Below are 54,208 nucleotides of genomic sequence, written 5' to 3'. Positions count from 1 at the left end.
GAGTTCCCGCAGTTCGACGCGGCCAAGACGCTCACCGACGACGGACCGCTGCTGTTCACCGGCGAGTCCGTGCATCCCTGGATGTTCGACAACGACCCGGCGCTGCGCCCCCTGCGCGAGACCGCCGAGGAACTGGCCTCGCGCACGGACTGGCAGCCGCTCTACGACCCCGCCCGTCTCGCCGCCAACAAGGTCCCGGTGGCCGCGGCCGTGTACCACGACGACATGTACGTCGACACGGAGCACGCCCTGCTGACCGCCCGCACCATCGGCGGTCTGCGGACCTGGGTGACCGACGAGTTCGAGCACGACGGCGTACGGGCCGGGGGACCGCGAGTCCTGGACCGGCTGCTGGCGCTGACGCGCGACGAGGTCTGAACCCTCGCCCTGCCTCAGGCGGCGACCGGCGTCGCAGGGCCCACGAGCGTCGACCGCAGTGGGCCCACGACCCGTCCGTCCGGCAGGAGCTCACCGGTGTCGTCGAAGACGAGCGTGCCGTTGCACAGCAGGCTCCAGCCCTGTTCGGGGTGGGCGGACACGATGACAGCGGCTTGATGGTCGGGGCTGTCGACGGTGGGGCACGGCGGCCGGTGGGTGCACATGTTGTCTCTCCTGCGTCTGGGGGCGTTCCTCTGTATGTGGGTGTTGGCTCAGTCATAGCGGAGCTTGTTTTCGCCTGTGTGGAGAGGACCTCTCCGATCCCGCCGGGGCATCGGTGAGTTCCTTGTCCCGTAAGGGAGTTGGGCGCCACGGCGCTGCGGCTCACGCCGTCCGAACGGTACCGTCGGCTGCTCGAGTACGCGTATATCGTCCGGCTCGGGCGTGATCGGCTCAGTAGGCTGGGCCTATGCAAGAAGACAGCGGCGTGGTCCAGGACCGGCGCCTTGATCTGCGGGCCGACTGCGGCCGGTGCTTCGGGCTGTGCTGTGTCGCGCTGCCGTTCGCCCGCTCGGCCGACTTCGCGATCGACAAGGACGCCGGAAAGCCCTGCCCGAACCTGGAGACCGATTTCCGCTGCGGGATCCACACACGGTTGCGGCAGACGGGCTTCACGGGCTGCACGGTCTACGACTGCTTCGGCGCCGGCCAGAAGGTCTCCCAGGTCACCTTCGGCGGCCAGGACTGGCGCTCGGGCTCGCGCGAGCACGCGCGGCAGATGTTCGATGTGTTCCCCGTCGTCCGCCAACTCCACGAACTGCTCTGGTACCTGAACGAGGCGCTGACGCTCCCGGCGGCCCGCCCGGTGCACGCCGACGTCCGCCGCGCGCTCGACGAGACGGAGCGGCTCACCCGCCGAACCCCCGAGGAACTGGGCGAGTTGGACGTGGGCGCGCACCGGCAGGACGTCAATGCACTGCTGCTGCGGACCAGCGAACTCGTGCGCGCCGGTCTGGGACGCGGCAAGAAGAAGGACCGCCGGGGCGCCGACCTGATGGGCGCCCGTCTCAAGGGGGCCGACCTGCGCGGCGCCAACCTGCGAGGCGCCTACCTCATCGCCGCCGACCTGACCGGCGCCGATCTGCGCGGCGCGGATCTGATCGGCGCCGATCTGCGCGACACCGACCTCACGGACGCCGATCTGACCGGCGCGTTCTTCCTGACCCAGCCTCAGGTGAACGCGGCCCGGGGCAGTGTCGGCACCAGGTTGCCCGAGTCAGTCACCCGCCCGGGCCACTGGGCAGGCGGTCGCTGAGTCCGGGGCGGGTGCGCGGCCCTCGAGGTGCAGCCGCAACCCCTCCGGCATCAGCGTCAGCCGCTCGGAGACCCGCAACCGGTAGTCCGGCTCGGGCCGCAGCTCGTAGCGGCGCAGCAGCAGCCCCAGCACCAGCGTCGCCTCGTGCAGCGCGAACTGGCGGCCGATGCAGGCCCGCGCCCCGGTGCCGAACGGCTTGAAGGTGTGCGCCGGCCGGGTCCGTACCGCCTTCGCGTCGAAGCGATCCGGGTCGAACGCCTCCGCGTCCGCGCCCCAGACCTCCGGATCCCGGTGCAGCATCGCCGTCAGGACCAGCGTCCACGCACCCCTGCGCATCGGGTGGACACCGTCCAGCACGGTGTCCTGACGGGCTTCCCGGGCGAAGGCGGGCGCCGTCGGCCACAGCCGCAGCGACTCGTCGAGCACCCGGCGCACGTACCGCAGTCTGGCGACCTGGTCGTAGCCCGGCCGGGGTGTGTCGCCCCAGACCCGGTCCACCTCGGCCCGCGCGCGGGCGGCGACGTCCCGGTGCCGGGAGAGGTAGTGCAGGGCGAACGAGAGCGCGCCCGAGGTGGTCTCGTGGCCGGCGATCAGGAAGGTGATGACCTGCCGCCGGATGTTCTCGGGCGTCAGTCGCTCCCCGGTCGCCGGATGGGCCGTCTCCAGCATCCGATCGAGCAGGTCCCCGTCTCCGCCGCCGCGTCGGCGCTCCGCCACGACCTTGTCGACGGTGTGGTTGAGATGGGCCATGTCGGCCTCGTTCTGCCGGGTGGCGGTGCGCAGCAGCACGGGAGCCAGCGGCGCGGGCAGGACGTTGAGGCGCTGCGCGTATGTCAGGGTGCCGACCATCGCGGTCACGAAGGGATGCGGGCGGGAGCGGTCGAACGAGCCGAAGTCATGGCCGAAGCCCGTGCGGGCGATCGTCTCCAGCGTCAGCTTCGTCATGTCGCCGGGCACGTCCACGGCCCGTCCCGCCGCCCGCTCCCGGTCCCAGCGGTCCAGCAGCCGCTCGGTCACGGCCAGCATCATCGGGTGGTAGCCCTCCATGGCCTCGCGGCTGAAGCCCGGGGCCAGGACGTCGTGCGCCAGCTGCCAGTTCGGCTCGTGGTTGTACGCCGTGAACAGGCCGTCCCCGGCGACCGGCCGCAGATTGGCGATCCCGAGCCCCACATGCTTGGCGAACCGGGCCTCGTCCGCCAGCTCGGCCGTGAGTCGGGAGCCCCAGACGAAGACGATCTCCTTGCCGAAGGCCTTGCGCCGGAAGATCGGCCCGAGCCGGCGCCCGATGCGCATCGAATCCTGCAGCGGCGAGCGGACGCCCGCGCCGAGTACATCCCCGAACAGGGGGACCCGGTACGGCGGACGAGGGATGCGGTGCAGCTCCGGCCAGCCCAGTTCCGCGCTGCGGAACCCCTTGGGCAGCGCGGCCTGTGTCGTCTGAGCCATGACGCCATCTCCCTTGTGCCTGCGGCAGGTTGACTCTGTTGTACGCGGGTTCAATAGCGGTTCTCAGTGTGATCCCGTTGTTGAACCGACGTCAAGTAAAGTGCCGGCATGAGCGGGAAGCAGGGGGAGCGAGGGGAGCGCCCGCGCCGTCGGTTGAGTACCGAGGAGCGCAGGGAGCAGCTCTTGTCCGTCGGGGCGAGACTGTTCTCGGAGAGCCCGTACGACGAGGTGTGGATCGAGCAGGTCGCCGAGATCGCCGGAGTCTCGCGCGGTCTGCTCTACCACTACTTCCCGACGAAACGGGACTTCTTCTCGGCCGTCGTGGAGCGCGAGAGCGCGCGGATGCTGCGGCTGACGGCTGCGGTGCCCGGGGTTCCCGTGCGCGAGCAACTGGGTGCCGGGCTCGATGCCTTCCTGGAGTACGCCGAGGCGCACGCGCACGGCTTTCGCGCCTTCCATCGCGCCGAGGCGGCGGGTGACCAGGCCGTGCGCAAGGTCTACCGGCAGGCGTTGGCCGCGCAGGAACGGCAGATCCTGGCGGCGCTGGCGGCGGACCCGGATTTCGGCCGGTTGCCCGCGGACCGGCCCGAGCTGCGGATCGCCGTCCGTGGCTGGCTCGCCTTCACCACGGCCGTCTGCCTGGAGTGGCTCAGGGGCGGTGCGGAGCTGAACCGGGAGCAGGTGCGCGACCTGTGCGCGCGGGCGCTGCTGGGTGCGGTCACTCCCTGAGCCGGGTGCGCTCACGCGCCGAAAAGGGTGCTCACAGGATGGGGTGGCGTGTTGGCGTGCACCCAGTTCTTGGGTAAGTTAGGCAAGGCTTACCTAAGGGAGGTTGTCGGGATGGGAGACCGAATGGGTGACCGTCAAAGCTGGACGGCCGCGCCCGCCGCGGCCGAGCGTGCCCGCTCGGTGCTCGCCGCGGCGTGGTCCTGCGCGGTGACCGCGGAGGGCGGCCGCGAGGAGTTCGTCGGCGCGCACACCGTCACCGCGGACGGCAGGGTGCTCCTGCACGTGCCGGAGGACAGCACGCTGCTCGCGGCCGCGATCTGCGCCCCGCGCGGGGAGCCGTCCGCCGTCCTCGAGTTCGCCGACGTCGCGCCCGTCCCCGTGCGCAACCGGATTCGCGCCCGGCTGTGGATGGCCGGCTGGTTCGTCCTGGAGGACGGGCATCTGGAGTTCCGGCCGTCGCGCGTGGTGCTGCGCGAGGCGTCCGGCGCCGTCGTGGTCGACCTCGACGAGTTCGCCGACGCCGGCCCCGACCCGTTGGCCACGGCCGAGTCCACCCTGCTCACCCACCTCGCCGACGCGCACCCGGACGCCGTCGAGCGGCTGACCCGCCTCGTCGAGCCCGACAGCCTGCACGGTGCGGTGCGTGTCCAGCCGCTCGCCGTCGACCGGCACGGACTGACGCTGCGCATCGAGCGTGCGCGCGGCAATGGCGACGTACGCCTGCCCTTCCACACGCCCGCCGACGATGTCACGCAGCTCACCGAGCGGATGCACGTACTGCTCACGCAGGCGAGCTCCGCTTCCTGCCCCCGGGCGCTACAGCGGCAGCGCACAGACGGCGACGGGTGAGGCGAACGGCTCGCCCGCGAGCCGGAGTTCGCCGGCGGTCGGGTCGACGTGGAAGACGCTGACCGTGCTCGACCGCTGATTCGCCGCGAACAGCAGCTGCTCGTCCGGCGAGAACGCGATGTGGCGCGGGAAGTCGCCGCCGACCGGCACGGTGTCCAGGAGCCGCAACCGGGCGCCGCCCGCCTCGACGGCGTAACGCGTCAGGCTGTTGTGACCACGGTTGGCGAGATACGCGTACGACCCGTTCGACGTCACCAGGATCTGGGCCGGATAGTTCGTGACCTCGCCCGTGCCCGTGGACTGCGGGTCGCCCGGGGTGAGCCGCCCGCTCGCCGGGTCGTAGGCGCAGACCACGACGGAGTCGTCCACCTCGTTCGCGAGATAGGCGAAGCGGCCGCCGGGGTGGAAGGTGAGATGGCGGGGGCCCGCGCCCGGCCGGGTGTGCGCCCGGGCGACCTCGGTGAGCGTGCCCTTGGACGCGTTCAGGCGGTAGGTGTAGATGGTGTCGGTGCCCAGGTCGACGGCGAGGACATGGCCGCCGTCGGGGCTGGTGAGGAACTGGTGCGCGTGCGGACCCTCTTGACCCGGACCGGGCGCCGGAGCGGAGTGCGTGACCAGGTCGGTGTGCGCACCGAGGGCGCCTGAGGCGTCGACGGGGTGCACGGTCACACTGCCCGACGTGTAGTTGGCGCTCAGCAGCCAGCGCCCGCTCGGATGCACCGACAGATGGCAGGGGCCCGCGCCGCCGGTGCCCTGGGTGCCGAGCACCGTGTTCGTCGTGACGTGCACGGCGGTCACGGCGCCCTCTTGGCGTTCGTCGACGGCGTACAGCGTGCGGCCGTTCGGATGGAGCGCGAGGTACGACGGGTCGCCGACGCCGGCGATGGTGCCGGTGGCCGTGATGTCACCTGTGGTGGCGTCGTACGTGGCCAGGCCGATGCCCGTACCGCCGCCCTCGGCCGAGGTGTAGGTGCCGAGGAACAGCCGACGGACGGTGGGGGAGGCGGAGTCGGCGGTGGGCGCGGTCGGGGTGGGTGCGGGTTCGGTGTGCGGCGCGGCTGCCGCCCGTTCGGTGCGCGGCGCGACCGGTGCCGGGAGCGTCGCCACCACGGCGACGCCCGCCAGCGCTCCGACGACCCGCCGCCTGCTCCAGCCGCCACCGGAGCCTCGCGCCGGTTCTGCACCACTGTTCATGCCTGTACCTCGGGTGTCGGTTGCCTCAGCCGTGATGGCCACCTTGGCGTGCGGCACCCGGGAAAGGCAAAAATGGCGAGGGGTGTTGCGCAGAGCGCAACGCTCATGCCCGGATCACCAGTCACCGTCCTCGACCGGTTTGCCCGGCGCGTCCCCCAGCGGCTTCACCTGGTGGGGTGAGGGCTGCTGCCAGGGCTCGTGGTCGGCGCCGAGCCAGTCGCCGACCGGCCGCACCGAGCCCAGCGTGTCGGTGGGAGCGAGGTCCGTGGCGTCCTGGTCGTAGTAGTCGAACCAGGGCAGTCCGGCCCGTGTGTAGGCCGCGCGGTCGATGGGGGACGGCGCGGGAGCCTCACCCGTGATGCGGCGCCACTCGGGAGGCGTCACGAGATGCACGAACACGCGCCCGGCGGGCCTCTTGGCCCAGGCCTCGAGCGGCCGGTCGTCCCGGTAGACCTCCTGGCGCATCGAGCCGCCGACCCCCAGACCCATCGCGGGGACGCCGCGCGTGCGACCCGACGGAGCACCGGCGGGGGCCGGGACGGCTCCCGGGGCGGCCATCGGGAACGCGGAGCCGTAGCCTCCCGTCGGCGCCGTCATCTCCCGACGCTGCTGTGTCCTGCGATGTTCCGCCTCGCGCCATGCGGCCAGCTCCGCGTCATCGAGCGGGAAGGACTGAAGCTGGAGGCCGCCCCACACCTCCTCGCCGGTGACCTGGCCCTCGACGGTCGCTCCGAGGCCCAGCGGCACGGCGACGAACTGACGGACCTTGCCCTTGCCGGAGTTGATGCCGTCAAGCCACGGCTGACGCGGCAGCACCACATAGTTCTGCGGGTTTTTGGTGAGCCGGGAACTCCACGGCCTGCCCGAGACCGCGCACACCTTGCCGACGCCGACCTGGAGCGCGGCCGGTTCCGACGTGCCCGAGAAGCTCAGCCACATGGCCTCGCGCAGATACACCGGCAGCATCACACCGCCGCGCGCACGCCACTCGGCGGGAACCGTGTCCGCGTAGTCCTCGACGCGGCGCACGGGGAACTCGCCGAGCCCCGGGGGCAGCTCGTGCGTGCCCGTCTCGGGCAGGCGCAGTGTCCGCATGAACCGGACCCGCACCCGGCCCGGCAGCCGCAGTGAGTTCCCGTCGATCCGTACGCCGCTGTCGGTCATCCGTCCGCTCCCCCCTGTGGTCGCCGTCCCGATTCCTGACCGGAACGGCCGTCCTCACCTGGAACGACTGGAGGCCGGGGGATGGTTCCGACTCCGCCGCGATCGGCCCGGGCGCAGCCGCTGCCGCAGGCGGGCGAGGTGCGTCCGGCGCTCGCGCTGTTCGCGCGTGCCACGGTCGAGCTCCTCCATGAGCCGACGTGAGCGGTGCTCCGTGTCGAGCTCGTCCAGGATGCGGTTGACCTCGGTGAGGACGGCGCCGTGCAGCTGCCACTGGCGGGCGTCCCGCTGGACTTCGTCCAGGAGCAGCTGGGCCAGCTTGTCGCGGGTCGCCGACGCCGTGGCGAGCTCCGCGGCGAGGCGGGACTCGGCCGACTCGGCGCTGTGACTGACGTCCGTGGTCACCAGGACGGCGAAACTCACCACGGCGTCGGCCACTTCGGACAGCAGCTGTTCCAGTGCCGCGCCGATCTGCGGTTCGAACAAAGGCTCGGGATCGCGCTCCTTGGCCAGGTCGGTGAGGGTGCGCGCGAGCACCCGCAGCACCACCGTGCAGATTTCCAGCGTGTCGAGGCCGGTGCGCAGCACGATCCGGTGCAGCAGGCCCTCACGGACGCGGGGATTGAGCTTCAGACTGTCCTCGGCCTGTGTGAGCGCCGCGTCCACCCCGACGATGTCGTGGTCCAGGCGGCGCGCTTCGTACAGCCGGGCGGTCGCGTGCTCCACGGGGGTGCGGTCCGCGGCCTCCTCGCCCATGCGCAGCATCAGCTGTCGTACGTGCCGCGCCAGGCCCTCGATCGACTGTCCTGCCGGGCCCACCCACACCGGGGGAGCGAACAGCAGATTGCAGCCGAGTCCGACCGCCGCGCCGATCAGCGTCTCCACCACTCTGGCCCAGGCGATGTCGCCGACCCTGGTCACGCCCAGCACGAGCATGGCGCTGATCGCCACCTCGGGCACGAACTCGCTGACCCGCACGAGATGACCGACGGCCAGCGAGGCGAGGATGAGCAGGGCCAGACTCCACCAGGTCAGACCCACCAGGGCGCTGAAGCCGATGGCGACGAGGACGCCGGCCACCACGGAGTTCACCCGGCGGATACCGGTCGTGAGGGTGGCGTACAGCGTGACCTGCACGACGAGGAGCGCGGTCAGCGGGGCGGTGAGCGGCGCGGGCTCGGGGCTGACCCGCACCGCGATCACGTACGCGACGGTCGCGGCCGCAGCCGACCGCACCGACTGAACGATGACGGGTTCCTGGCGCCACTTCTGCACCTGTACGCCCGCCGAGTCCCACACACCACGTACGTCTCGCATCCTTGGCCCTTTCCCCCTTCGCGGGCGCACCGAACCCGCCCCGCCGACCTGCGGCGGGGCACGATCGTGGTCCGCCGCTCACGCAAGCGTGCCGAGGAGTCCTTCGAGGACCGCTACCTGACGTTGCGCGCCGGTGGCGTGCGGTGCGAGCAGCGCGTTGATCTGAAAACCCATGAGAGTGGTGAGCAGGGTGTCGATGACGAGTTCGTCCGGTGTCGCCGTGGTGACCTCCCCTGCTGCCCGGGCCTGCCGCAGGTAGTCGCCCATCCGGTCGCGCCACAGGTCCATCGCCTGCTCGTGGACGGCGGTCATGCGCTCGTCGTGCACGGCGCGGTCCCAGAAGGCGATGACCACGCGGGCCTCCATGAGCCGCACCTCGTCGAGCGGCATGATCTCCAGGCAGAGCCCGCGCAGGGCCCTCAGGCCGCTCGCGCCTCCCACGGCCGCCTCGGCGCGCGTGTTGGTGCTCTCGAACGCGTAGTGGAACGCGGCCTGGAGGATCTCGTCCTTGTTGCGGAAGTACGGGGCGAGCGCGCCGTTGGCGTATCCCGCCTCCGCGGCCAGGTCCCGCATGGTGACGGCGTCCAGTCCACGGCGTGCGATCAGGGCCCACACCGCTTCGACGATCTGCCGACGTCGTTCGTGATGGTCGACGATCTTCGGCATGCCTGTATGGTCCTCGTCCTCGTTCTCGGCCACCGCGAGCGTGTGCCGCGTCGGGCTCGACCTTAGGGCCTGTCCGGCGGATCATGCCGCAGACGCGGGGCCTGGCACGCCCGCCCCCAAGCTCTCGGCTTCGCTCGAGCAGGGAGGTACCCCCTCCGGCGTTGTCGTCGGTTGCCGACTCCCCCAAGTTCTCGGCTTCGCTCGAACAGGGGGACCCCCATCGCGTCGACGCCCTCCTCCGCCTTGCAGCTGCACGCACCAGGCCCCGCTCACCTGCGATTATCAGGCGCCGTTGCTTCCCTGCTACCTGATCCGCCGGACAGGCCCTAGCCAAGGCCATGGTCAACCGAGCATGCCGGCCATACCCGCGATCATCATCAGGCCGCCGGTCTCGCCGAGCAGCGCGGTGCGGGCGCTCGGGCGGCGGGGCGACGCGGGAGGGTCGAGCCAGCCGCGGGTGATCAGTACGGTCCCGGCCCTGATGACGGCCCAACCCGACAGGAAGAAGAGGGGCAGCCACGGACCGCCGTCGGGTGCGTGGTGCCCGTGGCCCCGCGCCATCGCCGCCGTCAGTACGGCCATCACGGCGAGGTCGGCGCTCCGTGCGGCACATCCGTGCAGGGCGTTCCATCCGCAGGCACCCGCAGTGGCCACGAAGGCGAGAATCAGCTGTCCCGAAGCCGCTCCGGGGGCCGTCGCCGTCATCGCGGCCAGGGCGACCGCGTGCGGACCCCAGTGCCGCACCGGACCGGGCAGGTGACCGGCCAGGCACAGGGCAGCGCCCGCCAGACCGGTCACCCAGAGCAGTTCATGCACGACGGCGCACCGCAGACAGTGCGCCGGCCGCGAAGGCGAGCACGACCAGAGCCTCGAAGGAGTACGCCAGCCAGGCAGAACCGCCGATCAGCGTGGTGAAGTTGTCCAGCACCAGCCACAGCACGGTGACCAGCCCGACGATGCCGAGCACCGGTGCGACCCTGGTGTGCCACGGTCGGCGGTCCACCCCGGTACGGACGAAGTAGGCCACGACGGCGACGCCCACGAGGATCATCAGGACCAGGATCCCGAGCGTGGCCAGCCCGCTCATCCAGGTGAACAGGTCGAGGACCGGATCGGCACCGGCGAGCGTGAACACGCCGACGATCACCGCGGCCGATACGGTCTGGGCCAGCGAACCGGCATGCGGTGAACCGTGCCGGGCGTGGCTGCGGGCCAGCACGGAGGGGGCGCTGCCCTGGCGGCCCAGCGAGAACAGATAGCGCGCGATGGCGTTGTGGAAGGCGAGCAGCGCGGCGAACAGGCTGGTGAGGAGGAGGACTTCCATGATGTCGGAGGCCGCCGAGCCGACGTACTCCCGCGCGATGGCGAAGACGAGCCCCGAGGGGTTCTCGCCCGCCGCCTGCCGCACCTTGTCGGTGCCGACGGCGAGCACCATTGCCCAGCTGGAGAGGGCGTAGAACACCCCGATCAGGATGACCGCGAGATAGGTGGCCTTCGGGACGCTGCGCTTCGGGTCGCGGGCTTCCTCGCCGTAGATGGCGGTGGCCTCGAACCCGATGAAGGAGGCGATGGCGAACATGACGCCGATCCCGGGCGATCCGGTGGTGAAGGCGTCCGGGGTGAAGGAGGTGAGGTCGACACCGTCGGCGCCGCCCTGGATTAGTACGGCGATCGCGACCACCGCGACGATGCCGACCTCCAGGATCAGCAGCACCGACAGAAGCTTGGTGCCCACGTCGATGTTGCGGTACCCGAGCAGCGCGACGCAGCCGAGGAGTAGCCCGCTCCACAGCCACCAGGGCAGGTCGGGGCCGTGGTACTTGACGACCAGAGCGTCGAGTGTGGTGCCCGCTAGGCCGTAGACGCCCGCCTGGACGGCGCTGTAGGCGAGGAGGGCCAGGCCGGCGGCCCCGGTTCCGGTGACCTTGCCGAGTCCGGCCGTGACGTACGAGTAGAAGGCGCCGGCGTCCACGACGTGCCGGCTCATCGCCGCGTAGCCCACGCTGAACAGCAGGAGCACGATGGCGACGACCAGGTAGGCGGCCGGCACGCCGGGGCCGTTGCCGAGGGCGAGCGTCACCGGGAGCGCGCCGCCGATCGCGGTGAGCGGAGCGGCCGCGGCGACCACCAGGAAGACGATCCCGGCGACCCCGACGGAGCCGCGCAGACCGGTCGCGGGTGCGGTGTCGGCCACGACCACCTCTGTCTGTTCAGTCATGGCAGCTCCCCGTGGAACACGCGGTGTGGGCAGAGGTGTTGGGCGGCACGTCGAGGGTGGGGTTGCGGTCGAAGAAGCCGACCGGCTTGAGCTTGAAGCCGGTGTAGTCGACCGGCATGATCGGCCAGTCCTCCGGGCGCGGTGCGTGGGTGAGGCCGAAGGTGTGCCAGACGACGATGTCCTGGCCGTCGATGTCACGGTCGGCGGCGGCGTAGGCGGGCAGTCCGGCACCGCCCGGATGCTGGTTGACGAAGTCCCCGGCCGGGTAGCGCTCGGCGGGGTCGTAACGCGTGACCCACAGGTGCTTGGTGGCGAAGGCGGCCCGTGCGGCGACGGAGGAAGCCGGGTCGGCGAGCAGGGTGGGTTTGCCCTCGGGGTGCAGTGCGTAGCCGACCGGGTGGCCGAGACGGTTGAGTTCGGTGGGATTGGAGATGTGCCAGACCCGGTCCACGGACGCGTCCGCGCTGCGCTGGGCCTCGCTCTCCCTGGTCAGCGGCGTACGGCGCAGGGTGAAGGCGTTGCCGCGCGGGTTGTCCGGGCCGATAGGCACGCGGGCGGCGTCGACCTCCTCGACGCGGTTGGCGGTCCCGTCGAGCGTCATGTCGAGGCGGGCGCAGAACAGGTGTTGGTGGTACGGCGCCCCGAGGCCCGGCGCGATCTCGGTGGCGTACGGGTAGTCGCCGCCGGGGTGTGCGGAGGTGAAGACGACGCCGGTGGCCTTGGCCTCGAACTCGATGGTGCCGTCGAGGTAGAGGTACCAGTAGAAGCCGTAGTCGTAGTTGCCGACGGTGGTGAAGAAGGAGAGCACCATGCGGCGTTGACGGCGGGTCTCGGCGGAGCCGGCCCACAGGTCGGTGTGCTTCCAGAGGATGCCGTAGTCCTCCTCGTGCAGACAGATCGCGTTCGTGAGGGTCTGCGGAACCCCCGATTCATCGGCGATGACGGCGTCGACGTAGGTGATGTCGCCGAGGCAGTCGCAGCCCAGTTCGAGGGAGTTGGCGTAGCGGCCGATCAAGTACTCGCCGGTGTCAAAGTAGTTCTGCCAGGACCGTACGGGCGAGGGGTCGGCGTACGGGACGACCATCTCGGCGATGGAGGCGCGGTGGATGAGGCGGCGCTCGCGTCCCTTGTCCCGGTCGGCGAAGGTGATCTGATGGAGAGTCAATCCCTCACGGGCGTCGAAGCCGATGCGCAGCGACCAGTTCTCCCAGCGCAGCAGACGGCCGTCCAGGGTGAAGCTGGGGCCCTCGGGCTGGGTGATCTCCAGGGGCTTTTGGGTGGTGCGGAGCGGACCGGTCACCGCGGGGTCGTCGAAGTTGCCGGACTCGGCGGGGACCGGGACGGGGCCGAGGTCGATGACCTGGTCGACGGTCCGGCCGATGACATCGACGTAGGCGACGAGCCCGTCGACCGGGTGCGCCCAGGCGTGGTCCTTGTCGTGCTCCTGCACGAAGGCGAGTCCGCGCAGGATGCGGCGCCCGGACTCCTGCGGATACTCGTCGGCGTACACACCGGCGGACAGCGGCGCGACCCGGACGCGGGAGACGTCCAGGTCCCGTGCCTTGAGCGCCGCGAGCCACCGTTCGTCCCCAGCGAGGATCTCCTCGACGAGCCCGAACTCCTCGTCCAGCACGGGGGGTTGGCCATCGGTGAGGGGGTCCAGGACGCGGTCGCGGGCCACCGACGCGTGGCTCAGCGAGACGACCACGTCATGAGCCGGCGCGCCGGCCGTGTCCTGCAACAGGACCCGCACGCGACGGTCGACCGGCGCGTCCGGCGTCCCGCCGGCCAACTCCTGCTTGGCCGGTTCCTCCAGGCCGAGGTAGGCGAACCGGGTGGTGTCCGCCACGAGGCCCGCCGCGAGGAGGACGTCGCGCGCGGCGCCGATCTCCTCGGGGGCCAGCGGGTCGAGCGGGTGGGGCGGAGTGCTCATGAGGTCTCCGGGTGAGGGCACGACGTCTCCAGGTGTGGGCACGAGGCTTTTTCTTCTACGACCGTAGAAGAAAAAGTGCGGCACCGGTGTTTCCCTCGGGTCCGCGCGCCCGTTTCACCGTGGTTAACAAGTGCCTCGCGGAGGCGGCGGAGTCGTCCTCGTGCGAGCGGCGGAGCACGGGAGTCACATGTACAGCTTTTCCAGGAAGGCGGACAGGCGCCCCACCGTCCGGTCGATCTGCTCCTCCACTGTGAAGGTCTCCTCGAAGCGGCCCCCGGGCTCGGGGAATTTGCCGGGGCCCGTGTCTACGTCTGCGGCGACGGCTCCCGTATGGCCCCCGGCGTCCGCGAAGCCTTCCGTACGCTCCACGCGGACCGCACCCCGGGCGGGGACTCCGAGCAGTGGCTGAACGACCTGATCGCGTCCGGGCATTACGTCGAGGACGTGTACGCCGCCGGATAAGGAGTGCAGCCCTGTGGGTCCAGCTGGCAGAGTGGGCCCACAGGCGACAGGGGGCTGCGGTGGACACTTGGGAGCGGGCACGGCGGATTCTCGACGTGGCGGGACTGCCTCCGGACAGCCTTGTCGACTGTCGACCCCTGGCGGGCGGGACGTACAACACGGTCGAGGAGCTACGGCTCGCCGACGGCACGCGGTACGTGCTGAAGATGCCTCCGCCGACCACCGCTCCCGGCCTGAGCCACGAGCGTGAACTCCTCGTGTCGGAGGCGGAGTTCTATCAGGAGGCCGCGACGGTCGGCGTACCCGCACCCCAAGTCGTCACAACGGGGGAGCGCCACCTCCTGATGACCCACTGCCCGGGGGCACCGTGGAGTGACCACCTGGAACCCGGGGAACAAGCAGCCCTGCGAAGGGAGGTGGGCCAATTGGTCGCCCGCCTCCACGGCGTGACCGGCCCCGGCTTCGGCTACCCCTCCGGCGCCCTCGGCCCGCTCGCTTCCGATTGGCGCACCGCCTTCACCGCCATGTACGACGCCGTCCTGGCGGACGCCCGGCGCTATGACGCCTGGCTGCCCCGACCCGTGGACGAGGTGGCCCGCACGGCGAAGACCGCGTACGACGCCCTGGACGAGGTCACGGTCCCGCATCTCGTCCACTTCGACCTGTGGCAGGGCAACATCCTGGTGGAACACCCGGACGACCACACGGCCCCCCGGATCGGCGGTCTGATCGACGGCGAGCGCATGTTCTGGGGCGATCCCCTGGCCGACTTCGTCTCCCTGTCCCTGCTCGGCGACATCAAACAGGACGAGGACTTCCTGACCGGCTATCAAGAGGCGGGCGGTCGAGCGGAGTTCGACACCCTGGCCCGACAACGCCTCGCCCTCTACCGCAGCTACCTCTACCTGATCATGCTCGTCGAGACCGTGCCCCGCGCACCCGGCGCCGAACACGTCGCCTGGGTGCGCGAGGCCGTGGCCCCGGAGCTGCTTTCCGCCCTCGACGAACTTGCCTAGGCGGCGCTGCGCCCCCTCCCGCCGTGCGCCCGGATGATGTCCGCGTACCGGTGCCCGCTCCCCTTGATCGTGCGCTTCTGCGTCTTGTAGTCGACGTGCACGAGCCCGAAGCGCTTGTCGTAGCCGTACGCCCACTCGAAGTTGTCGAGCAGGGACCAGGCGAAGTACCCCGCGAGCGGCGCTCCCTTGCGGACCGCCGACACGCAGGCCGCGAGGTGCTGCTCCAGGTACTGCGTTCGCTCGGGGTCGTCGACGGTCCCGTCGGGGCGTACGACGTCGGGATAGGCGGAGCCGTTCTCCGTGACGTACAGCTTGCGGGCGCCGTAGTCCTCCGTCAGACGGAGGAGCAGGCGCTCGATGCCGGCCGCTTCGACCTCCCAGTCCATGCCGGTGCGGGGTACGCCGAGACGGCGCACCGTGCGGACGTGCGGGGTCGGCCCGGTGGGGTCGTCGGCGACGGTGGACGGGAAGTAGTAGTTCAGGCCCAGCCAGTCCAGAGGCTGCGCGATGGTATCCAAGTCGCCCGGCTGTTCCGGGAGTTCCACTCGGTAGACCTCGCGCATGTCCTCCGGGAAGCCGCGGCCGTGGACCGGGTCCAGCCACCAGCGGTTGGTGTGACCGTCCAGACGGCGGGCCGCCGCGACGTCATCGGGGCGGTCGGTGGCGGCCTCGATGCTGGACAGGTTGTTGACGATGCCGACCTGGGCGTCCGGGACCGCCGCCCGGATCGCCTGCGTGGCCAGGCCATGTCCCAGCAGCAGGTGGTACGAGGTGCGCACCGCGGCAGTGAGGTCTGTCCAGCCCGGGGCCATCCGGCCCTCCAGATGGCCGATCCACGCCGAGCACAGCGGCTCGTTGAGCGTGGTCCAGTGCTGGACACGGTCACCGAGTCGCTCCGCGACGACCGCCGCGTACGAGGCGAAGTGGAGGGCCGTGTCGCGGACCGGCCAGCCGCCCCGGTCCTGGAGCACCTGCGGCAGATCCCAGTGGTACAGGGTGACGGAGGGCGTGATGCCCGCCTCCAGCAGGGCGTCGATCAGCGCGTCGTAGAAGTCGAGCCCCTTGACGTTGACCGGGCCGTCGCCGCCGGGCATCACCCGCGGCCAGGCGATGGACAACCGGTAGGCGTTGGTGCCCAGTTGCCGCATCAGCGCGATGTCCTCGCGCCAGCGGTGGTAGTGGTCGCAGGCGAGGTCCCCGTCGTCGCCGTTGTCGATCTTGCCGGGGGTGTGCGAGAAGGTGTCCCAGATCGACGGCGAACGGCCGTCCTCCGCCACGGCTCCCTCGATCTGGTACGCCGATGTGGCCGTGCCCCACAGGAAGTCGTGCGGGAGGGCGGCGAGGTCGATGGTCACAGAAGTCCCTTCGGAACGGGGGGCGTCGGTCACTTGACGGCTCCGGCCGTCAGCCCGGCGACGAGATAGCGCTGGAGGAGCAGGAACCCCGCGACCACGGGCACACTGACGACGAGCGAGGCGGCCATGATCTGGTTCCAGTAGACGTTGTAGAGCGTGGAGTAGCCCTGGAGCCCGACGGCGAGTGTGCGGGTCTCGTCGTTGGTCATCACCGACGCGAACAGCACCTCGCCCCAGGCGGTCATGAAGGCGTAGACGGCGACCGCGATGATGCCGGGGATCGCGGCCGGCACGACGACCCGGAACAGCGCGCCGAGCGGCCCGCAGCCGTCCACCAATGCCGCCTCGTCCAGGTCGCGCGGCACCGAGTCGAAGTACCCGATCAGCATCCAGATCGAGAACGGGAGGGAGAAGGTGAGATACGTCAGGATCAGCCCGCCGCGGGATCCGAACAGGGCGATGCCGGTGGCGTTGCCGATGTTGACGTAGAGGAGGAACAGCGGCAGCAGGAAGAGGATGCCGGGGAACATCTGGGTGGACAGCACGGTGACCGTGAAGACGCGCTTGCCACGGAAGTTGTAGCGGCTGACGGCGTACGCCGAGAAGACCGCGATCACCACCGAGCAGGCCGTCGCGGCACCCGCCACGATCAGCGAGTTCACGAAGTACCTGGCGAGCGGGATCGTCGACCAGATATCGATGTACGGGCGGATGGTCAGGCTGCTCGGCACCCATTGGAACTTCGCCTGGACGTCCTGCAACGGCTTCAGCGAGCTGGAGACCATGACGTAGACCGGCACCAGGACGAAGCCGGTGAGCAGGGTGAGGAAGATCCGCCGGGTCCAGAGGAAGGACCGTGGTGGCGCCATCGGTGAGCGGGGCGTCGTGGAGGTGGAGGTACTAGACATCGGCCGTCTTCCCTCCTCGGGAGGTCAGCAGGAGGTAGACGCCCGTCACGACGAGCAGGAAGAGCAGGAGCAGGACGGACATGGCGGAACCGGTGCCGAAGTTCCAGCTGACGAACGACGCCTGGTAGATGTGCACCGAGATGAGGTCCGCGGACGCCGGAGCGGTCTTGCCGAACAGGACGTACGGCGTGTTGAAGTCGTTGAACGTCCACAGGAACAGGACCAGGATCAGCACCTGGTTGACGGGCCGCAGCGACGGCAGCGTGATGCGGCGGATCTGCTGCCAGACACCGGCGCCGTCGAGGGCGGCCGCCTCGTACAGGTCCTTGGGGATGTTCTGCAGGCCCGCCATGACGATGAGGAAGGCGAACGGCCAGCCCTTCCACACGGACACGGTGAGCAGTGCGTAGAAGGCGTTGTCGCCGATGAGCCAGAAGGACGGCTTGTCGGTGATGCCCAGCTGGTCGTGCAGGACGTGGTTCACCAGGCCGTTGTCGTGCTGGAACATGAACACCCAGGTGATGACGGCCGCGTACACGGGCAGCGCGTACGGCACCAGGAACAGGGCGCGCAGCAGGCCGCGGCCCCGGAAGGCGTCCTGCATGCAGATCGCGGCCGCCGTGCCGATCAGCCAGCACAGGCCGACCGACAGCAGCGTGAAGCCGATGGTGATGAAGAACGAGTCGAGCAACGCCTTGCCGACGGGCGCGTCGAAGTCGACCGACACCTTGTAGTTGTCCAGGCCGGACCAGGGCGCGGTGCCCCAGTCACGGATGTAGAACTGCGTGAGCCCCTTGAAGCTCATCACGATGCCGATCACCATCGGCACCAGGTGGACAAGGAGTTCGAGGAGCAGGGCGGGCAGAAGCAGCAGGTAGGGCAGTCCGATGCGTTTGATCCGCCCGGTGCGGCGCGGGCCGCGCGCCGCACCGGGGGAGTTCTTGCGCACCGTGCGATCGCCGGCCTCTTGGGAGGCGGTCGTGGTGGTCATGTTTGTGCTCGCGCTCACTTCGTCGGCATCTGCGTCTGGGCCTTCTCGAGCTCGGCCTTCACCGACTCCGTGGTCACCGACTTTCCGGCGGCGGCCTCGGCGAACAGGTTCTTGATCGCCGTACCGACGGCCGTCTCGAACTGGGACTCGTCGGCGACCTGCGGAAGCGCGACGGCGCTCTTGGCGAGCGTGTCCTTCAGGACGGCGTTCGCCGGGGTGTTGAAGGCGGCGTCCTCCTGCGTGGCCTTGACCGGCGGGATGGAGCTGTACGCCGTGTTGAGGACCTTCTGCTCCGCGTCGCTGGTCATGAACTTCACGAACTCGGTGGCGCCGTCGAGGTTGTCGGAGTTCTTGAAGACGGCCAGATTGATGCCCGCGACCATCGAGTTGACGTTCGTGCCGGTCCCCGGGGTGCCCGACTGCACGGGCACCGGAGCGATGCCGAAGTCGTCCGCGCTCATGCCCTGCGACTCCAGGTTGGCGGACGCGGACTGCCACAGCAGCATCCCCGTCTTGCCCGTGGCGAAGTCACTCACGGACTGGTTCTGCGCGTACTCGGCGTTGCCCGGCGCGATGATCTTGTCGGTGGCCATCAGGTCGACGAACTGCTTGACCCCTTCGACCGCGCCGTCGGAGGTGAAGTCCGGCTTGCCGTCGGCGGTGAAGAAGCTTGCCCCGTGCTGCTTGGCGAAGACGTAGGCGTGGTGGATGTTCTCCGCCGGGTTCGAGCCTTCGAAGGCCGCGCCCCACTTGCCGTCCTTGGAAAGCTTCTTGCCGTCGGCGACGAACTCGTCCCAGGTGGTCGGCGGCTTGGCGATACCCGCGTCGGCGAACATCTGCTTGTTGTAGTAGAGGGCGTACGCCATCGAGTACAGCGGCACCGCGGCAGGGTCCTCGCCCGCCGCGCCCGTGGAGCCGAGGGCCGAGTCGACGAAGCGGTCCTTGCCGCCGATCTTGTCGAAGTTCTTCGCGTCCCAGGGCAGCAGCGCCCCCGTGGCCTGCAGGGAGGCGCTCCAGGTGTTGCCGATGTTCAGGACGTCGGGGCCCTGACCCGACGTGGTCGCGGTGAGGATCCGGTTGAGCAGATCCGACCAGGGCACGACCTCCAGCTCCACCTTGATCCCCGTGTCCTTCTCGAACTTGTCGAGTTCGGGCTGGAGGACCTTCTTGTCGATCTCGACGCTGGCGCCCTGGTTGGAGGCCCAGTAGGTCAGCGTCTTCGGCGAGTCGTTGGATCCGCCGTCCGTCGACGAGCCGCCACCACAGGCGGTCACGGCGGTCAGCATGGAGACAGTGACCGCACCGGCGGCCGCGGCTCGGATTCTGCGCATGGCTCAGGCGTCCCTTTCCAGAGGAGAGCCGCACAGGATGGTGTTCACTTCCTGAACGGCCCTCATGGCTTAATTTAGAACGTGAGTTAAGACCTGGAAGAAAGTCGCGTCAAGGGATCGCGCAGGGGTATCTTGCAGGTCGGGCAGGCCGGAAGGAAATCTCATGGCGGGGCGGAACGGGCGGACAGTGCGTGACCTGCGGCGGGGCAATCGCACCGCCGTACTGCAACGGTTGTATTTCGACGGGCCGATGAGCCGCTACGAGCTGGGCCCGGCCACCGGACTGAGTTCCGGATCCATCAGCAACGTGGTCGCCGAACTCGTCGCCGACGGACTCGTCGAGGAGGCGGGCAGCGTCGACTCCGACGGCGGCCGTCCGCGCACCCTGCTGCGCGTCGCGCCCGGCAGCGGCCACATGATCGGTGTCGATGTCGGCGAAACCCGTGTCCGCGTCGAGCTGTTCGACCTGACACTCACCGAACTCGCCCGCACCGAACGGCCGTTGGAGCGCCAGGGATACGAGGCCGACCGGCCGTCGAAGATCCCGGAGTACGACGTCGATGTCATCGTCGGCCACATCCGCGACGGCATCGCCGAGGTCCTCGCCGAGACGGGCATCGCCCCGGAGCGGCTCCTCGGTGTCGGCATCGGCGTCCCCGGCATCGTCGCCCGCACCAAGGAGCTCGGCGCGGTGGTGCACGGCCAGACGATCGGCTGGGACGCCGTACCGCTCGAGTCCCTGCTCCGCTCCACCTGCGAACTCCCCGACACCGTCCCGTACTTCGCGGACAACGGCGCCCGGACCCTCGGCCAGGCCGAGATGTGGTTCGGCGCCGGTCGCGGTGCCCGCAACGCGGTCGTCGTCCTCTTCGGCTCCGGCGTCGGTGCCTGCCTCGTCACGGAGGAGGTGGAGAACGGCCGGTCCGTGGAATGGGGGCATCTGACCGTACGGGTCAGGGGGCGCCGCTGTCGCTGCGGCGCCCTGGGCTGCCTGGAGGCGTACGCGGGGGCGGAGGCGCTCTTGGACCGCTGGCGCGAGGTAGGCGGACGTCCCCCGGAGGGCACCGACGAGGAGACCGCGCTCACCGCGATGCTCGCCGCGGCCTACCCCGCCGACGACGTCGAGCCCGACCCGGTGGCGCTCGCCGTCCTGGAGGAGACCGCCGAGTACCTGGGCGCGGGCCTCTCCGACCTGATCAACCTCTTCCAGCCCGAGCGGATCCTCATCGGCGGCTGGGCGGGCCTCCAGCTCGGCACCCGCTTCCTGCCCGCCGTACGCCGGTACGCAGCCTCGTACGCCCTGCGCTATCCCGCCGAGCGCGTCTCCATCGACCTCGGCAAGCTCGGCCCGGACGCCGTCACGGTCGGCGCCGCGATCCTGCCCCTGGCCGACTTCTTCGCACGGGGCGGGCGGCGCGCCGAACCAGCGAGCCAAGGCCCGTCTCCGGCCTGGCGCACGGCCTTGGAGGAGCGGGCGCCGCACTGAGGGGCGGGGGACCGGGTTTTCGGGCGGTCGGCGTGACGATGGAGGGGCGGGTGTCCTGGTGCTCCGGCGGTCCACACGAGGGTGGAGGGGCAGACGCCCTTGTCGCCGGTCGGCATGACGTCCGAGGTAATCGACCCGTCGCCCCGCACTCCGGAACCATGAAGAGCGTACCCACTCGCCCCGTCACCGGATTCCGGGAGGATTCCCATGCCGTACTTCGAGAGCCCCGTCGATGGCACCGGGCTGCACTTCGTCGACTACGGGCCCGCCACCGGTCCGGTGGTCGTGTTCGTCAACAGCTCCTACGTCGGGACGGCGATGTGGGAGTTTCAGATGCTCCCGCTCGCCGAGGAGGGATACCGGTGCGTCGGCTTCGACCGGCGCGGCCACGGCCGGTCCGACGACGTGTGGGGCGGGTTCGACCTCGACAGCCTGGCCGACGACGTCGACGGGCTGCTGCGCCACCTCGACCTGTGGGAGGTCACGCTGGTCGGGCACTCCATAGGGACCGCGGAAGTGGTGCGCTGCCTGACCCGGCACGGCGTCGAGCGGGTGGCGAGGGTGGCGCTCGTCGCGGGCATGGTGCCGGGGGCCGCCCGGTCCGCGGACCATCCCGGCGGCGTCGACCCGGCCGTCATCGAGGCCGGCAACGCGGCCTTCCGTCGCGACCGGGCCGCCTTCTTCGCGGACGGGGCCCACGCGTTCTTCGCCCTCGATCTCCCCGGGAACGAACTCTCCCCGGCCTACGTACAGTCCATGATTGACCGCTGCCACGGCTCGACCGCGCGTGCCGGGACGGCCCTGGGAGACCTCGGCGTCACCCTGAACGTCGCCCCAGAGCTGTCGAAGCTCGACCTGCCCGTCCTCGTCGTGCACGGTACGCATGACACGTCCGCACCGTTGGAGCTGACCGGCCGTCGGGCGGCGGAGCTGCTGCCCGACAGCACCCTCAAGGTCTACGAGAACGCGGGCCACGGCCTGTTTGCGACGCACGCCGAGCAACTGATCGCGGATCTAAGGGAGTTCATGGCCCTCGGCTGACGTCCCGCGAAGGTCACGCGAACGCGTTCACCCCGGTCAGCTCCGCCGACAGCGCCCACAGGCGCGCGGCCTGCTCGGGGTCGATCGCGTAGTCCCGTACGCCGACGCGCTCGCCGTCGGTGGGAGTGGGCTCGGCGATGTCGCAGTCCTCGCAGTACACACCGCCCAGGTCGGCCAGCTGTGGTGAGGTCGCGGCCCATACCTGGGTCGCCGCGCCCTGCTCGGGCGACTTGAAGCCGGCCGGGTTCAGCGGCTTGCCGTCCTCGTCGATCCAACCGCGCTCCACCATCTCCTCCTTGGCGAGGTGCCGCTGGAGCGGCGTCAGGATGCCGCCGGGGTGGAGGGCGAAGGCCCGTACGCCGGCGTCCCGGCCGAGCCGGTCGAGGTGGACGGCGAAGAGGACGTTCGCCGTCTTCGCCTGCCCGTACGCCTCCCACTTGTCGTACCCGTCGCGCCAGTGCACGTCGTCCCAGCGGATCCCCGAGTTGTGGTGTCCGGCCGAGGACACGGAGACGACCCGTGCCCCGCCCGGCTCGATCGCCGGCCAGAGCCGGTTGACGAGCGCGTAGTGGCCGAGATGGTTGGTGGCGAACTGGGCCTCCCAGCCGGGCCCGACGCGGGTCTCCGGGCAGGCCATGATCCCGGCGTTGTCGATGACGATGTCGACGGTGCGGCCCGAGGCGAGGAACCGCTCGGCGAAGGCACGGACACTGTCCAGGTCGCCGAGGTCGAGTTCGTCCACCTCGACCCCGTCGATGCCGTCGACCGCTTCCCGGGCGACGTCCACCCGTCGCGCCGGGACGACAATGCGGGCACCCGCCTTGGCGAGCGCGCGCGTCGTCTCCAGGCCGAGCCCCGAGTACCCGCCCGTGACGATCGCGAGCTTCCCGGAGAGGTCGATGCCCTGGAGGACCTCGTCGGCGGTGCTGTGGGCGCCGAACCCCGAGCCGATCTTGTGCTGTGCAGTGGTCATACCGCGACGCTACGAATTGGAGAGCACTCGAAGTCAAGCGGACACGGCGGGCCACCCTTGCACAGGGGCAATGGAAAGGCCCCGACCGGACGGGGGAATCTCGGTCGGGGCCGTCTGTGGTGGGCACGGATGGCGGTCGCCTCTCGGCGAAACGTTCCACAGGGCTTCAGCCGAACGATCGTCCCTGTGGGCAAAAGGTGAGGCCCGGGGACACTGTCCCATCCGCACCCACGATTGGTTTAACGGGAAACTACCGGTGGCTGTTCCTCGTGGACCAGGGCATGCGCCGTGATGTGCGTCACGGGGAGTCGCCTGCCACGCGTGACGGCGTCTCCCCGTCCCGGGCCCAGGCCAGCAGCTCGTCCGCGGTCCAGGTGGTGATCACGCGCTCGGCGGGCACCCCGCACTCCTCGGCCCGCTCGCACCCGTGGATCTGCCAGTCGAGCTGACCGGGCGCATGCGCGTCGGTGTCCAACGAGAACAGCACCCCGGCGTCGACCGCCCGGTGCAGCAGCCGGCGCGGCGGGTCGAGCCGCTCCGGGCGGCTGTTGATCTCCACTGCCGTACCGGATTCCGCGCAGGCCGCGAAGACCGCGTCCGCGTCGAACTCCGACTCGGGACGGCGGCGGCCGGTGAGCAGGCGGCCCGTGCAGTGCCCGAGCACGTCCGAGAGCGGATTGCGGACCGCGGCGACCATGCGGCGGGTCATCGACCGCGCGTCCATGCGCAGCTTGGAGTGCACCGACACCACCACGACGTCGAGCCGGTCGAGCAGTTCCGGTTCCTGGTCGAGTGATCCGTCGTCGAGGATGTCGCACTCGATGCCGGTGAGCAGCCGGAAGGGGGCCCAATGACGGTTGAGCTCCGCCACCACCGTCAGCTGCTCACGCAGCCGCTCGGGGGACAGGCCGCGTGCCACGGTCAGTCGCGGAGAGTGGTCCGTGAGCACCGCCCAGTCGTGCCCGAGGCTTGCCGCGGTCCGGCCCATCAGCTCGATCGGGCTCCCGCCGTCCGACCAGTCGGAGTGCAGATGGCAGTCGCCGCGCAGCAGCGCCCGTAGCCGTTCGCCGCCAAGGGCGAGCGGCCCCCCGGCCTCCTGCTCCAGCTTCTCCAGATAGGCGGGCACGTGACCGCTCAGCCCCTCGCGGACGACCTGCGCCGTCTTCGGCCCGATGCCCTTCAGCGACTCCAGGGTGCCGGCGGCCACGCGCTCCTCGACCTCGCCGTCGGGCAGCGCGGCCAGTACGGTCTGCGCGGTACGGAAGGCTCGTACGCGGTATGTGGGGGCCTGGGTCCGCTCCAGCAGGAACGCGATCCGGTCCAGGGCCTCGACGGGATCCATCGGCACCTCCTCCCACCAGCCTTGCCCAGCCGCCGTCGGCCCGCACGGCAGGTGCCTTCCGCCTCCGCCCGCCCTCCCCGGCCGCACCGGGGCCGCCGGCGCGGCCGGGGTCGAATCGCGCCTCCGCTGACCCAGGGAAATCGCTCTACGCTCTAGTCATGACCGAAATTGCGAGCCCGTACATCTCCAACCCGCGGATCATGGTGCTCCGGGTACAGCCGGGCACGCCGCCGTTCCGCATCATGGAGATCGACGGTGAAATGGTCGGTGAGGCGAGGGCGATCATCGACGTCCTGACGACTGCCGCTGCGTACGGCATCACGGTCCACGACCTCGACGATCCGGATGTGGTTCGCTGGGTGGGCGGAGACAAGCTCACCTGGACGCTGCACTAGGAGACGTTGAACCAGAAGGCGCCGCAGGAGACGACGCCGCATGGGAGCGCGCGGACCCCGGGTTTTGCGCCGGTGTGAGCTGTCTTGGGGGGAATGACCCCACACCCCAGGAAAGATCACCAATCGGTGGGAACCGCGCATGGGCCCGCTTCCGCGAGGGCACGGTTGATCTTGCCGGGTGAGCAGGATCCGCCCCGGCATCCTCTTTCCTCCTCGGGAGTCGTCATGTTCCGTGGCTTCGCCGTGCCCGTATCCCTCCTCGCCGCGGCCGCTCTCCTCGCCGCCGTACCCGCGAGCGCGGCCCCCGCCGCCGCACCGGCCTCCTCCGCCGCACGGGTCCCATCCGCCACACCGGCCCCCGCCGCGTCGCGGGCCGGAGACGTCTGCTTCTGGACCGCCGCGGGACAGCACGGCTCGTCGTGGTGCTACACACCACCCGGCTATACGGACGTCCCGGACTTCCTCCATGACAAGGCCGCCTCCTTCCGGTCCGACGCCGACACCGCCGTGTACGCCATCGACTGGGCCCGCGGCACCTGCTACCACCGGCTGATCCGGGCGCACGACCTGGCCGACAACTGGCCCTGGGGCGCCCGCCTCGACGGCGTCGCCGACACCGCGATGGGCTGCGAGGTCGGCTGACCCGTGCGACTCCTTCGCGCCTTGTGTGCCGCCGCGCTGGCGGTGCTGGCGCTGGCAGGGTGCGCCACGACACCGGCGCACCGGGCACCCGAGCTGCCCAGGACCGAGCGCGACCGCGACGATCTCATCGACACCGCCCAGCAGGCGCTTGTCGACCGCTGCCTGGCACGGCAGGGACTGACCCTGAAACACACCTCGGACGCGGCGGACCGCCGACTGCAGGGTGCCCTCTTCGGCCGTGGCCGCCCCGAGCTCTCCGTCACCCTCGCCACCGGTTACACCGTCACCGCCCACACGGACGGCTGCCTCGCTGCCGCGCAGCGCGAGTTGTACGGCGACCAGCGGCTCTGGTTCCGTACCCGGGTCGTGGTGAACAACCTGCGCGTCGAGGCCAGGCAGCGCATGAAACACGACCCCGACTACCGCGCCGCGACCGTCCGTTGGACCCGCTGCGTCACCCCGGCGCACGGGCACCGGCCCAGTCGCCCCGACCCCGTCGTGTCCGCGCGCTGCGCCCGTGAGAGCGGCCTCGCCCGGCTGCGCAGGCAGCTGGAGCCGGCCCTGCTGGCCCGGGTCCGCGCCGAGCGGCACGGACAACTGACCACCTACCGGCAGCTGCGCACCCGCGCACTGCACCGCGCGGCGGCCCTGTACGCCGAGCGGACCGTCCAGGTAACCCGGAAGAAAGGCAGTACCTCCTCATGATCACCAAGCGTCTCGCTCTCTCCGCCGCCGCGGCCCTGCTCGCTCTCACCGGTGGCCTGGCTCTGGCCACACCGTCCGGCGCGGCCGACTGCCCCAGCGGCCACTTCTGCGTCTGGGAGAACGCCAACTTCGACGGCCAGCGGGCCAACTGGTCGGGGGACGACGGCTGGTGGGAGAGCTGGATCGCCGACACCGACTCCTCCTGGGCCAATCACGGTATCTCCGGACCGGGCGTGAAGGACCACGTGAAGGTCTACGAGGACGCCTGGCAGGGCGGCGACATGACGATCTGTCTCGCACCGGGCGAGGAGGTGGGTTACAACGCCGTGGCGAACGACCGTGGCGACTCGCACACCTGGTCCACCGGCTGTTGACCCGCCTGACGGGTTGACCTGCCTGACCTGCCGACCGGCCGACACACCGGCCGGCCGACGCCGTTCGCCCGCGGTGGGGCCGCGGGCGGACGGTCATGCCCTGCGCGGCGGCTCAGCCCTCCGGAGCCTCGCCCTTGCTGCGCCGAGCTTTCGGAGCCTCGCCCTTGCTCCGGCGGGCTTTTGGAGCCTCGCCCTCGCTCTGCCCGGCTTTCGGAGCCTTGCCCTTGCCGGGACGGCTTTGCGGAGTCCCGCCCTTGCCCCGGCGACGGTTGCGGGGATGCACCGCCCTGCCCAGCCGCCGCCCCAGCAGCAGATAACCCACCAGCGCCCCACTGGTGTTCAGGATGACGTCGTCGATGTCGAAGGCGCGCCCGGTGATCAGCGCCCCCTGGACCAGCTCGACCAGCAGCATCACCGCCGCCGTGAGCAGCAGCACGCGCAGGATCCCCCGGGCCCTCGGCACCAGCACCGGCAGCAGCAGCCCGAAGGGCACACCCAGCAGGACATTCCCGCCGATCTGCTTCACGGCGTCGCGCAGTTCCGGCTGGTCGAGATAGGCCTCCAGGGAACGCCCGGGGTGGAGATTGGTGTGGATCAGCGCCTTCGACGCCGGGGACGGCTCCAGCGTCAGCCGGGCCAGCGCGACGGCGAACGCCACCATGGCCACGAAGGCCAGCAGCATGATCAGCAGCCGCACGGGCAGCGGGAGTGCCTTGCGCCCCGCCGGGGGCGCCGATGGGTGCCGACCGGATTTCGCGGTGCGGGTGGAGCGCGGGGTGCCCGAGCGTAACGCCGTACGCGCCATTCGATCCTCCCGGTTTCAACTGCCCTTCACGTAAAGGCGGTTACCCGCAAAGAGGGATTCGATGCCGGGCGCCTTCGCGTATCGCCGTCGGGAGGGGGCGCGACGGTGCCTGGATGGCGCAGCGGATATTTCTCATGAGCACTGTCGACACGTTCGAGCTGATCGTGGGGGTCGCGCAGAACCTCTCCACCTCGCCGGCCTGCCCTGTCCTGCTGCTCCTCGCCCTGTGCGCGGCCACCGGCCCTTCCAGAAGGAGGGTCCGGGATGGACCGGAACCGGGGCATGCCAGGATGATGTTCTGACAGTCACTCACCGCGGTACATCCCACGGCGAGATGCGAGTCCAGGACGGAGCCAGGCAGCATGACCTCCCCGAGCAGCGGCGCCCACTCAATAAAGATCGACACGACCAAGCCCCACCCCGCCCGGATGTACGACTACTTCCTCGGCGGGAAGGACAACTACGAGGTCGATCAGCAGGCGGCCGAGCAGTTCATGAAGGTGGCTCCGGAGGTGCGGGCCGGCGTCCGTGCCAACCGGCGTTTCATGGAGCGCGCCGTCCGACACGTCGTCGAGGAAGGCGGCATCCGGCAGATCCTCGACGTGGGCACGGGCCTGCCCACTGCGCCCAACGTGCACCAGATCGCGCAGGCAATCGCCCCCGAGACCCGCGTCGCCTACGTCGACAACGATCCGATCGTGAGCGCCCACTCGATGGCCCTCCTGGAGGACACCGACACGACCGTCGTCCTGGCCGACCTGCGTGACCCCCGTGCCGTCCTCGACCATCCCGAGGTGCGCAAGGTCATCGACTTCGACCAGCCGGTGGCTCTGCTGCTGGCGGCCATCGTGCACTTCATCACCGACGCGGAGGACCCGGACGGCGTCCTGGCCACTCTCCGCGACGCGCTGCCCACCGGTTCCTACCTCATCCTGTCGCACGCGACGGGCGACATCCACGAGGATCGGCGTGAGGACGCGGCGGCCGTCTACAACAGCGCCACCGCCACCCTGAACCTCCGGCCCCACGCCCGAGTCCTGGACTTCTTCGGCGACTTCACCCTGGTCGAGCCCGGCCTGGTCAAGGTCCCGGACTGGCGCCCGGACGAGCCCGCGAAGCGTGACGCCCCGCCGATCGGCATCTACGGCGGAGTGGCCCGCAAGAACGGCTGACCAGCCAACAGCCCTGTTGGCCTAGTGTCCCGTCGGCACCCGGCACCGCGAGCGTCCCGCCGGATGCGCAGTGCCGGGTTCTGTACGGGGCGGCCATCTCACGCTCACCGGCCGACGATCGGCGAGCGATGGCCATGCCGGAGGCGACGCGTCGCGAGGCACCGGTTCGGCCTTATGGGCGACTCGAGGGCGAAGGGCTCAGTCGCTCTGTTCTCGGGTGCCTCGGCCGGTTATGGCCAGCCACTCCGGGGCCGGTTCGGCGTCGTCGTATGCGTCATGCCAGTTCCACCATTCGTACGGTGGGGTTTGGGGCCAGCCTTCGGGCGAGTCCTCCCATGTCTCCTGCCGCCCGAGCGCGGTCATGTCGAGGTAGCTCCAGGTGCTGCCCAATGCCTCATCGCCACGGACGTTGATGAAGTAGGTCCGGAACACGCTGTCGCCATCGCGGATGAACGCGTTCGTGCCGTGCCACTCGTCCACACCGAAGTCGTTGTCGAAATCGTCGGTGATCGTGTACCAGGGAATCGTCCAGCCCATCCGCGCCTTCACACGGTCGATGTCCGGCTGCGGCGCGCGCGAGACGAAGACGAGTGTGGTGTCGCGGGCGTTCAAGTGGGCAAGGTGGCCGACGTGGTCAGCCACCATGGAACAGCCGCGGCAAGCGTGGTCGGGCCAGCCGAACACGCCGGGTTCGTGGAAGGCGCGGTAGACGATCAGCTGGCGGCGCCCCTCGAACAGGTCGAGCAGACTTGCCTTGCCCTTGGGCCCGTCGAACGCGTACTTCTTCTCCACCGCCAGCCACGGCATCCGGCGACGCTTGGCGGCCAGTGCGTCACGAGCGCGGGTCAGCTCCTTCTCTTCCACGAGGAGCTGCTCGCGCGCGGCCTCCCACTCCTGCGGCGAGACGATCGGGGCTGTCTTCATGGCGACATTCACCTTCCAGTTCGGTCTGAGCTCGTGCGCCAGGCAGGGAGGGGTGAGCTGGGCGCCGCTCAGCAGCACCCCCTGCGTCCAGGGTCGGACGCCACCGACACGGGCGCACGCCGACCCCGAAAGTATTCGGTCTTCACCGGCGGTTGCCCGGGGAGCGTGGGAGCGCTTCCATGAGCACCATGTCCATGTCCATGTCATCCACCAGAAGACCGCTCCGACCCGCACTCGGCGCGCTGCTCACCGCGCTGGTGTCCTTACTCGCCGCGGTGCTGCTCACCGCACCCGAGGCCTCGGCCGCACCCGCGGCGCCCGTCCGGGTGTCCGCCGCGCCCGCCGAGACCGCGCCCGCCGGGACCGCATCCGCGAAGACCTCCGCCGCGGCCCTCACCGAGGTGACGAACTTCGGCACCAATCCCAGCAACCTCCAGATGTACCTGTACGTGCCGGACAGTGTCACCGCGCACCCGGCGGTCCTGGTGGCCGTGCACTATTGCACGGGCTCCGGTCCGGCGATGTACTCCGGCACCGAGTACGCCTCACTGGCCGACCGCTACGGCTTCATCGTCGTCTACCCCTCGGTCACCCGAGCCAGCAAGTGCTTCGACGTCTCCTCGCCCCAGGCCCTGAGCCGTGGCGGCGGCAGCGACCCGGTCGGCATCAAGTCCATGGTCGACTGGGTCACCCGCACCTACGGCGCGGACACGTCCAGGATCTTCGCCACCGGCATCTCCTCCGGCGCGATGATGACCAACGTCCTGCTGGGCGACTATCCCGACGTGTTCGCGGCGGGCGCCGCGTTCGCCGGGGTGCCGTTCGGCTGCTTCGCCACCACCGACGGTTCCGAGTGGAACAGCGCCTGCGCGAACGGCACCGTGACGCACACCCCGCAGGAGTGGGGGAACCTGGTCCGCGCCGCCTACCCCGGCTACACGGGGCCCCGTCCGCGCATGCAGTTGTGGCACGGCACCGAGGACGCCACCTTGAGGTACCCCAACTTCGGGGAAGAGATCAAGCAGTGGACGAACGTCCTCGGGGTGAGCCAGACACCGGCCGCCACGGACTCGCCGCAGTCAGGGTGGACCCGCACCCGCTATGGCGCTACCGGTGACCAGGCTCCGCTCGAGGCCATCAGCCTGCGGGGCGTCGGCCACAACCTGGTGACCGGCGGCATGGCGGCCCGTGTCCTCACCTTCTTCGGCCTGGACAGCACCGGCCCCGCGCCGCAACCCCAGCCGGGCGGCTGCCGGGTGGCGGTCACCACCAGCGCCTGGAACACGGGCCTGACCGCCTCCGTGACCCTCACCAACACCGGCACCACCTCCGTCAACGGCTGGCAGCTGAGCTTCACCCTCCCCTCGGGCCAGACCATCACCAACGGCTGGGGCGCCACCTACGCGCCGGCCACCGGCACCGTGACCGCGACCAATGCCGCGTACAACGGCACGATCGCCCCGGGCGCCGCCGTGACCATCGGCTATCAGGCCGTCCACAGCGGCAACTCCGGGACTCCTGCCGCCTTCACCCTCAACGGCACGGCCTGCGCCGTCACCTGACCGCCCGCCACCGGGCGGCCGTTCAGGCGCGGTAGGTGACGGTCACCTCCTTGAAGCCCAGGGAGCGCAGCAGACCGTCGAGCATGCTGGTGGTGTTCTTCTCGGCCCGTTCGGTGAGTTCGCTGTCCTTGGCGGCCGCGCCGATGTGTTTCGACGCGAGTTGTTGCACGGCGCGCTCGCCGTTCGGGTTGTCGGAGAAGAAGTCGCCGAGCCGGTCCAGCAGACCGCGTTGTTTGGAGACGGCGTAGGAGCGGTCGGGGTCGAGCGCGGGCTTGCCGAGGGCCGCGTGCGGCAGTCGGAGGGTGGCTGAGGTGCGGTCGGCGTTGACGGTCACGTCCTTCTCGGCGAGCCCGCCGAGGTTGACGTACGCGTCGACCGTGCCGGCCCCCACGTACAGCGTGCGGGTGCCGCGGATCGCGTCGGGCAGGAACTTGGCGTCCTTCTCCAGGTCCACCACCACCTGGAAGTTGCCGGAAGCGGCGTTGTAACGGCTCATGTCCTGGATCGATTTGAGGAGGGCGGGTCCGGAGCGGTCGTTGGTCTCGGTGCCGAACAGGTCGCGCAGCCCGGGCAGAACGGCCAGCCGCAGCCCGGCGAACAGCAGCACGAGCACCAGCGCGACAGCACTGATCACCTTGGCCCACCCGGGCATGCGTTTGATGGACGTCGTCATGTCGACGGTCCTCCTTCCTGCTAACCGGATGCCCCTCAAATCCCTTGGTAGGCCGCTCTGTTGGCGGATTCGGTAGCCCGGGTGGGAGTGCGGGTGGGAGCGCGTCCACCCCGGCGGTACGGATGGCCCGCGCTCCCACCGCAGTTCGCCGTACGCCAAGGGAGCACCGCGTCCGCCTCGCCTACGGCATCTGCCGGACTACACGCGGTGGTCGCCCGACGGGCGCGACCACCAGACCCCTTCTCCGTGGGTGAGCCCCGGCAGTCGCAGCTCGATGTCCCGCACCCGCCGGGTCGGCAGTTCTCCGGTGACCAGCCAGGCGGTACGGCCGCCGGTCGTCTCCTCGAACCGCGTCCCGAGGGCGGCGAGGAGCGCCGTGACCGGGGCCAGTGCGTCGAGCGGGAGCTCCACCTCGAACGCGTGGTACGGCTCGTACACCCGCGTCCCTGCCCGCTCCAGCGCGCGCCGCAGGACGATCGGGGTGAGACCGCGGAAGTCGGCGGCCGTGCTGAGCGGCGCGGCGAATCCGGAGCGGACGAGCGTGGCCCGGTAGTCCGTCACCGGCCGGCCGTGCGGACCGGTCAGCAGGGTCGCGTGGACCGTGTCCTCGATCGCCTGGTGGAAGGCGCGGGGGAGGGCGCCGAGTTCGGTCTCGTAGGTGAAGACTCCGCCCGAGCCGCGTGGTCCCGGCTCGATGCGCAGTCCGATCGTGGCCCAGAACCCGCTGTGTCCGTGCCGTTGGATCTCCTCGTACGCCTCACCGGTGCCGGCCGGCCGTTCCAGGAATCGCACCCGGCTCGGTTCGAAGTCCGCCTCGATGCCGAAGTCCTGGGCGAGCGTGGCCGCCACCACCTCCTTCTGGACCTCGCCGTAGAGGAGCAGCGCGGTGCCGCCGGACGCGGCGGGCCGGGCGTGCAGCAGCGGGTCCTGGTCGGCCAGGGCGAGCAGGGCAGAGCGCAGCGGAGCGGCCTGGTCGGGGCGCCTGGCCCGGACCAGGGTCTCCAGCGTCGGAGCCGCGAACTGCGGTGCCCGGTCGGTGACTTCACCGAGACGGTCACCGACCCGGATGCCGCCGACGCCGCGGACCGCGGCGATGTTGCCCGCGGTGAGCGTGCCCGCCCCCGGTCGCCCGACGACGTCCAGTTCCCTCGCTCGGCCGGGCACTTGGGTGGTGCGGCCGTCGGCCTCGCGACGCCGGAAGGTGAGTCGCTGACGATGTGTCACTTCGCCGTCGTACAACCGCAGATACGCGGTGCGCTCACCGCCGGGGCCGGGCCGCACGGCGAAGACCGTGCCCCGTGGCTCCGCGGAGTCCGGAGCCTTCGGGGGTGGAACGAGCCGGACCAGCCCCTCGACGAGTTCGGCCACTCCCTGCCCGCCGAGGGCGGACCCGAAGTAGACGGGGTGGAGGGAGCCGTCGGCGGTGTGCGCGGCGAGCGCGGCGGCCAGCTCCTCCGGGGTCGGCGCGGGCCCGTCCACCACCCCGGCGAGCACGTCGGCGTCGACCTCGGCGAGGGTGCCGGCCGCCGCCTCGTCCAGCGGACGCGGCACGACCCGGGCGTACGCGGTGCCGATGTCACGCACGCCGGTGAGCGGGACGACGTACGGCGTGAGGCGGCGCCGGACCTCGTCGAGGAGAGCCTCGTCCCGTGCCCCCGCACGGTCGATCTTGTTGATGAAAATGAGCGTGGGCAGCCGGAGCCGTCGCAGGGTCTTCATCAGGACGCGCGTCTGCGCCTGGACGCCCTCGACGGCGGACAGGAGCAGCACCGCGCCGTCCAGAACCTCCAGGGCGCGCTCCACCTCGGCGATGAAGTCCGCGTGCCCCGGGGTGTCGAGCAGGTTGATCTGGACGTCCCCGACGGTGAAGGCGGCGACGGCCGAGCGGATGGTGATCCCGCGTTGTCGCTCGATCTGTCCGTCGTCCGTGCGGGTGTCACCGGCGTCGACGCTGCCGAGCCGGTCGAGGGAGCCGCCGTCGAACAGCAGCCGCTCGGTGAGGCTGGTCTTACCCGCGTCGACGTGGGCCAGAATTCCGATGTTCAGGGTGTGCATAGGTGGTCGAGTCCTCGAGAACAGTCGTCCGGTGGGGGCGCTGAGAAGTTCCGAGGAATCGGCGCATGTCGTTCTCCCGTGGGTGAGGGGCGCTGGCGATGCCATGATGCCGCACCCCCGGTGACCATCCGCAACCGAGTTTCCCCCGGTGGGAGTACCCGGTGAGGTCCCAGTAGCATGAGGCACGCACCCCGGGACGATCATGCCAACCGGCGACGCATCCCGGTTCGATCATGCGAGGAGCGGTCGTGCGTGACATCGCCGTGTTCAGCGGTAGTGCCCATCCCGAACTGGCCGCCGAGGTTTGCGCGCATCTCGGTGTGCCCCTCAGCCCGACCCGGGTCAGCCGGTTCGCCAACGACTGCCTGGAGGTGCAGCTCCAGGCGAATTGCCGGGAGCGCGATGTCTTTCTCGTACAGCCGCTGGTCACCCCGGTCCAGGAGCATCTCGTCGAACTGCTGATGATGTGCGACGCGGCGCGGGGCGCGTCCGCGGGTCGGATCACGGTGGTCATGCCGCACTACTCGTACGCCCGTTCGGACAAGAAGGACATGCCGCGGATCTCCATGGGCGGGCGGCTGGTGGCGGACCTGCTGGTGGCGGCCGGGGCGAGCCGTGTCCTGGCGATGACGCTGCACTCCCCGCAGGTCCACGGGTTCTTCTCGGTGCCGGTCGACCACCTGCACGCCCTGCGGGAGCTGGCGGTGCACTTCCGCGGCTACGACCTGTCGCGTACGACGGTGGTGTCGCCGGACCTGGGCAACGCCAAGGAGGCCGCCGCCTTCGCACGGCTGATCGGCGCCCAGGTGGCGGCCGGCGCCAAGCAGCGGTTCGCCGACGACCGGGTGAGCATCAGCTCCGTGATCGGTGATGTCACCGGGCGCGATGTCATCGTGCTGGACGACGAGATCGCCAAGGGCAGCACGGTCCTCGAACTTCTGCAGCGACTGCGGGAGTTGGGGCCTCGCTCGATCCGGGTCGCCTGCACGCACGGGCTGTTCGCGGCGGGGGCGCTCAAGCGACTCAGCGACCAGGAGGACGTGTTGGAGATCGTGTGCACCAACACGGTTCCGGTCCCGGTCGAGGAGCACACCGAGAAGCTGCGGATCCTGTCCATCGCTCCGGCGCTCGCGGAGGCCGTGCGGCGCATTCACAACGGCGAGTCCGTCAGCGCCCTGTTCGACGCGCCCCGGGGCGAATAGACATGATCGCGCGGCCGTTGCGCACGGTCGCGTCCTGCACCAGGTCCTCCCCCGCGCACCCGATGACGAGGGCCCGGCCCCGACAGCACCGGTGCCCGGCCGTCAGATGTCGTCGGATGCGGGGGTGAGCAACCGGGGATCGATGTCGGTCACGCAGTCCGTGTAGTCCAGCAGGACGGCCGCCGACATCAGCCGGTCGTACTCGTCCTGCCGCAGCGCGAGCCGGAACGAGTTGACCGTGTTGATGAGGTAGTCGATCGCGATGTCCGACTCGTCGTTCGCGACAAGGTTGCGCACCGAATCGAGGGCCGGCACGGTTTCTCCTCGAGCTGCGGCTCGTTGCTTCAGAGTGTCGACCACCGTGCGGATGATGTCGTCCGCGGAACTGTTCATGAGCTGTTCGGTTCCTCAGTGTCTGGCGAATCAGAACGAGCCCGACGTGGCCTCGGGCTGCCCCAGCGCCTCGTCCAGGGATGCCGAGGGTGGCAGGAGGTGCGCCAGGCCGGTCACCTTCAGGACGCGCAGCGTCACCGGGTCGGTGCAGACGAGGTGCACGCGCCCGCCCCGGTCGAGGACCCGGCGCCTGGCCCGGTACAGCAGGCGCAGCCCCGAGCAGTCGAAGAACTCGGCCGGCCGCAGGTCGATCACGACCTGCGGCCTCGGGTGCCCCGTGGCGGAATCCAGATACGGGGTGATCTCCAGCGCCGCGAGGATGTCGATCTCCCCGTGGAACTCCAGCACGGTGTGACCCCGCATCCGGTGGATGTGCAGATGCCGGGTGAGCGGTGCGGGGCCGTGTGTCACGACGACATCGCCTCCAACCGTTCCCTGCTCTGCAAACTACCCTCGTTAGAGCGAATTTCAGCATGTTCGATTGACATATGTCTTCGATTTGGGCGGCGAGTCGTCCCGAGAAACGAATACGCGGGTTACGACAACGCGTGCCACGCCCGGGAAAGCGCCTGGCGGAACTGGTCGGTCTGGTGCGCCGTGAGGTCCCGGACCATGCGTTCCTCCAGCTCCCGCACCGCCTCCGCGAACCGCCCGAGCAGTTCGCGCCCCTCGTCGGTCAGCAGGATCAGCAACTCGCGCCGGTTGCGGGGATTGCGCTCGCGGCGCACAAGGCCGCGGTTCTCCAGTGACCGCACCAGGTCGGCCATGGACTGGGCGGTCACGAACGAGTCGCGCGCGAGCTGTGCCGCCGAGAGTCCGTCGTGCCGCTCCAGCACCGTGAGCGAGGTGTACTGCAACGCGGTGATCCCCGCCGGTTTCACCAATTCGTCGAGGTGGGAGCGTACGACGAGCTCCACCTGCTTGACCATGTAGAGCAGGGACGGAGGTGCTTTCGTTGCCTTGGTGCCGACCATGGGATCAGCCTAAGGCATTGACAGGAAACCTGTCTGTAATGAGACTGTGAACCAACAGGAATCCTGTTGGTTGAAACCTTGGCGATCAAGGGCGTCAGGCATCAAGCGTCACATCAGGCATCAAGCGTCAGACATCAGGCGTCAAGCAAGGCATCAGGCATCAAGGCTGAGGAGTGGGCAATGACGACCACCTTCGAGAGCGGGCCCGGGCGGCTGTTCATCGGCGGACAGTGGCGCGAGGCGGCCGACGGAGCGCGCACGGACGTGATCGATCCGTCCACCGGCCAAGTGGTCACGACCGTCGCGGAGGCGGGCCCGGCCGACGTCGACGCCGCCGTGCGCGCCGCGCGGGAGGCCTTTGATCACGGTCCCTGGGCCAGGATGAGCGGCCGCGAGCGCGGCCGGGTGCTGCATCGCGTCTCCGAGCTGATCCGCGCGAACGCCGACGAACTCGCCGCCCTGGAGAGCCTCGACGTCGGCAAGCCCCTCGCGCTGTGCCGCCCCGTCGACGTCATGACCGCGGCCGACGAGTACGAGTACTGCGCCGCGCTCGCCCAGACCCTGGACGGTGCCACCCGCGACACCCCTCTCAACGCCTTCGCCTACACACGCCGCGGACCGCTCGGCGTCGTCGCCGCGATCACCCCCTTCAACTTCCCGCTGATCCTGTCCAGTTCGAAGCTCGCCCCGGCGCTCGCGGCCGGCAACACCGTGGTCCACAAGCCCGCCGACGAGACCCCGCTGAGCGCCCTGTACATGGCCCGGCTGCTCCAGGACGCCGGTGTCCCGGACGGCGTCGTCAACGTCGTCACCGGCAGTGGCCCCGTCGCGGGCGAGGCGCTGCTGCGCAACCCCGGGATCGACAAGCTCGCCTTCACCGGGTCGACCGCGGTCGGCCGGCACGCCGCGAGCGTCGCGGGCGAGGCGCTCAAGCCCGTCACCATGGAGCTGGGCGGTAACGCGGCCCACCTCGTCTTCGAGGACGCGGACCTGGAGAAGGCGGTCGGCGCGGTCATCAAGGGCTTCGTCTTCAACTCCGGGCAGTTCTGTATGGGCGGCCCACGGCTGCTGGTGGCGCGCTCGGTGTACAGCACACTGCTGGGTATCCTCGCCGACGCCGTCCCCGGCGTTCCGGTGGGCGACCCCCGGGCCCCTGAGACGGTCGTCGGCCCGATGGCGGGGGAGAAGCACCTCCGGAAGGTCGAGGAGTATGTCGACCTGGCCCGCAAGGAAGGCGCCCGCGTCGTCTGCGGCGGCGAGCGACTCGACCTGAACGGCGGCTACTACTACCAGCCCACGGTGATCGCCGACCTGTCCGACGACTCCCGCGTCATCCAGGAGGAGATCTTCGGCCCCGTCCTCACGGTCCAGCCCTTCGACTCCGAGGACGAGGCCGTCGAACTGGCCAACTCCACCCCGTACGGCCTGGCTTCGGGCATCCAGACCGGCAATCTCGCCCGCGCCCACCGCGTCGCCGACCGGCTCCAGGCGGGCATCGTCTGGATCAACGACTGGGCGATGCTCGACCCCGCGGTTCCCTTCGGCGGGGTCAAGGACTCCGGCTTCGGCCGCGAGTACGGGCCCGAGGCGCTCGCCGCCTACACCAAGGTCAAGTCCGTCGTCGTCTCGCTCGACTGAGCCGCTCACCATGGGAGTTCGTACGATGTCCGTCACCACTCGCGCGGCCGTGGTCGAGTCCGGGGGAGCGCCGTTCACGCTCACCGACGTGGAACTCGATGAGCCCGGCCCCGGCGAAGCCCTCGTCCGTATGGTGGCGACCGGTCTGTGCCACACCGACCTCGGTGTGGCGAGCGGCGGTCTGCCCTTCCCGCTGCCCGGCGTCCTCGGCCACGAGGGAGCGGGAGTCGTCGAGGCCGTCGGCCCGAATGTCACCGGCGTCGCCCCCGGTGACCACGTCGTCCTGTCCTTCACCTCCTGCGGCGGCTGCCACAACTGCCGTGACGGGCACCCCGCCTACTGCGCCACCTGGCTGCCGCTGAACCTCATCGGCGGCCGCCGCGCCGACGGCACCAGCACCGTCAGCCGCGACGGAACGCCGCTCGGCGGCCACTTCTTCGGGCAGTCGTCCTTCGCGGAACGGGCATTGGTCGACCAGCGCAGCCTCGTCAAGGTCGACCGGGACGTGCCGCTGGAGTCCATCGCCCCGCTCGGCTGCGGGGTGCAGACCGGAGTCGGCGCCGTCTGGAACGTACTGAAGCCGTGCCTCGGCAGCACCGTCGTCGTGCTCGGCGCCGGAGCCGTCGGCCTGTCCGCGGTGATGGCCGCCGCCCTCACCCCCGCGACGCGGATCGTCGCGGTCGACAAGGTGGGCGAACGCCTCTCGCTCGCCAAGGAGTTGGGCGCCACCCACACCGTGAACGCCGGCGAGGCCGACATCGTGGCGGCGCTCGCCGGGATCACCGGCGGCCAGGGCGCCGACGGCGTCGTGGAGACCACGGGCAGTGTCGCCGTGCTGCGCATGGGCGTCGACGCGCTCGCCGCCCGCGGCACCCTGGTCGTGGTCGGTGCCCCGCCGTTCGGCACCGAAGTCGCCCTGGACGTCAACGGATTGATCCCCGGCAAGCGGATCGAGGGCCTCACCCTCGGCGACAGCGAGACCCAGACCTTCATCCCCGCCCTGGTCCAGTTGGTCAAGGAGGGACGGCTCCCACTGCACCGCCTGATCAGCCACTACCCGTTCGCGGACATCGAGCAGGCGGTGCGGGACATGGGCGCGGGCAAGGCGATCAAGCCCGTGCTCACGTTCTAGTCCACACCTTCTGGTCCACACGTTCTAGTCGACGACCAGGACCAGCTTCCCCGTCGTCCGGCCGGTGTCGCCGAGCGCGTGCGCCTTGGCAGCATCGGCCAGCGGGAAGGTCGCGGCGATCGTGGGGCGCAGCTTGCCCGCCTCAACGAGGTCCGCGATCGCCTTCATGCCGGTGTGGGAGGCGTCGACGAGCATCCTGATCGCCCGTACGCCGAGTCGCTCGGCCTCCTCGTAGAGCTCGTCGGAGCCGACCGGCAGGATCGAGACCACGATTCCGCCAGGCTTCAGCACGCGCAGCGAGCGCAGGGTGGTCTCGCCGCCGATGGTGTCCAGGACGACGTCTACGTCCCGCACGGCCTCGGCGAAGTCGGTCTCCCGGTAGTCGATCGCCTCGTCCACGCCGATCCCGCGCAGGAAGTCGTGCTTGCCCGCGCTCGCCGTGCCGATCACATAGGCACCCCGCGCCTTGGCGATCTGCACGGCCACGTGCCCGACCCCGCCGGCCGCCGCGTGGATCAGTACCCGCTGCCCCGGCCGCAGGTCGGCCATCTCGACCAGGGCCTGCCACGAGGTCAGCGAGACCAGCGGAAGCGCGCCGGCCTGCGTGTGGTCGATCCCGGCCGGCTTGTGCGCGAAGGTGCGGGCCGGGGCGGTGACGTACTCGGCGTGCGAACCGTGTCCGAAGGGGTAGGACAGCATGCCGAAGACCTCGTCCCCGGGCTGGAAGCGGGCGACGCCGATCCCCGTCGCCTCGACCACGCCGGAGACGTCCCAGCCGAGGGTGAAGGGCGGCTCGCCGAGGAATCCGCCGGTGGCGCGGTGCTTCCAGTCGGTCGGGTTGACCCCGGCGGCGCGCACGCGGACCAGTACCTCGTTCGTCCGCGGTGTGGGGCGCTCCACCTGTACTTCCTTGAGGACCTCGGGACCGCCGAGGACGTCCTGGCTGATGGCTCGCATGGTGTTCATCGCGTTCACAGTGCTCATGGTGTCCCAGCCTGCCGAAGTTCGCCCGACAAGAAAATGGCACGATTGCCAATGTTCGATAGGATCGTGCCATGCGGCATGTGGAGCGGGTCGTGGTCCTGGCGCTCGACGGCGTCTACCCCTTCGAGCTGGGCATCCCCAGCCGGATCTTCGACGCGGCGGACGGTCGGTACGAGGTGCTGACCTGCACGGTCGACGGGCGGCCGGTGCGCAGTAACGCGGACTTCTCGGTCACCGTCGAGCACGGCCCCGAGGTGCTGCGCACGGCCGACACGGTGGTGATCGCGCCCATCACTCCGGCGAACGTCACCGCGGAGCTCCCCGAGGAGATCACCGCAGCGCTCGCGCTCATCCGGCCCGGTACCCGGATCGTCTCCATCTGCACGGGCGCGTTCGTCCTGGCGGCGGCCGGTCTCCTGGAAGGGCGGCGGGCGACCACGCACTGGCAGCTGGCCGATCAGTTCCGGCGGATGTTCCCGCACGTGGCGCTGGACCCGGACGTGCTCTTCGTCGACGACGGCACGATCCTGACGTCCGCCGGTGCCGCCTCCGGTGTCGATGTCTGTCTGCACATCGTCCGCGAGGACCACGGCAGCGAACTGGCGAACAAGGTGGCCCGGCGCTGTGTGGTGCCCCCCTGGCGAGACGGCGGCCAGGCCCAGTACATCGAACAGCCCGTGCCCGAACCTTCGGCGACGAGCACGACCGCGACCCGGGCATGGGCCCTCGAACGCCTGGGCGACCCACTGACACTGACCGATCTCGCGGGGAACGCCCGGATGAGCCTACGTACCTTCGCCCGCCGTTTCCAGGACGAAGTGGGCATGAGTCCCGGGCGCTGGCTCATTCAGCAACGTGTCGCCCGGGCCCGTCATCTGCTGGAGTCCAGCGACCTCTCGGTGGACCAGATCGCCGGCGAGGTCGGCTTCGCGACCGGCACCTCGCTCCGGCAGCACCTGCACACGGCGATCGGCGTCTCGCCGCAGGCGTACCGGCGTACGTTCCAGGCCGCCCGCTGAGGCGCGTTCGCCGCCGAACGATCAACGCCACTCCGGCGTCGTAGGAGGGACGCGGCGTTCGGAGAACAGGGGTGGGAATGCGCAAGGGGATCGTGGCGACGATGGTTCTGCTCGGCCTGACGGTGCTGGGATGCGACGACGGGATCCGCGAGGATCTCGTGATCACCGGCACGCCCCCGGCCACGCCGTACGCCGGGCCGCTGGACGTGCCGTTCACGGAGAGCGCCGACGGCAGTCCACGGGAATTCGAGGAGAGTTCGGGCGCGGCCGGCCGGGCGCTGGAGTGCGACGGCGGGATCTACTCGGGCGACGGAGGTGATGGGTGGGGCGAGAGCGACGGCGGTGCGACGCCGGAGGAAGGCCTGAACGCGTACTTCGACATGTATCAGCCCGAACTGCCCGACCACGGCTACCGGGTGGAGCGCAAGGGAGAGGGCCGGATCCTGTTCTCGTACGACGTCGACGGCCGGACCAAGGTTGCCGTCGTCGTGGCCAAGGACCAGCCCGAACGCCCCGGTTGGGGCCCGGAGACCAGCGCCTCCTGCGACCCGGCCGAACTCCCGGCGAGCTTCACCGACACCAAGCACGAGATCTGGACCGACCGGGACGGCCGTCGTGTGCCCACCACGACGGTGAGCAGCTCGACGGGGCCGGAGCACTGCGGCTGGGAGAACGTGCACTTCCTTGACCTGGGCGAGGGCAAGAGCGCCAGGCAGTACGCCCGCGACCCGCACGAGGCACTCGGGACGGAGCTGCTCACCTCCGCGTACGACGGGGACGTGCCCATGCCCGCCGACGCGCGTGACACCGGATACCGCTTCGAGGACTGGGCGCTCTGGCTGACGGACGACGAGGAGACGGCGTACGTACGCACCTCCGACGGGGTGGAGGCGTGGCCCGCCACAAGGGACTACGTGGCCTGCCAGTGAGGGCTCACCGGCTGCTGTGCAGGGCGACCAGCAACTGCCAGACCTGGTGCGCCACTTCCTCGGGGCCGCCCTCGAGCAGACCGTGCAGCCAGTCGGCGAGGACCCCGGCGAAGGTGGCGGCGACGGCGGAGGCGACCAGCGGGGCGTCCGGAGCGCCCACGAGGGTGCGCTCGGCCAGGCTGCGGGCGCGCAGATCCCGGTGCAGGACATGGCCGAGCGGGCCGCCCCCGCCCGGGGTCAGCAGCGCGCGGTAGAGGGCGGCGTTCGGGGCGAGGTCGGCGAAGAACGTGAGCAGGGCATCGGGCGCGGACACCGGGTCGGGTCGGCCGCGCCACGCGTGCAGCGCGTCCACTGCTTCTCGTACGACATCGGCGCAGGCGTCGACGGCCAGTGCCTCCAGGTCGGCGTAGTGCACATAGAACGTGGCCCGGCCCACCCCGGCCCGCCGCACCAGCGCGGCGACGCCGACCTCTTCCAGCGGGCGCTCGGCGCACTCCGCCAGGAGTGCCTGCCGCAGCTTCTCCCGGGTGCGGGCGGCCCGCGGTTCCTCCGGCGTCACCGCGCGGCGAGGACTGCGGCGAGGGCGAGCGCGCCGGGCAGCGCCTGCGCGAACAGGATGCGGCGATTCGCGGTGACCGCGCCGTACACCCCGGCGACCACGACGCACACCAGGAAGAACACCTGCACGCGAAAGCCGGTCGGATCCGCGGCGATCAGTCCCCACACCAGGCCGGCGGCCAGGAACCCGTTGTAGAGCCCCTGGTTGGCGGCCATCGGCGCGGTCGCGCGGGCCATCTCCGAGTCGAACCCGTGCAGCCCACGCCCCGGCTTCTTCTCCCACAGGAACATCTCCATCACCAGGATGTACGCGTGCAGTGCGGCCACCAGGCCCACCAGCACGTTCGCGACCGTATCCATCGTCAGCAAACTCCTCGTCGACTTCCGCGTTCTCTGCCGCGTTCTCATCCGCACTTCCTGGACGGATGTCCACTATAGCTGGACGTCTGTCCAGGAAATCACGGAGTGCCTTCGGTTGCCCCGCGCGCCCCCGGGGTAGTGACGCAGCGGTTTCCGTTGCTGGAGGGGGAGTTGACGTGTCGGGCAGCCTGGCGCCGGGTGGGTGGAGCGGGAGTGAGCGGGGGATGTGGGCCGCCTTCCGCGTGGGGGAGTGGTACGCGGACGGGGGCGAGGTCCGGGCCTCGGTCGTCCGTCGGCTGCTGCACGCGCCGCCGCCTGCGGAGCCGGGTCACCTGCCGCGGCTGAGGCTCAGGGACGTGACGATCACCGGGCGGCTCGACCTGGCCGAGGCGGTCGTCGCGGGAACCCTGCGGCTGCGCAACTGCCGTTTCGAGCAGGCCCCCTGTCTCGACGGCGCCTCCCTGGGCGCCCTGGAGCTGCGCGACTGCGTGCTGCCCGGCCTCTCCGCGGTCGGCGTCACGATCGGGCGGCAGTGCGAGATCACCGGGTGCCGGGTGGGAGGGCCGATGGATCTGTACGGCGCCTCGATCGGCGGCACCCTGCACCTGGAGAACAGCCACCTGACCGGGCACGGCCACCGCCGCGGCGAAGGCGCGCTGCAACTGCTGTGCGCCACCGTCGGCGGAGACATCCAAGCCGGTTCGGGACTCCGCGTCCACGGCTGCACCGACCTGCGGGACACCTCCGTACGCGGCAGCGTCGTCCTCAAACGCGCCGAGCTGCGCAACCCGTCGGGGCCGGCACTCAAGGCCAACCGGCTGCACATAGGAGGGGACTTGAACTGCCGGGGCGGGCTCGTCGCCGAAGGCACCGTCGATCTGTGCGACGCGAGGGTGGGCGGTGGCGCCCTCTTCGAGGAGGCGTCGCTCACCGCCGAGGACGGGCAGCCCGCCCTGCGCGCCCACGGCATAGACGTCGGCGCGGAGTTCAACCTCTGCGACGGCTTCACCGCACGCGGCCGGCTCTCCATGAGCAGCATCACCGTGCGCAGCCGGTTCTGCTTCAAGGACGGACTCATCGAGGCACCGGCCGGACAGCCGGCCCTCCTCAGCCGCCGCTCCACCGCCTCCGAACTCGACATACGCTTTCGTGAGCCCGTACACGGCACCGTCGACCTCAGCCACGCCCGCGTGACCGTCCTGAGCGGCACCCCGGAGCGCTGGCCCACGGCGCTGCGCATGGAGGGCGTGGTGTACGACAGCCTGCTGCCCCAACTCCCGGCCCCGCAACGGCTTCCGCTGCTCGCCCGCGACCCCGAGGGATTCACCCCGCAGCCGTACGAGCAACTGGCGGCCGCGTACCGGCTGCATGGCCACGACGGCGACGCCCGCACCGTCCTGCTCGCCAAACAACGGCGGCTGCGCACCACACTGCCGTGGCCCGGTCGCGTGTGGAGCCACCTCCAGGACATCACCGTCGGCTACGGCTACCGGCCGATGCGTGCCGTGTGGTGGCTGTGCGCGATCATGCTCAGCGGGATCCTCCTGTTCACCCGCTGGCCCCCGCAACCGGTCGACCCCGGCAAGCCGCCCCGCTTCCAGGCGGCCATCTACACCTTCGACCTGGTGCTGCCGCTCGTCGACTTCGGGCAGGAGCAGGCGTTCAGTCCGCGCGGCGGGCTCCAGTGGGCGGCCGTGGTCCTGGTCTGCCTGGGCTGGCTGCTCGCGACGACGGCCGCCGCGGGCGCCAACCGCACGCTCCGCCGAGCGTGACCGTCATCGGCGCCCGGCGCCCGGCGCCCGCAGCGCCGAGCGCCGGGGAGGCTCCTCGCCGCTACGCCGTACGTGGGTGCGGGGTCATCGACAGCTTGTCCGGCTTGACCGTGACGATGGCCTGCGGGCGCGGGGGAGCCGAAGTGAGGGTCAGACGCCAGCGCTGGAGGACGGTGGCGAGGATGATGAGGAGTTCGGTCCAGGCGAACTCCTCGCCGATGCACTTGCGGCGGCCGTCGCCGAAGGCGAGGAACGAGGAGCGGTTGAGGTCCTTGGCCCGCTCGGACTCCCAGCGGTCCGGGTCGAAGGCGGCGGGGTCGGCGTAGACCTCGGGGTCGTGCTGGTGGACGTACGGGCTGTAGACGACGTCCGCGCCCTCGGGTATCGGATACCCGTCGAGTGTCACCGGGCGCGTGGTGGTACGGGTGACCAGCCACGCGGGGCCGTACATGCGCATGGTCTCCTTCAGGACACTGCGCATGTAGGGGAGGGAGGGCAGATCCTCCTGTGTGAGCGGACGGTCGCCGCAGGCCGTGGAGAGTTCCTCGTGCAGGCGTTGCTCGATCCGCGGGTTCCGACTGATCTCGTACAGGGCCCAGGCGAGCGTGGTGCCCGTCGTCTCGATGGCACCGGTGAGGAGCGTGATCGCCTCGTCCTGCAGCTGCTGGTGGGAGAGGGGGCCCGTCTCCGGGTCGTCGGCGGTGAGAAGGGTGGAGAAGAGCCCACCGCCGGGCGCCTGCTCGGAGGTTCGGCCGACGCCGTTGTGCGCCGGGCAGCCCGCCGGCGGTGCGGCGGCGACCGGTGCGGCGACCGCCAACTGTGCGCGATGGTGGTCGATGGCCTGGTCGATGAGGGCCCGCAACCGGGCCACGTGCCGCTCGTGCGCCCGGTTCGCCGGCAACGGAAGCTTGGTCACCCAGCCCGGCAGGATGGTCTGCCGGATCGTGCCGCGCATGATCGTCGGCATGAGGCTCGTGAACTCCTCCTCGACATGGGACGGCAGTCCCGAACCGAAGAGGGCCACGAGGAAGGTCGACAGGGTGAGGTCGTTCATGTCCTCGTACGTCTCGCGTGGGGTCCCAGGCGTCCACGCGGCGGTCGCGGCCCGTACGTGCTCGATCATCACGTCGCCCCGGGTGGCGATGTGCGCCTTGTTGAACATCGGCTGCATCAAGCGCCGGTGTTTCATGTGCAGGTCGCCGTCGGCGATGGTGGCGAGCCCGTCGCCGAAGAACACCCGCAACGCGTCGATGATCTTCCCGCCCTTGGCGAAGGCGTCGACCTCCGTCACCAGAACTCTGCGGGTGACGGAGGGGTCGGTGACGACATAGGCGGAGGTGGGTCCGATCAGGATCCGTACCACGCTGCCCTGGTGGCGCAGCGAGTCCAGGAAGTCCAGGGGGCGGCGGGCGAGTTGGTGTCCATGTCCGATCAAGGGCAGTCGGCCGGGCGCGGTGGGTGCCGCGGTGGAGGAACCCGACAGGGAGCTCATCTGTACGTCTCCTCAAGATCATCACGAGTGGGGCTGAACCTGCCATGCCCTGTCATGCATGCCCCGACGGTTGGATCACGCCGCCATGCGCGTGATGGAGAGACGGTGAAGGGATGTATCGATATGAGCACTCCTGCCGGAGCGTGATCGAATACTCACCGTCAAGCGGAGGGTGGTTGATCCTTTCGATCACAGACCCGATAAGCTCCCCTGCGGCGCTGCGAGTTGATCCGAACACGCTCGGTCGCCCTGCGCTGCGTGTTCGACGCGTACGGCGCCTGCACACCCCCCTCTGTTCGATCGTGTTGCTTTCGAAGGATGCAGATGGAACTTGCCACTCCGCCCCCGGCGGCGCGGGCACCGGTCGCCTGGTACAGCTGGTGGCTGATGCCGCTCGCCTTAGGTGCCGGAACCGTCGTCACCGCGGTCGCGGGACCAGAACAGGTCCAGATACCCGCGACGTTCGCCGGTGCCGCGGCCACCGCGGCCGGCGCCGTCTGTGTGCGGCTCCTCGTCCGCACCCAGTCCCAACTGCGCCGTACCAGCGGCGACTTCCGCAACTCGCAGGCCGAGCACTCCCAGCAGTGGCAGCAGCATGTGTCCGGCCTGGAGCGGAAGTTCGCGGCCGAGCGCTCCGCCCTGGACGGACAGCTGGCCGAACAGGCCAAGACCTTCGAGGCCCGGCTGGCGGAGCAGACGGCCGCCTACGAGGCACGGATCGTCGAGCAGACCGAGGCCTACGAGGCGCGCATCGCCGAACAGATGGAGGCCTACGAGGCCCGCGTCGTCGAGCAGACCGAGGCCTACGAGACCGGACTTGCCGCGCGGACCCAGGTCTGGCAGGAGCAACTCGCCGTCCAGCAGGCCGTCGTCGGCAGGCTTGGTGACACCTATCTGCCCGAGGCGCTCGAGCGGCTGCGGGACGGCGAAGCCATCGACGACATCCTGCCGGAGGTCGCCCAGGAGACGGACGCGAGCCCCGAGCTGCGTGCCGAGCTGCGCAAGGTCCTCAGGACCGCGCTGATCGGCGTGGAGGAGGAGTTCAACCGCTCCACCTCGGCCGAGCAGGCCGTGATCAGTATCGGCAGCCGCATCCACGTGCTGACCAGCAAGCTGCGTGGGCGGCTGCACGAGATGCAGGGCGAGCACGGGCGACTGCCCGCGGTGGCCCGGGGCCTGATGGAACTGGACCAGGAGATCGGCCCCGCCGACCGTCTCGCCGCCAGCATCGGCGTGCTCGGCGGTTCGGACCGGCCCGGACGTCAGTGGCAGGAGCCGCAGCGACTGCTCAGCGTGGTCCGCGGCGGTATCGGCCGGATCAAGGACTTCGACCGCGTCCAGCTTCGCCATCTGCCCGAACTCGGCGTCGACGGCGGCCTGGTGGATCACCTCACGCTGATCTTCGCGCACCTGCTGGACAATGCGGCGCGCTACTCGCCGCCCACCGAGCCCGTGGTCGTTTCCGGCAAGGAGGTCCCCAACGGCGTCGGCATCGAGATCCAGGACGCGGGCAAGGGCCTGAGCGAGGAGAAGAAGCGCGAGGCGGAGCAGTCCCTCGCCGGCACCGTGACCGGCCCCGGCCTCGGCGGTGTGTCGGAGGACGCCAACCTGGGCCTGCGTGTGGTGGGCGCCCTGGCACGCCGCTACGGCATCCGGGTCACCTTCGCGGACTCGCCCTGGCTCGGCACCTCGGTGGTCGTGGTCGTACCGCACAAGTACTTCAGCCCATTGCCCGCCGCCGTCACCGAGCCGGCCCCGGCCGCCGTGAGCGCGCCGAGTCCCGAGCCGGTCCAGGCCGCGCCCGCGGAGGGTGCGGAAGCGGTGGACACCACTCCCGGTGGACTGCCTCGGCGCCGCAGCAGGCGGGGCGACACGTCGGAGCCGCGGCCCAGGGCTGTCGAGCGCACCGAGGAGACCGTGGCCGCCGTGCCGCCCGACGCGTCCTTCGCCGGCCTCGCCGCCTTTGCCACCGCCGGACGGGAGAGCACCCCGCCGCCTGGCACGACCGCGGACCGCGAAGCGGCAGCCCCTGGCGGGACGACCGCCGGACGCGAGTTCAACGAGCACCGCACTGAAGAGAGCGACAAGTCCACATGACGCAACAGGGAACCGACGTGAGCTGGGCGCTCCGCGACCTGACGGAGAGCATCCAGGAGATCCGCTTCGCCCTCGTGGCGTCGAGTGACGGCAAGGCCATCACCTCCTACGGTGCCGACGACCCCGACGACGTGGACCGGTTCGCCGCCGTGGTCGCGGGTCTGCAGGCGCTGGCCCAGCCCGTGGCCGAGCAGTTCCCCCAGTACGCCGGGCAGCTGCGGCTCGCGATGATCGAGGTGGACGGCGGCCACCTGTTCGTGGTGCGGGCCGGCGTGGAGACGTACCTCGGAGTGCTCGCCAAGGAAGGCCTCGACCAGGGTCTTCTCGGCCACCAGATGAGGGATCTGGCCCGCAGGATGGGTGAGCTCCTCGGCACCACTCCGCGCCTGGAGGAGCACTCTGGATGAGTGCTCCCCGCCGGCACACGGACCCGTCCGGTCTCGAGCGCTACTACGTCCTCACCGGTGGGCGCAGCGGACCGGGCGGTTCGGCGTCGAGTCTTGACGTGGCGACCCTGATCGTCTCCCGCGCCGCTGCCGTCCCGGGCATGCAGCACGAACACGAGGAGATCATCCGGCGTTGCCGCGATCCGCTGTCGGTGGCCGAACTCGGCGCCCACCTCGGACTGCCCTTCAACATTCTCGCGGTGCTCCTGGCCGATCTGCTGGACGCAGGCCGCGTCGAAGCCCGTAATCCCATCCCGGCGTCAGGCGCCGGCCGCGGGCCCGACCTCGCGCTCCTTGAGGAGGTACTCAGTGGACTTCAAAGGCTTTGACCATCCCGACCGGGGGTCGGACGGCGGCACCCGCTCGGTGAAGGTGATGATCGCCGGCGGATTCGGCACCGGAAAGACCACCATGGTGCGCTCCGTCAGCGACATCAAGCCGCTGACCACCGAGGAGACCCTGACCCAGGCCAGCGCCGACGTCGACAACCTGATCGGCGTGGCGGACAAGACGGAGACCACCGTCAGCCTGGACTTCGGCAAGATCGGCATCAACGACGAGCTGGTGCTGTACCTGTTCGGGACACCGGGCCAGGAGCGGTTCTGGTTCCTGTGGAACGGTCTGTTCAAGGGCGCCCTCGGGGCGGTGGTCCTGGTGGACACCCGCCGGCTGGCCTCCAGCTTCCGGGCCATCGAGGAGATGGAGCGGCAGGACGTCCCCTTCGTCATCGCCCTGAACGTCTTCCCGGACTCCCAGGAACACCCGATCGAAGAGATTCGCGACGCCCTCGACATCTCCCCGCACACCCCGATCGTGGCCTGCGACGCCCGGGACCGGGGATCCAGCCGTGACGTCCTCATCGCGCTGATACGTCATCTGCAGGAACGCTCTGCCGTCGCTCTGGAGCCCCGATGAACGACCAGCCCTTAAACGGCCCTGACGCCCCGCGCGGCTGCCCCGTCGCACACGGCGACGCCGACGGCCTGACCCGGCTGTACGGGACCCAGGTGGCGACCGACCCGCACGGCATCTACACGCAGTTGCGCAAGGAGCACGGGGCGGTGGCCCCGATACTCCTCGAGGGTGACGTCCCCGCCTGGCTGGTCCTCGGCTACCGCGAGAACCGGCGGGTGCTCGACAACCCCCGCCAGTTCAGCCGGGATTCGCGCATCTGGCGGGACTGGAAGGAAGGACGCGTCGAGGCCACCTCACCGCTGATCCCCATGCTGGGCTGGCGCCCTGACTGCGTGTCCCAGGACGGCGAGCCGCACCGCAGGCTGCGCGGCGCGGTCACCGACAACCTTCAGACCGTCGCGGGGCGCGGCATCCGGCGCCATGTCACGCACTTCGCGAACAAGCAGATCGACGCGTTCGCCGACGCGGGCAGCGCCGACCTGGTCGGCGACTACGCCGAGTACCTGCCGATGCTCGTCCTGACCAGGCTGTTCGGGCTTCCGGCGGCCGAGGGGCGCAATCTGGCCGTCTCCTGCGCCCAGGTCATCAAGGGTGGTGAGGACGCCCTCGCCCACAACGACCGCATCATGCGCATCCTCGGGGAACTCGCCGAGCGCAAGCGTGTCGAGCCCGGACCCGACTTCACCACCGGGCTGATCGGGCATCACGCGGACCTGGACGAGGACGAGGTCCTCAGCCACCTGCGCCTGGTGCTGATCACCGCACACACGACCACCAGCAATCTGCTGGCCCGGGTGCTGCAGCTGATCCTCACCGACACCTCCCGGCTCGCGGGACTGGTGAGCGGACAGCTCAACGTCTCCGCGGTCGTCGAGGAGGTGATGTGGAACACCCCCCCGCTGGCTGTGCTTCCGGGGCGTTTCGCCGCAGGCGATCTCGAGCTCGCGGGCCATCACATCAAGGAAGGCGACCTGCTGGTGCTCGGGCTCACCGCGGGCAACCTCGACCCGGAGATCCGGCCCGACGCGGGTGTCTCCGTCCAGGGCAACCAGTCGCATCTCGCGTTCAGCGGCGGTGCGCACGAGTGCCCGGGGCAGAACATCGGCCAGGCCATCATCGAGACGGCCGTCGATGTCCTGGTGCACCGGCTGCCGGGGCTGCGCCTGGCCGTGCCGGCCGACGAACTCACCTCGACCGCCTCCACCTGGGAGGCACGCCTGGACCGTCTCCCGGTCGAGTTCGCGGCGACCCCCGCTGGGGTGTGAGCGTCAGCGGATCGCCGTAGTGCGGCACTTTCTGCCCGGCCGGGACCTCCCGGCCGGGCAGAAAGCGTGGATCACACGGCCAGCAGATCGTCCAGCGACCCCTTGCCGGCCAACTCGGCGGTGGCGGCCGGTCCTTCCTTCGCGGCGGCGTACCGGCCCGAGGTCAGCGCCCACTCGTAGTTGCCGTTGATCCAGTGCTGGATTGCCTCCACGCCCATCCGCACCTGGGCCTGCTGCTCGGCGCCGAGTCCGAGTTCCTCGCACATCTGAGGGACGCGCGCCTCGAGTTCGAGGTACTCGTCGAGGCAGTGCTTGGTCATCCGGTACGCCTCCGCGGCGGCCTCCTCCCAGCCGCAGCCGCGCTCACGGTGGAGCACGGCTATCAGGTTGTGGCCGTCCCCGCGGCGTTTCTCGCGCTCGAAGGAGTGGATGTCGTTCATGAACCCGATGGTGTCCGCGGCCAGATCCCGCATCCTGACCATCAGCTCGTGCGCCTGCACCTGCGGCGGCACCTCGAAGCCGCGGCTGCGCTCACCCGCGTCGATGCTGTGGTGGATGCCCACCGTGCGGCGGCGGAACTCCGCGTACTCCTCGATGCCGAGCGTGCCCGCCAGGCCCCGGGCCGCGAGGTCCACCTCCTCGGTGTGCGCGACGAGGAACCGCCCCCAGGACGCGGCGAACCGCGTCCGCCAGGTCAGGGACATGCCGTCCGAGAGGTGGTCCCAGACCTCGGCCCAGGCCACGGTGATCGGGCAGACCACCCGGGGAGCGGTCCCGGCGGGACGCAGCGGGGTGGCGATCAGCTCCCGGGCGACCTCCGCCACGCGGTCCGCGCGGTCGGGCTGTCCGGAGTCGAACTGGTCGTCGAACAGGAAGGCCAGGGAGAACCAGTTCATCAGGACGACCATGTCGTCGGCCGAGGCGTAGGGGTAGGTCCGTGCCGCCGCCTGGGGCAGGTCCCAGGACTGGTATTCCTCGAACCCGGCCTGACTGCGTACCAGTCCCATCTCCCACACCCAGCGCAGATGGCGCTCCCGGGCATACTCCAGGTGGTCGCTGACCGGGGTCCGGAAGGGGAGGTCGAACCTGACGTCCTGCGGCATTGGCGTCCTCTCTTGCGACGTTTCACAGGCCCCCGCCCCTGCGTATGGGCGATCGAAAGTGACGCCCATTGACCCGAACTGCACGTTTTGAGCCGGAAGTTGACGACTCAAGTACGCTTCGAGACTGCCCAGAACGTAAACGATCTATGGTGTGAGAACCGCAACGCGAGTGACAGGTGTGAGTTCGCGCGTACGGCCACTCAACTTGCCCCGCCGCAGGTGAAGCCGGGTGCTACGGGCCCAGTGGTGTCAGGCGTCGGGCGCCGCGTACACGCGCTCGCCCCCACATAGGTCAGCGCGACCTTCGCCCGGGCGATCTCCTCCGACGGCCCGGCATACGGGTCGCGGTCCAGCACCACCAGATCCGCCAGCGCCCACTCGAACGCTCCCGGTGTCGTCGAGGTGGTTCGCGTACGCCGACCCCGCCGTGTACGCCGTCAGGGCGGCCGTCAGTCCGATGCGCTCGGCGGGCAGGAACACCGGACCCGACCCGCCCGCCTCCACTCGGTTGACCGCGACGTGGCGCCCCGACTGGCCGTGTCGCAGCCGCACTTGTCGAGATAGGGGTCGAGCAGGGCGGCGGTGCCGTTCTCGGCGACCCCGTCCAGCATCAGCTGGACACTGGTGGCACGGAACCGGCCGACTGCCCGCCGACACGCAACCGCGCATCGCCGCGACGGCCCGGCACCTGGTGGCGGACATGCGGCGCAGCGTCTACCCGGCGGCACTCGACATACTGCTGTCCGCGGCGGCGGACCGCCTCGAAGCGATCAACCAGCGGTGACGGCAGTCGGGTTGACCGCCGGATGGTGTGTCCAGTGCAATTCTTCGTGCTTCTTCGTATGACGACACATGACATTTCGACAGGAGGCTGTCCGAAGATGACCCCGCCGCCCGCCCGCACCCCCAAGCAACGCAAGCAGGACACTCTGCACCGACTGGAGAACGACGAAGACGCCTGGGTGTCCACGGCCGACGACGAAGGAGGAGTGCCGTATCTGATCCCCCTGTCCTTCCTCTGGGACGGGAGGACCATTCTGATGGCCACTCCGGCCGCAAGTCCCACGGGCCACAATCTGCGCGTGACCGGCAAGGTGCGCCTGGGCATCGGGCCGACCCGCGACGTGGTCCTCGTCGAGGGCTCGGTCGAGACCTTGGAGCCCGCCGAGCTGCCGGACGGAGTCGGCGACGCCTTCGCCGAGAAGACCGGCTTCGATCCGCGTCGACTCACCACCGCCTACCTCTACTTCCGCGTCACCCCGCTGCGGGTGCAGGCGTGGCGCGAGGCCAATGAGCTCACCGGGCGCGATCTCCTGCGCGACGGCGTATGGCTCGTGGACGACTGATTCCGTGGGACGGGGTACCCGGGAGGGCCAGGGCAGCAGGTGGTGGAGCCGCCCGCGCCACGGACCCCGTACGGAGGAAGCATGGCACTGGTACTGGCAGGCGTCGTGGTGCTGGACTGCGCCGAGCCCGAGAAGCTCGCCGCCTTCTACAAGGAGCTGCTCGAGGCGGACGAGACGGACGTGACCGCGAACCGCGTGGAGATCAGGGCCGCCGACGGGACGCGGATGGCGTTCCGCAGGGACATGAAGGCGACGCCGCCGAGCTGGCCGCGACCCGAGAACTCCCTCCAGGTCCACCTGGACTTCCACGTGGCGGACCTGGACGAGGCCGAACGCAGGGTCGTCGGCCTCGGTGGGCGCCCCCTCGACACGAAGGACGTCGCGAGCCCGTTCGAGGAGCGGGGCTGCGCCGACCCGGCGGGGCACTCCTTCACCCTGCGCCTCAGGCCCACCATGGCGCCGAAGCCGGGCTGAACCGGCCGGGAGGCCCTGGCAGGGCTGAACCCGACTTCAGTCGGTAGCCGGGTTGGCTCCGCCTTCGGTCGGCAGCAGGGTTGGCTCCGCCGTCGGCCGGTAGCCGGGTTGGCTCCGCCTTCAGCCGGCCACCGGGCCGGACCTGCCTCAGTCCTTGCCGCCACCCTTGTCGCCCTTGTCGGATATCGGCCACCTACCCGTCGAACGCTCGACGGCCTTCGCGCCCGCGCGATCCGCCACGCTGCGGGCGACGGCGAACAAGGCGCCCTGGAGAGCCGCCGCGAGCAGCACCTCGCCCCAGCCGCGGTCCTTGTCCAGTGCGTCGGGCGCGTCCTCCTCGTGGCGTATCGCCTTCCAGGTCGCCCGGAAGGCCAGCCCGGCCGCGGCGCCGCTCGCCCAGCTCAGCGCGAAGCCGAGGGGCTTGTAGGCGAGGGGGAGTTTGAGCTTCTTCCGCTTCTTGGACACCTGGGTCTCCTTCTTCGCTCAGGTCGGCGGCGCCGAGCCCTCCGCGGTGATAGGAGTCATGCCCCTGTGGCCCTGGCAGTCATGCCACTTGAGGGGCCGCGGCAGCGGGAAGCCCCGCCGCGACGGGGGGACGCGGCGGGGCCTGAGGCACGGGTGCCCGTCGTACCGCGGATCATGCGTGGCAATTTCCACGGGATTCCGCACGGGCCGCCGTCATGCGCCTGTG

General features: G+C 70.3%; 55 protein-coding genes and 2 pseudogenes (1 of these 57 cut by a window edge). 27 read left to right on the top strand and 30 right to left on the bottom strand.

The window, feature by feature from the left end; all coding sequences use genetic code 11:
- Positions 1 to 378 carry the 3' end of an alpha/beta fold hydrolase gene (locus ACX28W_RS04820; protein WP_458997488.1) on the top strand. 924 nt of this gene lie to the left of the window's left edge, so the window shows 378 of its 1,302 coding nt (coding positions 925–1,302); the start codon falls outside the window, past its left edge; it ends in the stop codon at positions 376 to 378.
- A gap of 14 nt (positions 379 to 392) precedes the next feature.
- Here ACX28W_RS04820 and ACX28W_RS04815 read toward each other — a convergent pair whose 3' ends face one another.
- The gene (locus ACX28W_RS04815) at positions 393 to 602 is read right to left on the bottom strand and encodes a DUF5999 family protein (protein WP_458997487.1); all 210 of its coding nucleotides are present in this window, start codon (positions 600 to 602) and stop codon (positions 393 to 395) included.
- A gap of 245 nt (positions 603 to 847) precedes the next feature.
- On the opposite strand from ACX28W_RS04815, the gene ACX28W_RS04810 reads away from it, so the two are divergent.
- Positions 848 to 1,693: a pentapeptide repeat-containing protein gene (locus ACX28W_RS04810; RefSeq protein ID WP_458997486.1), complete on the top strand. Its 846-nt coding sequence runs from the start codon at positions 848 to 850 to the stop codon at positions 1,691 to 1,693.
- Here ACX28W_RS04810 and ACX28W_RS04805 read toward each other — a convergent pair.
- Positions 1,655 to 3,139, bottom strand: a complete 1,485-nt coding sequence (locus ACX28W_RS04805) for a cytochrome P450 (RefSeq protein ID WP_458997485.1) — start codon at positions 3,137 to 3,139, stop codon at positions 1,655 to 1,657. The genes ACX28W_RS04810 and ACX28W_RS04805 overlap by 39 nt on opposite strands.
- 108 nt (positions 3,140 to 3,247) lie before the next feature.
- On the opposite strand from ACX28W_RS04805, the gene ACX28W_RS04800 reads away from it, so the two are divergent.
- Positions 3,248 to 3,868, top strand: coding sequence for a TetR/AcrR family transcriptional regulator (locus ACX28W_RS04800; RefSeq protein ID WP_458997484.1), 621 nt, complete (start codon positions 3,248 to 3,250; stop codon positions 3,866 to 3,868).
- Positions 3,869 to 3,991: 123 nt separating this feature from the next.
- Positions 3,992 to 4,717 (top strand): DUF2470 domain-containing protein, encoded by a 726-nt coding sequence (locus tag ACX28W_RS04795; RefSeq protein WP_458997483.1) that lies wholly within the window; start codon positions 3,992 to 3,994, stop codon positions 4,715 to 4,717.
- Here ACX28W_RS04795 and ACX28W_RS04790 read toward each other — a convergent pair.
- The 8 genes and pseudogenes from ACX28W_RS04790 to ACX28W_RS04755 form a co-directional block, all read right to left on the bottom strand.
- Entirely contained in the window at positions 4,685 to 5,911 is a 1,227-nt protein-coding gene (locus ACX28W_RS04790; protein ID WP_458997482.1) for a lactonase family protein, read from the bottom strand. The two genes, ACX28W_RS04795 and ACX28W_RS04790, sit on opposite strands and share 33 nt — an antisense overlap.
- 114 nt (positions 5,912 to 6,025) lie before the next feature.
- Positions 6,026 to 7,075: a hypothetical protein gene (locus ACX28W_RS04785; RefSeq protein ID WP_458997481.1), complete on the bottom strand. Its 1,050-nt coding sequence runs from the start codon at positions 7,073 to 7,075 to the stop codon at positions 6,026 to 6,028.
- A gap of 54 nt (positions 7,076 to 7,129) precedes the next feature.
- A complete protein-coding gene (locus ACX28W_RS04780; protein WP_458997480.1) occupies positions 7,130 to 8,389 on the bottom strand; it encodes an FUSC family protein in 1,260 nt (419 codons plus the stop codon).
- Positions 8,390 to 8,467: 78 nt separating this feature from the next.
- A complete protein-coding gene (locus tag ACX28W_RS04775; protein ID WP_458997479.1) occupies positions 8,468 to 9,055 on the bottom strand; it encodes a TetR/AcrR family transcriptional regulator in 588 nt (195 codons plus the stop codon).
- A gap of 342 nt (positions 9,056 to 9,397) precedes the next feature.
- Complete coding sequence (locus ACX28W_RS04770) at positions 9,398 to 9,871, bottom strand: hypothetical protein (protein ID WP_458997478.1); 474 nt, start codon at positions 9,869 to 9,871, stop codon at positions 9,398 to 9,400.
- Positions 9,864 to 11,273 (bottom strand): APC family permease, encoded by a 1,410-nt coding sequence (locus ACX28W_RS04765; RefSeq protein ID WP_458997477.1) that lies wholly within the window; start codon positions 11,271 to 11,273, stop codon positions 9,864 to 9,866. The genes ACX28W_RS04770 and ACX28W_RS04765 overlap by 8 nt, the downstream gene beginning before the upstream one ends.
- On the bottom strand, positions 11,266 to 13,206 hold the full coding sequence (locus ACX28W_RS04760) for a primary-amine oxidase (protein WP_458997476.1): 1,941 nt from the start codon (positions 13,204 to 13,206) through the stop codon (positions 11,266 to 11,268). The genes ACX28W_RS04765 and ACX28W_RS04760 overlap by 8 nt, the downstream gene beginning before the upstream one ends.
- Before the next feature lie 183 nt (positions 13,207 to 13,389).
- Positions 13,390 to 13,497 (bottom strand): annotated as a pseudogene (locus ACX28W_RS04755) (FBP domain-containing protein); the annotation flags it as partial.
- Between the two features lie 230 nt (positions 13,498 to 13,727).
- Here ACX28W_RS04755 and ACX28W_RS04750 point away from each other — a divergent pair.
- Entirely contained in the window at positions 13,728 to 14,684 is a 957-nt protein-coding gene (locus ACX28W_RS04750; protein WP_458997475.1) for a phosphotransferase family protein, read from the top strand.
- On the opposite strand, the gene ACX28W_RS04745 is transcribed toward ACX28W_RS04750, so the two are convergent.
- Genes ACX28W_RS04745 through ACX28W_RS04730 form a run of 4 tightly spaced genes read right to left on the bottom strand, consistent with a single transcriptional unit; the run spans position 14,681 to position 19,269 of the window.
- Positions 14,681 to 16,039: a GH1 family beta-glucosidase gene (locus ACX28W_RS04745; protein ID WP_458997474.1), complete on the bottom strand. Its 1,359-nt coding sequence runs from the start codon at positions 16,037 to 16,039 to the stop codon at positions 14,681 to 14,683. The two genes, ACX28W_RS04750 and ACX28W_RS04745, sit on opposite strands and share 4 nt — an antisense overlap.
- Positions 16,040 to 16,068: 29 nt before the next feature.
- Positions 16,069 to 16,947: a carbohydrate ABC transporter permease gene (locus ACX28W_RS04740; protein WP_458997473.1), complete on the bottom strand. Its 879-nt coding sequence runs from the start codon at positions 16,945 to 16,947 to the stop codon at positions 16,069 to 16,071.
- Positions 16,940 to 17,938 (bottom strand): carbohydrate ABC transporter permease, encoded by a 999-nt coding sequence (locus ACX28W_RS04735; RefSeq protein ID WP_458997472.1) that lies wholly within the window; start codon positions 17,936 to 17,938, stop codon positions 16,940 to 16,942. The genes ACX28W_RS04740 and ACX28W_RS04735 overlap by 8 nt, the downstream gene beginning before the upstream one ends.
- A gap of 14 nt (positions 17,939 to 17,952) precedes the next feature.
- On the bottom strand, positions 17,953 to 19,269 hold the full coding sequence (locus ACX28W_RS04730) for an ABC transporter substrate-binding protein (RefSeq protein WP_458997471.1): 1,317 nt from the start codon (positions 19,267 to 19,269) through the stop codon (positions 17,953 to 17,955).
- Between the two features lie 163 nt (positions 19,270 to 19,432).
- Between ACX28W_RS04730 and ACX28W_RS04725 the strand changes: the two genes are divergently transcribed.
- The gene (locus ACX28W_RS04725) at positions 19,433 to 20,755 is read left to right on the top strand and encodes an ROK family transcriptional regulator (RefSeq protein ID WP_458997470.1); all 1,323 of its coding nucleotides are present in this window, start codon (positions 19,433 to 19,435) and stop codon (positions 20,753 to 20,755) included.
- A gap of 207 nt (positions 20,756 to 20,962) precedes the next feature.
- Positions 20,963 to 21,796, top strand: coding sequence for an alpha/beta fold hydrolase (locus tag ACX28W_RS04720; RefSeq protein WP_458997469.1), 834 nt, complete (start codon positions 20,963 to 20,965; stop codon positions 21,794 to 21,796).
- A gap of 13 nt (positions 21,797 to 21,809) precedes the next feature.
- Here ACX28W_RS04720 and ACX28W_RS04715 read toward each other — a convergent pair whose 3' ends face one another.
- Together ACX28W_RS04715 and ACX28W_RS04710 are read right to left on the bottom strand one after the other, a co-directional pair.
- Positions 21,810 to 22,769, bottom strand: coding sequence for an SDR family NAD(P)-dependent oxidoreductase (locus ACX28W_RS04715; protein WP_458997468.1), 960 nt, complete (start codon positions 22,767 to 22,769; stop codon positions 21,810 to 21,812).
- Between the two features lie 298 nt (positions 22,770 to 23,067).
- Complete coding sequence (locus tag ACX28W_RS04710) at positions 23,068 to 24,111, bottom strand: PHP domain-containing protein (RefSeq protein WP_458997467.1); 1,044 nt, start codon at positions 24,109 to 24,111, stop codon at positions 23,068 to 23,070.
- 158 nt (positions 24,112 to 24,269) lie between these two features.
- On the opposite strand from ACX28W_RS04710, the gene ACX28W_RS04705 reads away from it, so the two are divergent.
- The 4 genes from ACX28W_RS04705 to ACX28W_RS04690 all read left to right on the top strand — a co-directional run bounded on the left by ACX28W_RS04705 (position 24,270) and on the right by ACX28W_RS04690 (position 26,227).
- The gene (locus ACX28W_RS04705; RefSeq protein WP_458997466.1) at positions 24,270 to 24,506 is read left to right on the top strand and encodes a hypothetical protein; all 237 of its coding nucleotides are present in this window, start codon (positions 24,270 to 24,272) and stop codon (positions 24,504 to 24,506) included.
- A gap of 225 nt (positions 24,507 to 24,731) precedes the next feature.
- The gene (locus ACX28W_RS04700; protein ID WP_458997465.1) at positions 24,732 to 25,148 is read left to right on the top strand and encodes a hypothetical protein; all 417 of its coding nucleotides are present in this window, start codon (positions 24,732 to 24,734) and stop codon (positions 25,146 to 25,148) included.
- Between the two features lie 3 nt (positions 25,149 to 25,151).
- Positions 25,152 to 25,853 (top strand): hypothetical protein, encoded by a 702-nt coding sequence (locus ACX28W_RS04695; RefSeq protein WP_458997464.1) that lies wholly within the window; start codon positions 25,152 to 25,154, stop codon positions 25,851 to 25,853.
- Complete coding sequence (locus tag ACX28W_RS04690; RefSeq protein WP_458997463.1) at positions 25,850 to 26,227, top strand: peptidase inhibitor family I36 protein; 378 nt, start codon at positions 25,850 to 25,852, stop codon at positions 26,225 to 26,227. The genes ACX28W_RS04695 and ACX28W_RS04690 overlap by 4 nt, the downstream gene beginning before the upstream one ends.
- A gap of 112 nt (positions 26,228 to 26,339) precedes the next feature.
- On the opposite strand, the gene ACX28W_RS04685 is transcribed toward ACX28W_RS04690, so the two are convergent.
- The gene (locus ACX28W_RS04685; RefSeq protein ID WP_458997462.1) at positions 26,340 to 27,032 is read right to left on the bottom strand and encodes a VanZ family protein; all 693 of its coding nucleotides are present in this window, start codon (positions 27,030 to 27,032) and stop codon (positions 26,340 to 26,342) included.
- Between the two features lie 134 nt (positions 27,033 to 27,166).
- Between ACX28W_RS04685 and ACX28W_RS04680 the strand changes: the two genes are divergently transcribed.
- Together ACX28W_RS04680 and ACX28W_RS04675 are read left to right on the top strand one after the other, a co-directional pair.
- A complete protein-coding gene (locus ACX28W_RS04680) occupies positions 27,167 to 27,334 on the top strand; it encodes a hypothetical protein (RefSeq protein WP_458997461.1) in 168 nt (55 codons plus the stop codon).
- 60 nt (positions 27,335 to 27,394) lie between these two features.
- Positions 27,395 to 28,204: an SAM-dependent methyltransferase gene (locus ACX28W_RS04675; RefSeq protein WP_458997460.1), complete on the top strand. Its 810-nt coding sequence runs from the start codon at positions 27,395 to 27,397 to the stop codon at positions 28,202 to 28,204.
- Positions 28,205 to 28,402: 198 nt separating this feature from the next.
- Here ACX28W_RS04675 and ACX28W_RS04670 read toward each other — a convergent pair whose 3' ends face one another.
- Positions 28,403 to 29,128 carry a DUF899 domain-containing protein gene (locus ACX28W_RS04670; RefSeq protein WP_458997459.1) on the bottom strand — a complete coding sequence of 242 codons (726 nt, stop codon included), beginning with the start codon at positions 29,126 to 29,128 and terminating at the stop codon, positions 28,403 to 28,405.
- Between the two features lie 188 nt (positions 29,129 to 29,316).
- Here ACX28W_RS04670 and ACX28W_RS04665 point away from each other — a divergent pair, with 188 nt between their 5' ends.
- Complete coding sequence (locus ACX28W_RS04665; RefSeq protein WP_458997534.1) at positions 29,317 to 30,690, top strand: extracellular catalytic domain type 1 short-chain-length polyhydroxyalkanoate depolymerase; 1,374 nt, start codon at positions 29,317 to 29,319, stop codon at positions 30,688 to 30,690.
- A gap of 22 nt (positions 30,691 to 30,712) precedes the next feature.
- Here the strand turns inward: ACX28W_RS04665 and ACX28W_RS04660 are convergent, their stop codons facing one another.
- Both ACX28W_RS04660 and otr(A) read right to left on the bottom strand, forming a co-directional pair.
- The gene (locus tag ACX28W_RS04660) at positions 30,713 to 31,363 is read right to left on the bottom strand and encodes a DUF4230 domain-containing protein (protein WP_458997458.1); all 651 of its coding nucleotides are present in this window, start codon (positions 31,361 to 31,363) and stop codon (positions 30,713 to 30,715) included.
- A gap of 198 nt (positions 31,364 to 31,561) precedes the next feature.
- Positions 31,562 to 33,418 carry a tetracycline resistance ribosomal protection protein Otr(A) gene (gene otr(A), locus ACX28W_RS04655; protein ID WP_458997457.1) on the bottom strand — a complete coding sequence of 619 codons (1,857 nt, stop codon included), beginning with the start codon at positions 33,416 to 33,418 and terminating at the stop codon, positions 31,562 to 31,564.
- A gap of 248 nt (positions 33,419 to 33,666) precedes the next feature.
- Between otr(A) and ACX28W_RS04650 the strand changes: the two genes are divergently transcribed.
- Positions 33,667 to 34,620 carry a ribose-phosphate diphosphokinase gene (locus ACX28W_RS04650; protein ID WP_458997456.1) on the top strand — a complete coding sequence of 318 codons (954 nt, stop codon included), beginning with the start codon at positions 33,667 to 33,669 and terminating at the stop codon, positions 34,618 to 34,620.
- Positions 34,621 to 34,722: 102 nt separating this feature from the next.
- Here the strand turns inward: ACX28W_RS04650 and ACX28W_RS04645 are convergent, their stop codons facing one another.
- The 3 genes from ACX28W_RS04645 to ACX28W_RS04635 all read right to left on the bottom strand — a co-directional run bounded on the left by ACX28W_RS04645 (position 34,723) and on the right by ACX28W_RS04635 (position 35,987).
- Complete coding sequence (locus tag ACX28W_RS04645) at positions 34,723 to 35,013, bottom strand: hypothetical protein (RefSeq protein WP_458997455.1); 291 nt, start codon at positions 35,011 to 35,013, stop codon at positions 34,723 to 34,725.
- A 30-nt stretch (positions 35,014 to 35,043) separates the two neighbouring features.
- Positions 35,044 to 35,424, bottom strand: a complete 381-nt coding sequence (locus ACX28W_RS04640; protein ID WP_458997454.1) for an anti-sigma factor antagonist — start codon at positions 35,422 to 35,424, stop codon at positions 35,044 to 35,046.
- Between the two features lie 125 nt (positions 35,425 to 35,549).
- Positions 35,550 to 35,987, bottom strand: a complete 438-nt coding sequence (locus ACX28W_RS04635; RefSeq protein ID WP_458997453.1) for a MarR family winged helix-turn-helix transcriptional regulator — start codon at positions 35,985 to 35,987, stop codon at positions 35,550 to 35,552.
- 180 nt (positions 35,988 to 36,167) lie between these two features.
- Between ACX28W_RS04635 and ACX28W_RS04630 the strand changes: the two genes are divergently transcribed.
- Entirely contained in the window at positions 36,168 to 37,625 is a 1,458-nt protein-coding gene (locus ACX28W_RS04630; RefSeq protein ID WP_458997452.1) for an aldehyde dehydrogenase family protein, read from the top strand.
- 25 nt (positions 37,626 to 37,650) lie between these two features.
- A complete protein-coding gene (locus tag ACX28W_RS04625; protein WP_458997451.1) occupies positions 37,651 to 38,757 on the top strand; it encodes an NAD(P)-dependent alcohol dehydrogenase in 1,107 nt (368 codons plus the stop codon).
- A gap of 24 nt (positions 38,758 to 38,781) precedes the next feature.
- On the opposite strand, the gene ACX28W_RS04620 is transcribed toward ACX28W_RS04625, so the two are convergent.
- Positions 38,782 to 39,723, bottom strand: a complete 942-nt coding sequence (locus ACX28W_RS04620) for an NADP-dependent oxidoreductase (RefSeq protein WP_458997533.1) — start codon at positions 39,721 to 39,723, stop codon at positions 38,782 to 38,784.
- An 89-nt stretch (positions 39,724 to 39,812) separates the two neighbouring features.
- On the opposite strand from ACX28W_RS04620, the gene ACX28W_RS04615 reads away from it, so the two are divergent.
- Both ACX28W_RS04615 and ACX28W_RS04610 read left to right on the top strand, forming a co-directional pair.
- Positions 39,813 to 40,760: a GlxA family transcriptional regulator gene (locus ACX28W_RS04615; protein ID WP_458997450.1), complete on the top strand. Its 948-nt coding sequence runs from the start codon at positions 39,813 to 39,815 to the stop codon at positions 40,758 to 40,760.
- Between the two features lie 77 nt (positions 40,761 to 40,837).
- Positions 40,838 to 41,689 (top strand): hypothetical protein, encoded by an 852-nt coding sequence (locus tag ACX28W_RS04610; RefSeq protein WP_458997449.1) that lies wholly within the window; start codon positions 40,838 to 40,840, stop codon positions 41,687 to 41,689.
- Positions 41,690 to 41,693: 4 nt separating this feature from the next.
- Here ACX28W_RS04610 and ACX28W_RS04605 read toward each other — a convergent pair whose 3' ends face one another.
- Positions 41,694 to 42,248: a TetR/AcrR family transcriptional regulator gene (locus ACX28W_RS04605; protein WP_458997448.1), complete on the bottom strand. Its 555-nt coding sequence runs from the start codon at positions 42,246 to 42,248 to the stop codon at positions 41,694 to 41,696.
- Complete coding sequence (locus tag ACX28W_RS04600) at positions 42,245 to 42,607, bottom strand: DUF1304 domain-containing protein (protein WP_458997447.1); 363 nt, start codon at positions 42,605 to 42,607, stop codon at positions 42,245 to 42,247. The genes ACX28W_RS04605 and ACX28W_RS04600 overlap by 4 nt, the downstream gene beginning before the upstream one ends.
- Before the next feature lie 176 nt (positions 42,608 to 42,783).
- Between ACX28W_RS04600 and ACX28W_RS04595 the strand changes: the two genes are divergently transcribed.
- Positions 42,784 to 44,379, top strand: a complete 1,596-nt coding sequence (locus tag ACX28W_RS04595) for an oxidoreductase (RefSeq protein WP_458997446.1) — start codon at positions 42,784 to 42,786, stop codon at positions 44,377 to 44,379.
- A gap of 61 nt (positions 44,380 to 44,440) precedes the next feature.
- Here ACX28W_RS04595 and ACX28W_RS04590 read toward each other — a convergent pair whose 3' ends face one another.
- Entirely contained in the window at positions 44,441 to 45,871 is a 1,431-nt protein-coding gene (locus tag ACX28W_RS04590; protein ID WP_458997445.1) for a cytochrome P450, read from the bottom strand.
- 324 nt (positions 45,872 to 46,195) lie between these two features.
- On the opposite strand from ACX28W_RS04590, the gene ACX28W_RS04585 reads away from it, so the two are divergent.
- From ACX28W_RS04585 to ACX28W_RS04565, 5 genes are read left to right on the top strand one after another with little or no spacing between them, the layout of a single operon-like run.
- The gene (locus tag ACX28W_RS04585) at positions 46,196 to 47,968 is read left to right on the top strand and encodes an ATP-binding protein (RefSeq protein WP_458997444.1); all 1,773 of its coding nucleotides are present in this window, start codon (positions 46,196 to 46,198) and stop codon (positions 47,966 to 47,968) included.
- Complete coding sequence (locus tag ACX28W_RS04580; protein WP_028798637.1) at positions 47,965 to 48,375, top strand: roadblock/LC7 domain-containing protein; 411 nt, start codon at positions 47,965 to 47,967, stop codon at positions 48,373 to 48,375. The genes ACX28W_RS04585 and ACX28W_RS04580 overlap by 4 nt, the downstream gene beginning before the upstream one ends.
- The gene (locus tag ACX28W_RS04575) at positions 48,372 to 48,743 is read left to right on the top strand and encodes a DUF742 domain-containing protein (RefSeq protein WP_458997443.1); all 372 of its coding nucleotides are present in this window, start codon (positions 48,372 to 48,374) and stop codon (positions 48,741 to 48,743) included. Before ACX28W_RS04580 ends, ACX28W_RS04575 begins: the two co-directional genes overlap by 4 nt.
- Complete coding sequence (locus tag ACX28W_RS04570) at positions 48,724 to 49,329, top strand: GTP-binding protein (protein WP_458997442.1); 606 nt, start codon at positions 48,724 to 48,726, stop codon at positions 49,327 to 49,329. Before ACX28W_RS04575 ends, ACX28W_RS04570 begins: the two co-directional genes overlap by 20 nt.
- Positions 49,326 to 50,594 carry a cytochrome P450 gene (locus ACX28W_RS04565; protein WP_458997441.1) on the top strand — a complete coding sequence of 423 codons (1,269 nt, stop codon included), beginning with the start codon at positions 49,326 to 49,328 and terminating at the stop codon, positions 50,592 to 50,594. The genes ACX28W_RS04570 and ACX28W_RS04565 overlap by 4 nt, the downstream gene beginning before the upstream one ends.
- A gap of 71 nt (positions 50,595 to 50,665) precedes the next feature.
- On the opposite strand, the gene ACX28W_RS04560 is transcribed toward ACX28W_RS04565, so the two are convergent.
- Together ACX28W_RS04560 and ACX28W_RS04555 are read right to left on the bottom strand one after the other, a co-directional pair.
- Positions 50,666 to 51,697, bottom strand: coding sequence for a 7-epi-alpha-eudesmol synthase (locus tag ACX28W_RS04560; RefSeq protein ID WP_458997440.1), 1,032 nt, complete (start codon positions 51,695 to 51,697; stop codon positions 50,666 to 50,668).
- A gap of 249 nt (positions 51,698 to 51,946) precedes the next feature.
- A pseudogene (locus ACX28W_RS04555) lies at positions 51,947 to 52,225 on the bottom strand (amidohydrolase family protein); the annotation flags it as partial.
- A gap of 353 nt (positions 52,226 to 52,578) precedes the next feature.
- On the opposite strand from ACX28W_RS04555, the gene ACX28W_RS04550 reads away from it, so the two are divergent.
- Complete coding sequence (locus ACX28W_RS04550) at positions 52,579 to 53,043, top strand: pyridoxamine 5'-phosphate oxidase family protein (RefSeq protein ID WP_458997439.1); 465 nt, start codon at positions 52,579 to 52,581, stop codon at positions 53,041 to 53,043.
- Between the two features lie 81 nt (positions 53,044 to 53,124).
- A complete protein-coding gene (locus tag ACX28W_RS04545) occupies positions 53,125 to 53,517 on the top strand; it encodes a VOC family protein (RefSeq protein ID WP_458997438.1) in 393 nt (130 codons plus the stop codon).
- Between the two features lie 147 nt (positions 53,518 to 53,664).
- On the opposite strand, the gene ACX28W_RS04540 is transcribed toward ACX28W_RS04545, so the two are convergent.
- Positions 53,665 to 53,982: a DUF4235 domain-containing protein gene (locus tag ACX28W_RS04540; protein ID WP_458997437.1), complete on the bottom strand. Its 318-nt coding sequence runs from the start codon at positions 53,980 to 53,982 to the stop codon at positions 53,665 to 53,667.
- Positions 53,983 to 54,208 lie beyond the last annotated feature (226 nt).

Source organism: Streptomyces sp. SD15 (genome assembly GCF_054462255.1).
Note: the sequence above shows the minus strand (reverse complement) of the source record. Positions and strands in the feature narration are given on the sequence as shown.

What these genes read in the sequence shown, in the direction of transcription:
- ACX28W_RS04610 (WP_458997449.1), top strand. Translation starts at nt 40,838, where the DNA reads ATGCGCAAGGGGATCGTGGCGACGATGGTTCTGCTCGGCCTGACGGTG.
- ACX28W_RS04810 (WP_458997486.1), top strand. Translation starts at nt 848, where the DNA reads ATGCAAGAAGACAGCGGCGTGGTCCAGGACCGGCGCCTTGATCTGCGG.
- ACX28W_RS04685 (WP_458997462.1), bottom strand. Translation starts at nt 27,032, where the DNA reads ATGGCGCGTACGGCGTTACGCTCGGGCACCCCGCGCTCCACCCGCACC.
- ACX28W_RS04645 (WP_458997455.1), bottom strand. Translation starts at nt 35,013, where the DNA reads ATGAACAGTTCCGCGGACGACATCATCCGCACGGTGGTCGACACTCTG.
- ACX28W_RS04700 (WP_458997465.1), top strand. Translation starts at nt 24,732, where the DNA reads ATGTTCCGTGGCTTCGCCGTGCCCGTATCCCTCCTCGCCGCGGCCGCT.
- ACX28W_RS04705 (WP_458997466.1), top strand. Translation starts at nt 24,270, where the DNA reads ATGACCGAAATTGCGAGCCCGTACATCTCCAACCCGCGGATCATGGTG.
- ACX28W_RS04635 (WP_458997453.1), bottom strand. Translation starts at nt 35,987, where the DNA reads ATGGTCGGCACCAAGGCAACGAAAGCACCTCCGTCCCTGCTCTACATG.
- ACX28W_RS04815 (WP_458997487.1), bottom strand. Translation starts at nt 602, where the DNA reads ATGTGCACCCACCGGCCGCCGTGCCCCACCGTCGACAGCCCCGACCAT.
- ACX28W_RS04780 (WP_458997480.1), bottom strand. Translation starts at nt 8,389, where the DNA reads ATGCGAGACGTACGTGGTGTGTGGGACTCGGCGGGCGTACAGGTGCAG.
- ACX28W_RS04675 (WP_458997460.1), top strand. Translation starts at nt 27,395, where the DNA reads ATGACCTCCCCGAGCAGCGGCGCCCACTCAATAAAGATCGACACGACC.
- ACX28W_RS04720 (WP_458997469.1), top strand. Translation starts at nt 20,963, where the DNA reads ATGCCGTACTTCGAGAGCCCCGTCGATGGCACCGGGCTGCACTTCGTC.
- ACX28W_RS04805 (WP_458997485.1), bottom strand. Translation starts at nt 3,139, where the DNA reads ATGGCTCAGACGACACAGGCCGCGCTGCCCAAGGGGTTCCGCAGCGCG.
- ACX28W_RS04550 (WP_458997439.1), top strand. Translation starts at nt 52,579, where the DNA reads ATGACCCCGCCGCCCGCCCGCACCCCCAAGCAACGCAAGCAGGACACT.
- ACX28W_RS04620 (WP_458997533.1), bottom strand. Translation starts at nt 39,723, where the DNA reads ATGAACACCATGCGAGCCATCAGCCAGGACGTCCTCGGCGGTCCCGAG.
- ACX28W_RS04760 (WP_458997476.1), bottom strand. Translation starts at nt 13,206, where the DNA reads ATGAGCACTCCGCCCCACCCGCTCGACCCGCTGGCCCCCGAGGAGATC.
- ACX28W_RS04730 (WP_458997471.1), bottom strand. Translation starts at nt 19,269, where the DNA reads ATGCGCAGAATCCGAGCCGCGGCCGCCGGTGCGGTCACTGTCTCCATG.
- ACX28W_RS04795 (WP_458997483.1), top strand. Translation starts at nt 3,992, where the DNA reads ATGGGTGACCGTCAAAGCTGGACGGCCGCGCCCGCCGCGGCCGAGCGT.
- ACX28W_RS04575 (WP_458997443.1), top strand. Translation starts at nt 48,372, where the DNA reads ATGAGTGCTCCCCGCCGGCACACGGACCCGTCCGGTCTCGAGCGCTAC.
- ACX28W_RS04560 (WP_458997440.1), bottom strand. Translation starts at nt 51,697, where the DNA reads ATGCCGCAGGACGTCAGGTTCGACCTCCCCTTCCGGACCCCGGTCAGC.
- ACX28W_RS04665 (WP_458997534.1), top strand. Translation starts at nt 29,317, where the DNA reads ATGTCCATGTCCATGTCATCCACCAGAAGACCGCTCCGACCCGCACTC.
- ACX28W_RS04715 (WP_458997468.1), bottom strand. Translation starts at nt 22,769, where the DNA reads ATGACCACTGCACAGCACAAGATCGGCTCGGGGTTCGGCGCCCACAGC.
- ACX28W_RS04580 (WP_028798637.1), top strand. Translation starts at nt 47,965, where the DNA reads ATGACGCAACAGGGAACCGACGTGAGCTGGGCGCTCCGCGACCTGACG.
- ACX28W_RS04615 (WP_458997450.1), top strand. Translation starts at nt 39,813, where the DNA reads ATGCGGCATGTGGAGCGGGTCGTGGTCCTGGCGCTCGACGGCGTCTAC.
- ACX28W_RS04800 (WP_458997484.1), top strand. Translation starts at nt 3,248, where the DNA reads ATGAGCGGGAAGCAGGGGGAGCGAGGGGAGCGCCCGCGCCGTCGGTTG.
- ACX28W_RS04785 (WP_458997481.1), bottom strand. Translation starts at nt 7,075, where the DNA reads ATGACCGACAGCGGCGTACGGATCGACGGGAACTCACTGCGGCTGCCG.
- ACX28W_RS04790 (WP_458997482.1), bottom strand. Translation starts at nt 5,911, where the DNA reads ATGAACAGTGGTGCAGAACCGGCGCGAGGCTCCGGTGGCGGCTGGAGC.
- ACX28W_RS04585 (WP_458997444.1), top strand. Translation starts at nt 46,196, where the DNA reads ATGGAACTTGCCACTCCGCCCCCGGCGGCGCGGGCACCGGTCGCCTGG.
- ACX28W_RS04590 (WP_458997445.1), bottom strand. Translation starts at nt 45,871, where the DNA reads ATGAGCTCCCTGTCGGGTTCCTCCACCGCGGCACCCACCGCGCCCGGC.
- ACX28W_RS04775 (WP_458997479.1), bottom strand. Translation starts at nt 9,055, where the DNA reads ATGCCGAAGATCGTCGACCATCACGAACGACGTCGGCAGATCGTCGAA.
- ACX28W_RS04630 (WP_458997452.1), top strand. Translation starts at nt 36,168, where the DNA reads ATGACGACCACCTTCGAGAGCGGGCCCGGGCGGCTGTTCATCGGCGGA.
- ACX28W_RS04660 (WP_458997458.1), bottom strand. Translation starts at nt 31,363, where the DNA reads ATGACGACGTCCATCAAACGCATGCCCGGGTGGGCCAAGGTGATCAGT.
- ACX28W_RS04625 (WP_458997451.1), top strand. Translation starts at nt 37,651, where the DNA reads ATGTCCGTCACCACTCGCGCGGCCGTGGTCGAGTCCGGGGGAGCGCCG.
- ACX28W_RS04565 (WP_458997441.1), top strand. Translation starts at nt 49,326, where the DNA reads ATGAACGACCAGCCCTTAAACGGCCCTGACGCCCCGCGCGGCTGCCCC.
- ACX28W_RS04670 (WP_458997459.1), bottom strand. Translation starts at nt 29,128, where the DNA reads ATGAAGACAGCCCCGATCGTCTCGCCGCAGGAGTGGGAGGCCGCGCGC.
- ACX28W_RS04725 (WP_458997470.1), top strand. Translation starts at nt 19,433, where the DNA reads ATGGCGGGGCGGAACGGGCGGACAGTGCGTGACCTGCGGCGGGGCAAT.
- ACX28W_RS04545 (WP_458997438.1), top strand. Translation starts at nt 53,125, where the DNA reads ATGGCACTGGTACTGGCAGGCGTCGTGGTGCTGGACTGCGCCGAGCCC.
- ACX28W_RS04690 (WP_458997463.1), top strand. Translation starts at nt 25,850, where the DNA reads ATGATCACCAAGCGTCTCGCTCTCTCCGCCGCCGCGGCCCTGCTCGCT.
- ACX28W_RS04740 (WP_458997473.1), bottom strand. Translation starts at nt 16,947, where the DNA reads ATGTCTAGTACCTCCACCTCCACGACGCCCCGCTCACCGATGGCGCCA.
- ACX28W_RS04765 (WP_458997477.1), bottom strand. Translation starts at nt 11,273, where the DNA reads ATGACTGAACAGACAGAGGTGGTCGTGGCCGACACCGCACCCGCGACC.
- ACX28W_RS04710 (WP_458997467.1), bottom strand. Translation starts at nt 24,111, where the DNA reads ATGGATCCCGTCGAGGCCCTGGACCGGATCGCGTTCCTGCTGGAGCGG.
- ACX28W_RS04735 (WP_458997472.1), bottom strand. Translation starts at nt 17,938, where the DNA reads ATGACCACCACGACCGCCTCCCAAGAGGCCGGCGATCGCACGGTGCGC.
- ACX28W_RS04680 (WP_458997461.1), top strand. Translation starts at nt 27,167, where the DNA reads ATGAGCACTGTCGACACGTTCGAGCTGATCGTGGGGGTCGCGCAGAAC.
- ACX28W_RS04600 (WP_458997447.1), bottom strand. Translation starts at nt 42,607, where the DNA reads ATGGATACGGTCGCGAACGTGCTGGTGGGCCTGGTGGCCGCACTGCAC.